The 56,386-nt window shown below is 61.6% G+C and carries 50 protein-coding genes and 1 tRNA gene (1 of these 51 only partly in view); 20 read left to right on the forward strand and 31 right to left on the reverse strand.

Annotation, left to right across the window (positions count from 1 at the left end; all coding sequences use genetic code 11):
- Positions 1–112: 112 nt before the first annotated feature.
- Entirely contained in the window at positions 113–769 is a 657-nt protein-coding gene (locus tag AAFM29_RS02595; RefSeq protein WP_341711271.1) for a hypothetical protein, read from the forward strand.
- A 24-nt stretch (positions 770–793) separates the two neighbouring features.
- Here AAFM29_RS02595 and AAFM29_RS02600 read toward each other — a convergent pair whose 3' ends face one another.
- The 3 genes from AAFM29_RS02600 to AAFM29_RS02610 all read right to left on the reverse strand — a co-directional run bounded on the left by AAFM29_RS02600 (position 794) and on the right by AAFM29_RS02610 (position 4,897).
- Positions 794–1,303 carry a septal ring lytic transglycosylase RlpA family protein gene (locus AAFM29_RS02600; protein ID WP_341711272.1) on the reverse strand — a complete coding sequence of 170 codons (510 nt, stop codon included), beginning with the start codon at positions 1,301–1,303 and terminating at the stop codon, positions 794–796.
- A 944-nt stretch (positions 1,304–2,247) separates the two neighbouring features.
- Positions 2,248–3,477 (reverse strand): argininosuccinate synthase, encoded by a 1,230-nt coding sequence (locus AAFM29_RS02605; protein WP_341711273.1) that lies wholly within the window; start codon positions 3,475–3,477, stop codon positions 2,248–2,250.
- 172 nt (positions 3,478–3,649) lie between these two features.
- The gene (locus AAFM29_RS02610) at positions 3,650–4,897 is read right to left on the reverse strand and encodes a cyclopropane-fatty-acyl-phospholipid synthase family protein (protein WP_341711274.1); all 1,248 of its coding nucleotides are present in this window, start codon (positions 4,895–4,897) and stop codon (positions 3,650–3,652) included.
- A 231-nt stretch (positions 4,898–5,128) separates the two neighbouring features.
- Here AAFM29_RS02610 and AAFM29_RS02615 point away from each other — a divergent pair, with 231 nt between their 5' ends.
- Positions 5,129–6,403: an acyltransferase gene (locus AAFM29_RS02615; protein WP_341711338.1), complete on the forward strand. Its 1,275-nt coding sequence runs from the start codon at positions 5,129–5,131 to the stop codon at positions 6,401–6,403.
- Positions 6,404–6,447: 44 nt separating this feature from the next.
- Here AAFM29_RS02615 and AAFM29_RS02620 read toward each other — a convergent pair whose 3' ends face one another.
- The 6 genes from AAFM29_RS02620 to AAFM29_RS02645 form a co-directional block, all read right to left on the reverse strand.
- Entirely contained in the window at positions 6,448–6,849 is a 402-nt protein-coding gene (locus AAFM29_RS02620) for a hypothetical protein (RefSeq protein WP_341711275.1), read from the reverse strand.
- A gap of 8 nt (positions 6,850–6,857) precedes the next feature.
- Positions 6,858–8,303, reverse strand: a complete 1,446-nt coding sequence (locus AAFM29_RS02625) for a tyrosinase family protein (protein ID WP_341711276.1) — start codon at positions 8,301–8,303, stop codon at positions 6,858–6,860.
- Positions 8,304–8,707: 404 nt separating this feature from the next.
- On the reverse strand, positions 8,708–10,000 hold the full coding sequence (locus tag AAFM29_RS02630; protein ID WP_341711277.1) for a cyclopropane-fatty-acyl-phospholipid synthase family protein: 1,293 nt from the start codon (positions 9,998–10,000) through the stop codon (positions 8,708–8,710).
- Positions 10,001–10,106: 106 nt separating this feature from the next.
- Complete coding sequence (locus AAFM29_RS02635) at positions 10,107–10,847, reverse strand: molybdopterin-binding protein (protein ID WP_341711278.1); 741 nt, start codon at positions 10,845–10,847, stop codon at positions 10,107–10,109.
- The gene (locus AAFM29_RS02640) at positions 10,837–11,508 is read right to left on the reverse strand and encodes a cytochrome b/b6 domain-containing protein (protein WP_341711279.1); all 672 of its coding nucleotides are present in this window, start codon (positions 11,506–11,508) and stop codon (positions 10,837–10,839) included. Before AAFM29_RS02640 ends, AAFM29_RS02635 begins: the two co-directional genes overlap by 11 nt.
- Complete coding sequence (locus AAFM29_RS02645) at positions 11,505–12,278, reverse strand: SDR family oxidoreductase (protein WP_341711280.1); 774 nt, start codon at positions 12,276–12,278, stop codon at positions 11,505–11,507. Before AAFM29_RS02645 ends, AAFM29_RS02640 begins: the two co-directional genes overlap by 4 nt.
- 79 nt (positions 12,279–12,357) lie before the next feature.
- Between AAFM29_RS02645 and AAFM29_RS02650 the strand changes: the two genes are divergently transcribed.
- Complete coding sequence (locus AAFM29_RS02650; RefSeq protein ID WP_341711281.1) at positions 12,358–13,206, forward strand: PhzF family phenazine biosynthesis protein; 849 nt, start codon at positions 12,358–12,360, stop codon at positions 13,204–13,206.
- Between the two features lie 52 nt (positions 13,207–13,258).
- Here AAFM29_RS02650 and AAFM29_RS02655 read toward each other — a convergent pair whose 3' ends face one another.
- The 6 genes from AAFM29_RS02655 to AAFM29_RS02680 all read right to left on the reverse strand — a co-directional run bounded on the left by AAFM29_RS02655 (position 13,259) and on the right by AAFM29_RS02680 (position 18,745).
- Positions 13,259–13,645, reverse strand: a complete 387-nt coding sequence (locus AAFM29_RS02655) for a glycine zipper 2TM domain-containing protein (RefSeq protein ID WP_341711282.1) — start codon at positions 13,643–13,645, stop codon at positions 13,259–13,261.
- A 129-nt stretch (positions 13,646–13,774) separates the two neighbouring features.
- Positions 13,775–14,422, reverse strand: a complete 648-nt coding sequence (locus AAFM29_RS02660) for an MOSC domain-containing protein (protein ID WP_341711283.1) — start codon at positions 14,420–14,422, stop codon at positions 13,775–13,777.
- 186 nt (positions 14,423–14,608) lie between these two features.
- Entirely contained in the window at positions 14,609–15,850 is a 1,242-nt protein-coding gene (gene rlmN / locus AAFM29_RS02665) for a 23S rRNA (adenine(2503)-C(2))-methyltransferase RlmN (RefSeq protein WP_341711284.1), read from the reverse strand.
- Positions 15,851–15,886: 36 nt separating this feature from the next.
- Positions 15,887–16,369: an invasion associated locus B family protein gene (locus tag AAFM29_RS02670; protein ID WP_341711285.1), complete on the reverse strand. Its 483-nt coding sequence runs from the start codon at positions 16,367–16,369 to the stop codon at positions 15,887–15,889.
- The gene (locus AAFM29_RS02675) at positions 16,362–16,841 is read right to left on the reverse strand and encodes a GreA/GreB family elongation factor (protein ID WP_341711339.1); all 480 of its coding nucleotides are present in this window, start codon (positions 16,839–16,841) and stop codon (positions 16,362–16,364) included. Before AAFM29_RS02675 ends, AAFM29_RS02670 begins: the two co-directional genes overlap by 8 nt.
- A 20-nt stretch (positions 16,842–16,861) precedes the next feature.
- Entirely contained in the window at positions 16,862–18,745 is a 1,884-nt protein-coding gene (locus tag AAFM29_RS02680; protein WP_341711286.1) for a lytic transglycosylase domain-containing protein, read from the reverse strand.
- Positions 18,746–18,914: 169 nt separating this feature from the next.
- On the opposite strand from AAFM29_RS02680, the gene dapA reads away from it, so the two are divergent.
- Positions 18,915–19,796, forward strand: coding sequence for a 4-hydroxy-tetrahydrodipicolinate synthase (gene dapA, locus AAFM29_RS02685; protein WP_341711287.1), 882 nt, complete (start codon positions 18,915–18,917; stop codon positions 19,794–19,796).
- Here the strand turns inward: dapA and AAFM29_RS02690 are convergent.
- Complete coding sequence (locus AAFM29_RS02690; RefSeq protein WP_341711288.1) at positions 19,793–20,869, reverse strand: succinylglutamate desuccinylase/aspartoacylase family protein; 1,077 nt, start codon at positions 20,867–20,869, stop codon at positions 19,793–19,795. The two genes, dapA and AAFM29_RS02690, sit on opposite strands and share 4 nt — an antisense overlap.
- 9 nt (positions 20,870–20,878) lie before the next feature.
- The gene (locus AAFM29_RS02695; protein WP_341711289.1) at positions 20,879–22,615 is read right to left on the reverse strand and encodes an amidohydrolase family protein; all 1,737 of its coding nucleotides are present in this window, start codon (positions 22,613–22,615) and stop codon (positions 20,879–20,881) included.
- Between the two features lie 106 nt (positions 22,616–22,721).
- On the opposite strand from AAFM29_RS02695, the gene smpB reads away from it, so the two are divergent.
- The 9 genes from smpB to alaS all read left to right on the forward strand — a co-directional run bounded on the left by smpB (position 22,722) and on the right by alaS (position 34,278).
- Positions 22,722–23,204, forward strand: coding sequence for an SsrA-binding protein SmpB (gene smpB, locus AAFM29_RS02700; RefSeq protein WP_341711340.1), 483 nt, complete (start codon positions 22,722–22,724; stop codon positions 23,202–23,204).
- Between the two features lie 104 nt (positions 23,205–23,308).
- Positions 23,309–23,914 (forward strand): DUF2062 domain-containing protein, encoded by a 606-nt coding sequence (locus AAFM29_RS02705; protein ID WP_341711290.1) that lies wholly within the window; start codon positions 23,309–23,311, stop codon positions 23,912–23,914.
- Positions 23,911–26,385 carry a response regulator gene (locus AAFM29_RS02710; protein ID WP_341711291.1) on the forward strand — a complete coding sequence of 825 codons (2,475 nt, stop codon included), beginning with the start codon at positions 23,911–23,913 and terminating at the stop codon, positions 26,383–26,385. Before AAFM29_RS02705 ends, AAFM29_RS02710 begins: the two co-directional genes overlap by 4 nt.
- A 149-nt stretch (positions 26,386–26,534) precedes the next feature.
- Entirely contained in the window at positions 26,535–27,599 is a 1,065-nt protein-coding gene (recA, locus tag AAFM29_RS02715; protein WP_341711292.1) for a recombinase RecA, read from the forward strand.
- Positions 27,600–27,810: 211 nt separating this feature from the next.
- The gene (locus tag AAFM29_RS02720) at positions 27,811–28,437 is read left to right on the forward strand and encodes a glutathione S-transferase (RefSeq protein WP_341711293.1); all 627 of its coding nucleotides are present in this window, start codon (positions 27,811–27,813) and stop codon (positions 28,435–28,437) included.
- An 85-nt stretch (positions 28,438–28,522) separates the two neighbouring features.
- Positions 28,523–29,689 (forward strand): nucleotide sugar dehydrogenase, encoded by a 1,167-nt coding sequence (locus AAFM29_RS02725; protein ID WP_341711294.1) that lies wholly within the window; start codon positions 28,523–28,525, stop codon positions 29,687–29,689.
- Positions 29,689–30,711, forward strand: coding sequence for an NAD-dependent epimerase/dehydratase family protein (locus tag AAFM29_RS02730; protein WP_341711295.1), 1,023 nt, complete (start codon positions 29,689–29,691; stop codon positions 30,709–30,711). Before AAFM29_RS02725 ends, AAFM29_RS02730 begins: the two co-directional genes overlap by 1 nt.
- Before the next feature lie 3 nt (positions 30,712–30,714).
- Positions 30,715–31,545 (forward strand): methyltransferase domain-containing protein, encoded by an 831-nt coding sequence (locus AAFM29_RS02735; protein ID WP_341711296.1) that lies wholly within the window; start codon positions 30,715–30,717, stop codon positions 31,543–31,545.
- Between the two features lie 72 nt (positions 31,546–31,617).
- Positions 31,618–34,278, forward strand: coding sequence for an alanine--tRNA ligase (gene alaS, locus AAFM29_RS02740; protein ID WP_341711297.1), 2,661 nt, complete (start codon positions 31,618–31,620; stop codon positions 34,276–34,278).
- 1 nt (position 34,279) lies between these two features.
- Here alaS and AAFM29_RS02745 read toward each other — a convergent pair whose 3' ends face one another.
- Both AAFM29_RS02745 and AAFM29_RS02750 read right to left on the reverse strand, forming a co-directional pair.
- Complete coding sequence (locus AAFM29_RS02745) at positions 34,280–36,043, reverse strand: cation:proton antiporter (protein WP_341711298.1); 1,764 nt, start codon at positions 36,041–36,043, stop codon at positions 34,280–34,282.
- 163 nt (positions 36,044–36,206) lie between these two features.
- The gene (locus tag AAFM29_RS02750; RefSeq protein ID WP_341711299.1) at positions 36,207–37,430 is read right to left on the reverse strand and encodes an NADP-dependent isocitrate dehydrogenase; all 1,224 of its coding nucleotides are present in this window, start codon (positions 37,428–37,430) and stop codon (positions 36,207–36,209) included.
- 837 nt (positions 37,431–38,267) lie between these two features.
- Here AAFM29_RS02750 and AAFM29_RS02755 point away from each other — a divergent pair.
- A complete protein-coding gene (locus AAFM29_RS02755) occupies positions 38,268–39,056 on the forward strand; it encodes a sugar transferase (RefSeq protein ID WP_341711300.1) in 789 nt (262 codons plus the stop codon).
- Positions 39,057–39,221: 165 nt separating this feature from the next.
- On the opposite strand, the gene AAFM29_RS02760 is transcribed toward AAFM29_RS02755, so the two are convergent.
- Positions 39,222–39,296, reverse strand: a tRNA-Val gene (locus AAFM29_RS02760).
- Between the two features lie 89 nt (positions 39,297–39,385).
- On the reverse strand, positions 39,386–39,775 hold the full coding sequence (gene cpdR, locus AAFM29_RS02765) for a cell cycle two-component system response regulator CpdR (RefSeq protein ID WP_341711301.1): 390 nt from the start codon (positions 39,773–39,775) through the stop codon (positions 39,386–39,388).
- 110 nt (positions 39,776–39,885) lie between these two features.
- On the opposite strand from cpdR, the gene AAFM29_RS02770 reads away from it, so the two are divergent.
- Complete coding sequence (locus AAFM29_RS02770) at positions 39,886–40,824, forward strand: N-formylglutamate amidohydrolase (protein WP_341711302.1); 939 nt, start codon at positions 39,886–39,888, stop codon at positions 40,822–40,824.
- 189 nt (positions 40,825–41,013) lie between these two features.
- On the opposite strand, the gene AAFM29_RS02775 is transcribed toward AAFM29_RS02770, so the two are convergent.
- The 5 genes from AAFM29_RS02775 to AAFM29_RS02795 form a co-directional block, all read right to left on the reverse strand.
- Positions 41,014–41,838, reverse strand: coding sequence for a class I mannose-6-phosphate isomerase (locus AAFM29_RS02775; protein WP_341711303.1), 825 nt, complete (start codon positions 41,836–41,838; stop codon positions 41,014–41,016).
- Positions 41,835–42,872 carry a sugar phosphate nucleotidyltransferase gene (locus AAFM29_RS02780; protein WP_341711304.1) on the reverse strand — a complete coding sequence of 346 codons (1,038 nt, stop codon included), beginning with the start codon at positions 42,870–42,872 and terminating at the stop codon, positions 41,835–41,837. Before AAFM29_RS02780 ends, AAFM29_RS02775 begins: the two co-directional genes overlap by 4 nt.
- A gap of 102 nt (positions 42,873–42,974) precedes the next feature.
- The gene (locus AAFM29_RS02785) at positions 42,975–43,973 is read right to left on the reverse strand and encodes a hypothetical protein (protein ID WP_341711305.1); all 999 of its coding nucleotides are present in this window, start codon (positions 43,971–43,973) and stop codon (positions 42,975–42,977) included.
- Between the two features lie 19 nt (positions 43,974–43,992).
- Positions 43,993–44,781 (reverse strand): SapC family protein, encoded by a 789-nt coding sequence (locus AAFM29_RS02790; protein ID WP_341711306.1) that lies wholly within the window; start codon positions 44,779–44,781, stop codon positions 43,993–43,995.
- 66 nt (positions 44,782–44,847) lie between these two features.
- On the reverse strand, positions 44,848–46,296 hold the full coding sequence (locus AAFM29_RS02795) for an FAD-binding oxidoreductase (protein ID WP_341711307.1): 1,449 nt from the start codon (positions 46,294–46,296) through the stop codon (positions 44,848–44,850).
- A gap of 157 nt (positions 46,297–46,453) precedes the next feature.
- Here AAFM29_RS02795 and AAFM29_RS02800 point away from each other — a divergent pair, with 157 nt between their 5' ends.
- The 3 genes from AAFM29_RS02800 to AAFM29_RS02810 all read left to right on the forward strand — a co-directional run bounded on the left by AAFM29_RS02800 (position 46,454) and on the right by AAFM29_RS02810 (position 49,392).
- The gene (locus AAFM29_RS02800) at positions 46,454–47,023 is read left to right on the forward strand and encodes a hypothetical protein (RefSeq protein WP_341711308.1); all 570 of its coding nucleotides are present in this window, start codon (positions 46,454–46,456) and stop codon (positions 47,021–47,023) included.
- Positions 47,024–47,150: 127 nt separating this feature from the next.
- A complete protein-coding gene (locus AAFM29_RS02805; protein ID WP_341711309.1) occupies positions 47,151–48,509 on the forward strand; it encodes a DEAD/DEAH box helicase in 1,359 nt (452 codons plus the stop codon).
- 61 nt (positions 48,510–48,570) lie between these two features.
- Complete coding sequence (locus tag AAFM29_RS02810) at positions 48,571–49,392, forward strand: sterol desaturase family protein (RefSeq protein ID WP_341711310.1); 822 nt, start codon at positions 48,571–48,573, stop codon at positions 49,390–49,392.
- Positions 49,393–49,397: 5 nt separating this feature from the next.
- Here AAFM29_RS02810 and AAFM29_RS02815 read toward each other — a convergent pair whose 3' ends face one another.
- The 4 genes from AAFM29_RS02815 to AAFM29_RS02830 form a co-directional block, all read right to left on the reverse strand.
- Positions 49,398–51,707 carry a UvrD-helicase domain-containing protein gene (locus tag AAFM29_RS02815; RefSeq protein WP_341711311.1) on the reverse strand — a complete coding sequence of 770 codons (2,310 nt, stop codon included), beginning with the start codon at positions 51,705–51,707 and terminating at the stop codon, positions 49,398–49,400.
- 91 nt (positions 51,708–51,798) lie between these two features.
- Positions 51,799–52,344, reverse strand: coding sequence for a 16S rRNA (guanine(966)-N(2))-methyltransferase RsmD (rsmD, locus tag AAFM29_RS02820; RefSeq protein WP_341711312.1), 546 nt, complete (start codon positions 52,342–52,344; stop codon positions 51,799–51,801).
- A complete protein-coding gene (locus AAFM29_RS02825; protein WP_341711313.1) occupies positions 52,341–53,108 on the reverse strand; it encodes a pseudouridine synthase in 768 nt (255 codons plus the stop codon). The genes rsmD and AAFM29_RS02825 overlap by 4 nt, the downstream gene beginning before the upstream one ends.
- An 18-nt stretch (positions 53,109–53,126) precedes the next feature.
- On the reverse strand, positions 53,127–54,290 hold the full coding sequence (locus tag AAFM29_RS02830; RefSeq protein ID WP_341711314.1) for an SRPBCC family protein: 1,164 nt from the start codon (positions 54,288–54,290) through the stop codon (positions 53,127–53,129).
- A 73-nt stretch (positions 54,291–54,363) separates the two neighbouring features.
- On the opposite strand from AAFM29_RS02830, the gene AAFM29_RS02835 reads away from it, so the two are divergent.
- Both AAFM29_RS02835 and AAFM29_RS02840 read left to right on the forward strand, forming a co-directional pair.
- Positions 54,364–55,686, forward strand: coding sequence for an MFS transporter (locus AAFM29_RS02835; protein WP_341711315.1), 1,323 nt, complete (start codon positions 54,364–54,366; stop codon positions 55,684–55,686).
- Between the two features lie 63 nt (positions 55,687–55,749).
- Positions 55,750–56,142: a hypothetical protein gene (locus AAFM29_RS02840; RefSeq protein ID WP_341711316.1), complete on the forward strand. Its 393-nt coding sequence runs from the start codon at positions 55,750–55,752 to the stop codon at positions 56,140–56,142.
- Here AAFM29_RS02840 and AAFM29_RS02845 read toward each other — a convergent pair.
- Positions 56,139–56,386, reverse strand: partial view of a folylpolyglutamate synthase/dihydrofolate synthase family protein gene (locus tag AAFM29_RS02845; protein WP_341711317.1) — the end only. 1,111 nt of this gene lie beyond the right edge of the window; the window shows 248 of its 1,359 coding nt (coding positions 1,112–1,359); its start codon lies off the right edge, out of view; the stop codon is at positions 56,139–56,141. The two genes, AAFM29_RS02840 and AAFM29_RS02845, sit on opposite strands and share 4 nt — an antisense overlap.

A 56,386-nucleotide genomic window follows, 5' to 3' on the forward strand; every position in this document is an offset into this window, starting at 1 on the left:
CCAAGCCGGGCTACAGCTATTACTTCTTCCCGCTGTGCGGCGGCACCCCGCAATGGGAAGCCCGCACCTTCCAGTACATTCCCGATGAGGGTGCGGTGGAGGTGGCGCTGTCATGCCCACAATAATGGAACGCATCAAATCGGCCGAAGGGCTGATCAAGGCGATCGCCGGACTGGCAGCGTTGCTCCCGTCCTTCCTGTTGCTCAAGGGGGTGGTCCAGATCCCGCCCGACGTCGACGATCTGATCACCGTCATCAGCGGCGCGGTGGGGCTGGTGGTAATCGTGGTGGTGCTGCTCGCCACGCGCTGGGTCGATGCCACGCGCAATATGTGGATCGGGGTTGGCGCGCTGCTGGCGGTGATCGTCGGCGCGGGCCTGGCGGTGGCCTATTTCGACTATGCCGGCGACCATATCGTGGTGATCCCCGCGGAGGACGAAGAAGATAGCGAGCGGATCGTGATCCCCCATGCCCCGTCGGAGGAGCTGCAGGCGCTCGTGCGGCCCTATGGCGGCGATTATGTCGAAGCGATGCAGTTGCACGTGCGGCGCGACCGCATTCGCCAGCTGGTCGAGAGCGAGAATACCGGTGCGACGGTCAGAATTATCCTGCTGCTGGTGCTGGCGCAGATACTGGCGACTGGCGGCCTGGTGCTCGGCCTGTGGAAGCTCGCCGGCACCATGCGCAAGGATGAGGTTGCGGCGGCGCCCAATGTGCCCGGTCCGTCGCCATCGCCTCCCGCAGATCCTGCGGCGCCGCCGGGCGACTGAGGGGGGCGAGGGTGCGGCTGGCGCTCAGCCCTCGACCAGCGCCAGCTCCACGTGGCCGCTGCCCGGGCCGATCAGGCCGAGTTCGGTAGCAGCGGCGCGGCTCACGTCGATCACGCGGTTGCCGTGGAAAGGGCCGCGGTCGTTGATGCGGACCACCACGCTGCGACCGTTGTCGGGATTGGTCACCTGGACCAGCGTGCCGAAGGGCAGGGTGCGATGCGCGGCAGTCATCGCATGCATGTCGAATACCTCGCCGCTGGCGGTGCGGCGGCCATTGAAGCGACGCCCGTAGAACGACGCGACGCCGCCCTCGATTGGCACGACCGCGGGTGCCGTGGCGGGCTCGATAGCGGTGAGGTCGACCATCTGCGCGCCCGGCTGCGGGGCTGGCGGAAGGACCTCGTAATTCTCGAATGTGGCATCGAAACTGGTGTCGACATCGATCTTCGCGACCCGCTCTTCCGAATGACCCGCGGTGCCGGTAAGCGCCACGGCGGCAAGGAAAAGCAGGCTTCTAAACGCGCGTTTGGCCATAGTCTGGACCTCCCGTTCGGTGCCGCCCGCTATACCGACGGGTGCCGCGCGAGTCCTGAACACGGCAGGTTCCTGCCCCATTCTTGCCACGATTCATCGCGGAGTGGCAGGATAAGGACCTGTCCTAGTGCGCAAACCGGGCGCTAGAAGCTGCTCGTGCGCGAGGGTTCGACGCAACCCTGCTCTTTGAAATGTCCAGTTTTGTGAGGATTTGCACCGTCGCGAACTCGCATCGCAGCCGGACAAAGCAAATGGGGCCGGCATTGCTGCCGACCCCACTCTCACCGATGCGTGGTCTCATCTCCGAAGAGAAGGGAACTTGGCATCCGATGTCTCCCCATCAGGCCACTCGAAAGCGGTCTTCCGGTTATGTCACCGGCGCTCGCACCGGCATCCGGCTCCACCCTCCAATCTACCCGGTCGAGTGCGCCAGGTCCGAAAACCCTCGCTTCTTCCCCAGGCCGACCTTCAACGGGCGGCTCCGCAACCTGACCTACCGTTTTGGCCGGTTGCCTCAAGCGGCTGCATCTCCCTCCGGTCCGCAGACCATTGTTCAATGCCTCCTCGACATCCGACCGGGTTGGCCCGGTTCACGATGGAACGACTTCGCGGCTCCGTCATCGACCCGCCTTGCGTCTGACCGAAGTCTTTCGCCCGAGGGTCTCTTGATCCGCGCGGACAGGTTCCGTCGCGTCTTTCCGGTTTGAAAATTCCCTGTTCTTTCAGGCTTTTGGGCCTTCCAGTTCAGCTCGTTTCCGCGCCGTTCCGATGAGTTGAAGCTGCGCCTTGCCGACCGATTCTTCAAGCGCGCAAGACACGAGTTTTCCACTTTCCCCGCCTTTCCCTGTGGAGGGGAGTGGATAACTCAACCGTTCATCGCAAAAATCTGACTTCAATCATCTCGCGAACGCAATATTGCACTGCGAAATGATGGTGCGGCGCAACTAACGGTCGCGCTTGGCCAGGAGTCGCAGGCGCAGGGCGTTGAGCTTGATGAAGCCTTCGGCGTCCTTCTGGTCATAGGCGCCCGCATCATCCTCGAAGGTCACATGCGCTTCCGAATAGAGCGAGTTGGGCGACTTGCGGCCAACCACACTGGCCAGTCCCTTGTAGAGCTTGAGCCGCACGGTGCCGCCGACTTTCTGCTGGCTCAGGTCGATCGCTGCCTGCAGCATTTCGCGCTCTGGGCTGAACCACAGGCCGTTGTAGATCAGCTCGGCATAGCGCGGCATCAATTCGTCCTTGAGGTGGGCTGCGCCGCGGTCGAGCGTGATCTGTTCGATCCCGCGATGGGCGCGGGCGTAAATCTCGCCACCTGGCGTTTCATACATGCCGCGGCTTTTCATGCCGACGAAGCGGTTCTCGACAAGGTCGAGACGGCCGATGCCGTGCTTGCGACCGAGTTCGTTGAGCGCAGCGAGCAGTGTGGCGGGGCTCATTGCCTGGCCATTGAGCGCAACGCCGTCACCCTGTTCGAAATCTATGGTGATGTACTCGGGCGAATCCGGCGCATTCTCCGGGTGTTCGGTGCGCGAATAGACGTAGTCGGGGGTTTCTTCCCACGGATCCTCAAGCACCTTGCCCTCAGAGGAGGTGTGGAGGAGGTTGGCGTCGGTCGAGAAGGGGCTTTCGCCGCGCTTGTCCTTCGGCACCGCAATCTGGTGCGCTTCGGCCCAAGCGATCAGCGCGGTGCGGCTGGTAAGGTCCCATTCGCGCCACGGTGCTATGACCTTGATGTCGGGATCGAGCGCATAAGCGGACAGTTCGAAACGAACCTGATCGTTGCCCTTGCCGGTTGCGCCGTGGGCGATGGCATCGGCGCCGGTCTCATGCGCGATCTCGACCAGGCGCTTGGAGATCAGCGGGCGCGCGATGCTGGTGCCGAGCAGGTAATCGCCTTCATAGCGGGCGTTGGCGCGCATCATCGGGAAGACGAAGTCGCGGACGAACTCCTCGCGTACGTCCTCAATGTAGATGTGCTTGTCCGGAATGCCCATGGCGCGCGCCTTGGCACGCGCGGGTTCGATCTCCTCGCCCTGGCCCAGGTCGGCGGTAAAGGTGACCACCTCGCAGCCGCGCTCAACCTCGAGCCACTTGGCGATGACGCTGGTGTCGAGCCCGCCAGAATAGGCGAGGACAACCCGTTTGATCTCGGGGCGCTTGTTATCGGACATGAGGGTACCTTCGTTCCTAGCGGCGCGCGGCTAGCAGCGGGCGAGGGGCAGCGCAACCAATCCACGCTTGGACCCGCGAAAGCGCAGGGTGTGATACCCGGGTCGAGGCAATGTTGGTTGCAGCATCACCTCGATCCCCCCCAGCAGCCGGGACCTGCACCGTTGCCCAGGCCTAGCCGGCCAGCAGGCGCTGCTCCTCCATCTCGATATAATCGCGCGTGAGCGGCAGGGCGTAGCGGCTCCGCGCGAACTGGATTTGGTAGTTGCACATCCCGCCATACTCGAAAACTGTGGCTGCACCTGCGAGGTAAAACATCCACATGCGGAAGAAGCGCTCGTCATAGAGTGCCACGATTGCCTCACGGTTTTCGACGCAGTTGGCGTACCATTTGCGGATGGTCTTGCCGTAATGCACCCGCAGCGTCTCGACGTCGGTGGCGATCAGGCGAAACTTTTCCGAGGCGCGGACGGTTTCCGAAAGCGCAGGGATATAGCCACCTGGGAAAATGTATTTGCGGGTAAAGGCGTCGGTGGCGCCGGGCGATCCCATTCGGCCGATGGTATGCAGCAGCATGGTGCCGTCATCGGTCAGCAGATTGGCGCAGGCGTGGAAGAAGTCTTCGAACTGCGGCTGACCGACATGCTCGAACATGCCGACCGAGACTATTCGGTTGAACTTGCGCCCCGCGGCGGCGAAATCGCGATAGTCTACCAGCTCGATTGATACCCTGTCGGCAACTCCGGCTTCGATGACCCTCTGGCGTGCGAGTTCGAGCTGTTCTTCGGAGAGCGTGATGCCCACGACGTGCACGTCGAAATGCCGGGCGAGATAGATCGCCATGCCACCCCAGCCACAGCCGATGTCGAGCACCGTATCGCCGCTACGCAGCGCGAGCTTAGCTGCAATGTGCGCGAGCTTGGCGGTCTGCGCTTCGCCCAGGGATATGTCGTCCGAAGGCCAATAGGCGCAGCTGTACTGCCAATGCTCATGGTCGAGCATCAAGGCGTAGAAATCGTTCCCGATGTCGTAGTGATGCGCGACGTTCCGCTTCGAACGAACGGCGTTGTTGACCTTCTCGGCAGCGGCCGAAATTCGGTTGAGCATACGACGCAAGGGGCGAGGTCGGCCGATATCACCCCCCTTGTCCCAGGCATTGTTGGCGCGCAGCAGGGTAACAAGCCCCATGATATCGCCGTCTTCGATGATCAGCCTGCCATCCATGAAGGTTTCGGCGGCACCCAGGCGTGGGTCGAGCAAGATATCGCGCGGAACGCGGTCATCGGCCAGCCGCAGCGCAATCTGCGGAAACCCGGGTTCGGGCTTCCCGAAAGTCTTGCTGCTGCCGTCTGCAAAGGTGACGTCGAGCTGGCCGCGGGTTACGCCGCGCTCGAGAAATTTGTTCAGCAGGGTCTTGCTCATGTCACTCGTGTTCGTGCGAAATCCGTCTGAAGATACACGAGAAGCACCACATTCCGTCAACCGGAATTCGGGCGCACTGGTGCTGGCGAGGTAGAGGATAGGCGGAAGCCGGGTTTGTGATAAGTCTCGGTTTCTAAATCATTATGGGGCTGACAGCTCCTGATTCGCCAATGGGGAGGGGACGCAATGGGATTGTGGAACAAGGCGTGATCGCTTGCCGAGAAGGCGCCGCTGGAACGCAATCGCTATGTCGACTTCCTTCGCGCCTTGTCGATCATGGCGGTGGTCGTCGGTCACTGGCTGGTTGCGGCACCTTACATCGACACCGATGGCGAGATCGTCGGTGGGCATCTTCTCGGTATCGTGCCATGGACCCAGTGGCTGACCTGGTTGTTCCAGGTAATGCCCATCTTCTTTCTGGTTGGTGGTTATTCGAACGGTGTGAGCTGGGCGTCGACCAGGGCGAAACAAGGTCATTACTCAGACTGGTTCGCCAGCCGTATCGAACGGTTGGTCAATCCCGTGTTCCCGGTGCTGCTGGTCTGGGCCGCGTTTGCCTTCGCAGCCACGCAGTTTGGGATGGCGCGCGAGACGGTGAAGATGGCCGTCTCGCTTGCGCTCATCCCGGTGTGGTTCCTCGCGGTCTACCTGCTTGTGACCGCGCTCGCCCCACTGACTTGGAAGGCGTGGGAACGGTTCGGTTTCGGCAGCATCGCCGGGCTGGTCGGGGGAGCGGTGGTAGTCGACTGGCTGACCTTCGATCGCGCGGTACCTTACGTCAATTTCACCAACTTCCTCTTCGTCTGGCTGGCCATCCACCAGCTGGGCTTCTCCTGGCAGCAAGGGCGATTAGGTGGGATCCGGGCTCAGGCCCTGTTCCTTGCCGCGCTGACCGCGCTGCTGGGACTGACAGTCTATGGTCGTTACCCGATTGCGATGATCGGGGTGCCGGGTGCTGAGATCACCAATTCCATGCCTCCCACTTTGGCGCTCCTGGCGCTCGGCACGGTGCAGGCGGGGTTGGTGCTGGCGCTCGAGCCATGGGGTCGCAAGCTGCTCGGCAATCTTCCGCTGTGGACTGCCACAGTGCTGATGAACGGTATGATCATGACCGTCTATTTGTGGCACCTTACCGCCTATGTGCTGGTGATGGTTGCGGCGTGGCTTGCGGGTGGCATCGGCCTTCATGCGCTTCCGGGGAGCGGAGCCTGGTGGGCCTCTCGCCCGATCTGGTTCGTGCTCTATGTCGCGGCTTTGCTGCCACTGATTGCAGTATTCGCGCGCCATGAGCGCGGCATGGGTGCCGGCGCTCGCGAACGACCTATACCGCGTTTGCGCCTCGTCGTCGGAGTTCTGCTGATCTGCCTTGGTCTGGCCATGACCGCTGCGATCAGCATCGCCAGCCCATTGAGCGTAACGGGCGTCCGGATCTGGGTCGTGGCCTTGCCCTTTGTTGGTGCGGCGCTTGTCGAATTCGGCCCAGTGCACCGCTGGTTGGCGAAATAGGGACGAAATCCTTACGTGGGTGCGGTTGCAGCAACAGCTCGCTGCTATCGCCGCTCGCGCAGCACCACAGAGAGCTGGGCTTCGCTTTGGGGAAGCGGCTTTCCCGTTTCCGTATCCACTGCCATGAAGGTCAGGCTGCGCGCACCATCAGGAACGGACAGTGCAAAGGTCCCGGTGGCGCCCACTGGGAACAGGGTAGGGGTGGCAAAGGGCACATCGCTGCCATTGGCATAAATCCACACGGTAACCGACCTTTTGGCAAGATGGCCGGCGACGCCAATGTCGGCCGTGATCTTGCCCGACATATGCTCTCCGAGTTCAATCTGCACCTTGCCGCTCCCCGACGCGTGGATTTCGGCCAACTCGGCATTCTTCTCCGGTGGTGCAGGTGCCGAACAGCCTGCGGCCAGTCCGATGGTCAATGCCACCGCTAGGCCGCAGGCCATCGGCAAGGTCACCGCTCGCTTTCGGTAGGCTTGGCGCCCCCTGCTTCGATGGTGGAGACCAGTTGGGGGACCACAGCACCGATATTGAGTGCCGAACGCTGGGCTGCTGCCAGCGCCTGCTCATCGTCCCTGATAGGAACGAGTTCGAAGGAAACCTGCGCGCCATTGGCCATGTCCGATTGCCTTTCGTTCCTCATCCGGTTCACCGCGCCGGAAAGGTCGACAACATAGTTCAGCGGGCCGTGATTGTGTTCGTTGTCGACGAAGAAGGCAAATGCCCCGGCGTAAGATGGAGAATCGGGCGAAGGCGCTTCGTTTTCCGGCTTGTTGACGTAGACCCGTACGAAGAAGTTTTCCTGATCTGTGTCGAGCCGAACGTCGTCGAGGCGCAACACCAGCCGGTCGTTCTCGGTCGACCTTTCCATCGCCGGTGCCAATGTTTCCAGCGGAAGCGTGAGCCGGGCGCGTTCTGGCGCGCGCCCGGATATCGTCACGTTGCGACCCAGGGGCTGGAACTGTTCGCTCACTTTCAGTTGCTGGGTGGATCCCCGTTCCAGCACCGCCTTGAGCGAGGCTTCATCGAGCCGCCGGATATTTATTCCGCATCCCTTTGGCGGTTCGTAACGATAGGTCAGCAAGGGCGCCAGGCCCATCGCCCCTACCAGGAAGTCCATCGGTTGCTGGTTGCCGTCGACGAACATATCGAGCCTGAAATTGGTATAGACGGGATCGTTCGTATTGGCCTTGCCCGAGCTGTTCCAATCGAACCACACCCGATCGATATTGCAGTGGTGGAGCCAGAAGATGGGATCCAGAGGGGACATATAGGTGCCCATCGTCCCGCCAACGAAACCGTGGATGTAGTTGTGCGGTCCCTGTTCGAGCTGCCCCTGGAAGCCGCCCGCGCCGCGCAATGCGGTCGCCTTGCCGCTGCCAAACAGCTGGAAATCGGTCTGGGCAAGAATGGTATTCATGGCGGAGACGCCCACGATCGACTCGTTCGCCATGCTCGAAGAGTTTGCGCTCCGCGGACTGTAGTTGAGCACGCTTCCCGCCTGCCAGAACGGCGTCGGTACCGCACGCTGGCAGGTCCAGTTCCAATAGGGCATCGAGAAGTCCTTGTTGCCCGTCAGCTTGCGAACAATGTCGTCGAGGGCCACCAGATAGGCTCGATGCCAGGGCAGGAAGAACCAATTGCCGTGCGGGCAGGTGTTGAGGTGAATCTGGGCCTGCCGGGTCCAGTTGCGCGGATCGCTCTGCGGCAATGCCTGCATTTGGGCGATCGCGTCACGATAGGTATCGAGGATCGGGTCGTTAATCGCCAAATTGGCAATGTCCTTGCGGACCGGCCTGTTGGCAATCTTCTTCTTCAGTTCCTCGCAGCCCCCCAGGCTTGCCAAGAAAATGAGCGAAGTGCCCCCCGCCAGTACAGAACGCCGGTCCGATTTAAACATGTCGACTCCCTCCATCGTTGAGAGTGGCGCGACACGTTTCCCTATTTTTCCACTCATTTGAATGAGTTCTAATTCTCTCGCCTGGATGATAGAGAAATCGCTATTCGTGTATTGGAAATTATGGACCTGTATTTGATCGTGATCAGTTTTGTAAGTGAACCTGATTCCAATCGACTCAAATAAGTAGCCACTTTGAAAGATTTTTTCCTACATTCTTGCGATCGGTTAGAAAGGAATGAGCTCTTTCACTTAGTAATTTCACGTAGCAGCAGGCATGCGTTATTTGCCCACATTGGTCGGTCTGGCTTGACCTTGACCACGGGTTTTTCTTCGAAGACCCTGTTCCATGTGCTCCATTAAGACGGGCTGCGTGGGGGCAATTCCTCCAACGGTCCAACAGGCTGCTATTCGGCCGCCTCGCGAATTGCCGGATCGAGGTGCCACACTGGTGGGTCTTCTGCGGCACGCAGGCGGGCTTCCTCGGCCTCCATGTATTCGCGTGTCATCGGAATGGCTTCGCGATCTTTCACATAGAGCAACTGCCAGTTGACCATCCCACCGTGGCGGAAGCTTTGTTCCGCGCCCGCAAGGTAATAGAGCCACATGCGGTAGAACTGCGGATCGTAGAGTTGCTCGATCTCCTCGCGGTGCATGACCGTGCGTTTGTACCATTCCTCCAGCGTGTAGCTGTAATGGAAGCGCATCGCTTCGACGTCCATGACTTGCCAGCCGAACTTTTCGCTCTGCGTGACGAGTTCGGAGAGGGCGGGGATATAACCGCCTGGGAAGATGTACTTGCGTGTCCAGGCATCGGTGTGCCCCGGAGGGCCGGCACGGCCGCAACAATGGCTCAGCATGACTCCCCTGGGTGTTAGCAGACGCGCGGTATGCTCGTAGAACTGCGGGTAATGCGGCGTTCCGACGTGTTCGAGCAGCCCGACCGAGCTAATCCGGTCGAAGCTGCCGGTTACGTCGCGATAGTCCATCAGCTCGAACTTGACCTTGTCGGCCACGCCCGCCTCATCGGCGCGCTCGCGGCAGAATTCGATCTGATCGGGGGCGAGCGCCACACCGAGCACCTCGACGTCGTAGTGGCGCGCGAAATAGAGTGCGAGGCCGCCCCAGCCACAGCCGATGTCGAGGATGCGCTGGCCCGGCTGGATGAACAACTTCGCCGCGAGATGCGCCTTCTTGTCGCGTTGGGCCTGCTCCAGGCTGGTCTGTGCGGGATCGGCGTCGCGATAATAGGCCATGGTGTATTGCCGGTCCTCATCAAGGAACAGCTCGTAGAGGCGACGGGTCAGGTTGTACGTATGCTCTGCATTGCGGCGCGCCTTGCTGCGAAGGTTGATGCTGTCCGCCTTTGCCGCCAGCTTCTGCACTGCCTTGCGCAGCGGACTTTGTGCATTGATCGCGCTGTCGCCGATCCGTTTGGTGTTCGCGGTGACGAACAGGATCAGGTCACGGATATCGTGCGGATCTTCGATCTCGAGCCAGCCCCACATGAAAGCCTCGCCTGCTCCAACTTGCGGATAGCGCGCGATGTGGTTTGCCGCTTTCTTGTTGGTCAGCCGAATGCGCAGCGGCGGCTGGGCGCTGTCGGCCAATCCATATTCATAGGTCTTGCCGTCATAGTCGGTCACGATCATGTGACCGTGCGTGATCGCACGTGCGAGAAACCTGTCGAGCAGCCACATTCGCGGCCTCCTTTCCCAAGTAAGCCGATGAAATCAATGTGACAGCAGCGCGCCGCGAGTCAATCGCGACGACGGGTTGGCAAGTCCTGGGGGTAGGGGTTGAAGCTTAGATCCCGCCGTACCACTGGTAGCCGGCGCGGTCTTCCCAATAGCCGCCCTTGCCATCGCCGATATCATCGAGGCTGGCGACAGCTTCGATCGCAGTAACGTATTTGGCCTGCTTGTAGCCGAGCTGGCGTTCGATACGCATGCGATAGGGCGCCCCGTTCTTGATCGGCAAAGGCTCGCCATTCAACTGGTGTGCGATGATGGTCTGCGGATGGTATGCGTCGATCAGGTCGATGCTCTCATAGTACCGGAACCCTTTGTAGTCGTCTGCACAACGGAAGACGATGTACTTTGCCTCGGGCTTGAGCTTCGCGGCATCGAGCAGCAGCGAGAGTTGCGGTCCGGTCCATTCACCGATCGCGCTCCAGCCTTCGACGCAATCGTGGCGCGTAACCTGCGTGCGCTGCGGAAGTTTGCGGATATTCTCGAGCGAATAGGCCATCGGCGTTTCGACCAATCCGCGCACTTCGAGTTGCCAGTTGGCAAAGCTTTCTGCGACATGCTGCGGGTAATCATCATTCTGCGGATCGGTCGATCCGTTTCCGCGGAATGTGGGCGAAATGGCGCTCCGCGGATACTCCGGTGCCAGAGCCTCGCGGTTGTTGAGCAACCTGTGGGCGCCCTCGTGCCAATCCTGTGCGGCCGACAGCAGTTTCGAGCCGGCCTCACTATCGGCTACCTTGTTGCAGCCCGCGACCCACAGGGCGCCTAGTCCGGCGATGAAACCCCTACGCTTCATGTGTCTTGCCTCCGGTGATCATGCTGCGGATTTGCTCGATCGGTTTCGAGAGCAGGACGAGCACGATGTGGACGATGAAAAAGGCGAACAACAGCCAGGCGAAGATGAAGTGCAGGCTACGTGCCGACTGCCGCCCGCCCAGCAGGTCGACCAGCCATCCAAAGCTTGGCTCCATGCCGGGGCTGATCGAGATGCCGGTAAACACCATCATCGGCAGGAACAGGCCAAGCACAACGCCATAGGCGAGCTTCTGGAGGAAATTGTACTTGCCACCAGCGTGCTCGAAATTGAGCTTGAGGTGCTCGACAATGTCCTTCCAGATCGCCTTTGGCCGCCATTCGTCGCGGGTGGTCGTGATGTCACGCTGGAAGTGACGGTTTGCGAGCATGACAATCCACATGAACAACAGGCCGACCGCGAACGGCCAGGCCATCAGAATATGCCAGTCGCGCGCTACTGCCAGGTTATAGCGACCCGGAATGGTCATCCAATTGGGGAAGCGCGGCACGGCGTACCATGCCATGCTGGGTGAGAAGCCCCAGTCACCCCAGTAAAGGTAGCGGTGCGCGTTGGAGATCGTCAGGCCTGACATGAACAGGGTGACGACGCAGATCACGTTGAGCCAGTGCCACAGGCGCGTGGATAGGGCGTGTTTGGTCATGCGGTGGCTCCCTCACGGGCAAGATAGATGACGTCGCGCGGCTGGCTCAGCAGGTGCTGACCGCTATCGACAAACAGGGTCTGCCCGCTGGCAAGCGTGCCGCTGGCAAGGAACAGGGCGGCCTCGGCCACTTCTTCGGGTGCAGTCTTGCGGACGAGCAGGTTCAGGCGGTGCGAGACTTCGGTCTCCGCTTCGTCCTGGTCGTGACTTGCAAGAATGGCTCCGGGCGCAAGCCCATAGACGCGGTCTTTGGGCTGCTGCGCCCCCATTGCGAGCATGGGTACGGTTGCCGCAAGCGCGTGCTTGCTCATCGTGTAGCTGAAGAAATCAGGGTTTGGATTGGCCACCTTCTGGTCGGTGACCTGGATCACGCGGCGGCCGTCCGGTGCCTTGGCTTTCGCCAGGAATGCCTGCGCCATGCAGGCGGGGGTGCGCGCGTTGACTGCCATAGCCCGACGGTTCGCCTCGGGGTCGAGTGCGGTTACACTGTCGAATTCGAACAAGGAGGCGCAGTTCACCAGCACGCGGAAATCAGGAAGCCGCGCTGCCAGGCTTTCGATCATCTCGGTCGCAGAGGTCTCATTGGCTAAGTCGCACTGGAAAGTCTCGGCGCTTGGCAGCGAAGACGCCATCTTCTCGGCGGCCTTCGCCGAGGTGTGGAAGTGGATGACTACGTGCCATCCGGCCATGCCGAACGCTCGCGAAATGAACCCGCCGAGGCGCTTGGCGCCTCCAGTTACTAGCACGGTCGGGCGGGAGAATTCAGACATGGAGTGGTGCTTTCAGCATGGGAAGCAATTCAGCATATCGTGTTGATGATGGCTAGGGCACAGGCCATGCGAAGGAGTCATGGATATGATGCTTGATCTGGTCGATGTCTTTGGGTCTGCGCCGCTTACTGGCAACCCGTTGGCCGTGGTGCATGGCGGGGAAGAGCTTGAGACGGCGGTCATGCATCGGTTGACCTGCTGGCTGGGATTCTCCGAAACGACTTTCCTCTGTCCGCCGACGGATCCGCGCGCGGACTACCGGTTGCGTATCTTCTATCCAGGCGGTGAATTGCCGTTTGCCGGGCATCCCACGCTGGGCAGTTGCCACGCATGGCTTGCCGCAGGTGGGAAGCCGAAGCGCGATGGTGTGGTGGTGCAGGAATGCGGTGCGGGACTGATCGAAATTCGTGTCAGTAGCGGGAGTTACGCGTTCCGCGCGCCGCCGCTGACTCGGACAGGGCCACTGAGCGAGGAAGAGCGTCTCGCTGCGATCGCCAGAACCGGGGTCGATCCGGAAACTGTCGTCGAAGCGGTGCACGCGAAGAATGGCCCTGCATGGCAGATCTTGCGCCTGCGCAGTGCGGCCGATGTGCTTGCCGCGAAGCCAGAGCCGACGGCGCCGGCGGGGACCGATATCGGCCTCGCCGGTCCGTGCGAGCCGGGTGCCGCCGCCGATTGGGAACTGCGAGCCTTCTTCGCCGACCATCAGGGCCGGTTTCGCGAAGACCCGGTGACTGGCAGTTTCAACGCCGGGGTTGCCCAGCACCTGTTCGATAGTGGGCTGGCGAAGGGCCACTACCGCGCTGCACAAGGCCGCATGACCGGCGCCGACGGCCTAGTCGACTGCACGCGCGAGGAGGACGGCAGCACTTGGATTGGTGGACGCTGCCACACCATTGCGAGCCAGGCAGCGCTGAGCCGGCCGTAGATAGACGGGCGCCCGTAATTGCAGGCGCCCGTCCACTCAATTTCTCAGCAGTTCAGCGGCACTGCAGGCTGCCGCGATCGATCTCGCGGCCGATGATGGCGCCAATCGCGCCGCCGAGGATCGCGCCAAGCGTCTTGTCGCCCCGTCCTGCGAGTTCATGGCCGGCCAGCGCACCGACGCCGGCACCGATCACCAGGCCTGTCGTGCCGTTGTCGCGGCGGCAATAGTAACGACCATCACTGCCCCGCCACATGTAGCTGTCGCGCGTGATCCGACGGGGTTCGAGGTAGTAGCCGCGACTGTCATAGATTGCGCGATCCTTGGCACGCTTGCCGTGCGCGGGCGCCCATGGCGGCGGGTCGGCGGCGGCCGGAGCAGACATGGCAAGACCGGTGAGGGTCATGGTGCCGGCTGCGAATGCAAGGGCGAGCTTCTTCATCAGGGGTTCCTCATTGCGACTGTTGCATCGTCTCAACGCAATTCATCGCCACAGGGTCCAGAACCGTCCATGAACAACTGCCGTTAACCCGAAATTAGCGATGAATTGAGGGGCTGGCCGGTCGAGGCGTTAGACATTCAGTGACTCTCGAACCTTCGATCGCCACAGCTCGCACAACCTCTCAAGTCCCGCAATTTCCTCTAGTTCGTCGCGGCTTGCCTTGTGGGAGGGATCGTAGAGCTTGGCGAAGAGGCGCGCCACGCTCCAGTCGCCATGGCCGGTCTCGACTCTTTCCAGCGTGTCGCCCGCGCTGGCCACGCCTTCTTCGACAACGCGATAGTACCAGCCGCAATTGTGCTGCTGGATGATCCGCTTGACCATGCCCTTGGCGCCGAAGCGGTGTTCGATCTTCCAGCATGGTTGGCGCGGCTGGCTGACTTCGAGCAGTACCGTGCCTAACCGAAAGCGATCACCGATATGGACATCGGCCTCGACCATCCCGGCGGCATGGATGTTTTCGCCGAAGGCAGCGGGGCGGTTCAGCAGGTCATGGCCACCGAGCCATTCGCCCCATGCGGCATAATGGTCTTGCGGGTAGTGGTGCACAGCCATGTCCGGGCCGCCGTGGTGCATGGTGTCGGCGACCATGTCGCCTTCGATCCCGAAGCTGCGGATCGCGAGGGGGCCGTCGACCGGCTGCTTGTCGATTGCGCTCAGTTCGGCACCGTTGAAAGGCTTTGGTTGTCCGATGCAGAGTGCCTTCACCACCACGTTCATTTGAAGACTCCGGTTCCTACAGGATGGAACACATGGAACACTGTCCTGAAGATTAAAGAAAACCCTCGCGTAAAGCGGCGCGATTGCGCGGCTTCAGGCTGTTTGGCGCTGGTCATGCACGCTCTTCAGCACAGGGCCTGTTTGTAGGAAAGGGGTACGCGCCGGCTGCCTTTGCCAGCTCAAACGTCATGCCTGCGCGGCTTCGGCGGCTTCGCGGTCCATCTGGGCGCGGCTCTTCTTTTCAGCCGCGGTCTTGAGCTGGCCGCAAGCGGCGTCGATGTCGCGCCCGCGCGGGGTACGAACCGGGGCGCTGATGCCGTGTTCGAAGACGATCTCGGAGAAACGCCTCACCCGCTCGGGCGTCGAGCACTCATAGGGCGCGCCGGGCCAGGGGTTGAACGGGATCAGGTTCACCTTAGCGGGTAGCTTGTAGTGCTTGATCAGCCGGACCAGCTCGAGCGCGTGCTCGTCACTGTCGTTCTTGTCCTTGAGCATGACATATTCGAAAGTGATCCGCCGGGCATTCGACGCGCCCGGATAGGCGGCGCAGGCCTCGAGCAGTTCCTCGATGCCGTATTTCTTGTTGAGCGGTACGATCTCGTCGCGAATTTCCTTGGTCACCGCGTGCAGCGATACTGCAAGGTTGACCCCAATCTCTTCGCCACAGCGGTCCATCATCGGCACCACGCCGCTGGTGGAAAGGGTGATGCGGCGCTTCGACAGGGCGAGCCCGTCGCCGTCCATCACCAGCTTGAGCGCGCCCTTGACGTTGTCGAAGTTATAGAGCGGTTCGCCCATGCCCATCATCACGATGTTGGTCAGCAGGCGCCCGTCGGACGTGTAGTGCGCGCTGTCCTCTTCTTCATCGAGGCCAGCCATGCTGCCCTTGGGCCATTCACCCAGCGCATCGCGCGCCAGCATGACCTGGCCGACGATTTCGCCGGGCGTCAGGTTGCGCACCAGCTTCATCGTCCCGGTGTGGCAGAAGCGGCAATTCAGTGTGCAACCGACCTGGCTGGAAACGCACAAGGTCCCGCGATCGGCATCTGGGATGAACACCATTTCGAAGTCGTGACCATCGGAGGTGCGCAGCAACCACTTGCGCGTACCATCGACCGAATGCTGGGCTTCGACCACGTCGGGACGCTCGATGACGAAGCGTTCGGCCAGCCAGGGGCGCATGGTCTTGGCGATGTCGGTCATCGCCTCGAAATCGGTCACGCCGCGGTGGTAGAGCCAGTGGAACACCTGCTTGGCGCGCAGCTTGGCCTGCTTGGGCTCTAAGCCTGCTTCCTCGAACAATTCGCGGATGCGGTCCTTGGGCAGGCCTATCAGGTCGAGGCGGCCGTCCGCACGCGGCGTGATGTCACGCGCGACGGGAACCGGGTCGATCTGCCCGGGGATGCTCATGAGTTGCGTATCGGCCATGGGAGGCGCGCATATAGTCGCGTGGGTCCGCTTTGGCTAGCGCCTCGCGCAAGCGAGCGTGGCTGCGTCCATTGCGGTAGCGGCCCCACTTAGCGAATAGGTGTTCGAGAACCGTCGCCCGCGTCTATCGCTGGCCCGAATTGTCATGCGCGATGCAGAACGCATGGCCGCGACGATGGCAGCATCCATGGTGCGATCTCGGGCCCAGGCGTCGCCGCCCCCGCCGGTGAGGCGGAAACTGCGGCTTCCGACCTGCAGCGTGATCGCGGCATTGTTCGCCAATTGACGTGAGAGGCGGAAATGGACCTGACCGCGCAGATTGCGGCGCGGCCATGTTGCGATGGTGGCAAACGGGTCGAAGTCGCGGCTCAGCTTGCTCGCTTCAGGAACGGCGATCGCATAGCAGCGCGGCACAGATGGATCGCGAAAGGCGCCCCAATCGGAGAACACGCCCAGATCGTCCTTCGCCGACAATGGAGCGGCCAGGGTGAGAACCAGAAGGGCGAAACACCTACGCATAGTCGATGGCGATAACCTCCCATTCCTTGCTGCCGCCGGGAAGCCTTACGCTGCGCAAATCCCCGATTGTGGCTCCCCTGACTGCTTTCGCCAGCGGGCTCGACCAACCGATCCGGCCTGCGCTCGCATCCTGCTCGTCATCGCCGACCAGGGTGACCACCATCTCATTGTCGTCTTCATCCGCCAGCGTGACGGTTGCCCCGAAAAAGGCGCGCGACTTGTCCGGTTGTTCGCTCGGATCGATCACCCGGGCAGACTTCATCCTGCGCGCCAGATGTGCCAGCTCGCGGTCGATTTCGCGCATGCGCTTGCGCCCATAGAGGTAATCGCCGTTCTCGCTACGGTCGCCATTACCCGCCGCCCAGCTGACAATCTCGACGATCGCAGGACGCTCTGTGCCGAGCAAATGGTCGTAGCGCGTCTTGAGCGCGGCATAGCCTGCCGGGGAGATCGGATTGCTCGGTGCGGTCATGGTACCGCCGTTAGCCGACATCAGCGCAGGAAGTCACTCACCAGCTTGGGCCCGCCATAGGCGACCTTGTCGGGATTGAGCTGTTCATAGACCGCTGCGTTCTCGATCACGCGCTGGACGTAGTTCTTGGTCTCATAGATCGGGATACGCTCGATCCATTCGATCCAGCCGACACCGCCGTTGCGGGGGTCGCCATTGGCGACAAGCCATTTGTTCACATTGCCCGGACCGGCATTATAGGCCGCGACCGCCAGCGGATACGATCCGCGGTAATAGTCCATCATGCGGGCGAAGTAGCCGTTGCCAAGCTGGATATTGTAGCTGGGTGAATCGATCAGATCGGCCGACATGTAATTGACGCCGAGCTTCCCGGCCTGCTCGCGCGCCGTGCCGGGCATCAGTTGCATCAGCCCGCGCGCACCGGCGTGGCTGATCGCGTTCTGCGCGAACTGGCTTTCCTGGCGGGTGATCGCATGGACCATGGTCCAGTTAGATCCCGGGGGAACGGGCATGGTTGGGAAGCCCTGGACCACGAATTCGTGGTGACCATCGGCGCCTGCCGCATCGGAAAGGATCACGGCGAGGTCGCGGCGTCCGATTTCGCGCGCCAGCTCCGCCACCAGCGCGTGTTCCTCGGGGGTCTCTGCCTGCTCCGCGATTGCCTTGTAGAACTGGATGCCGGTCCGCCACGGGGCGTCGCGCGCCACCTCGCGAACGGCAGCGGTCAGCGGCTGGCGGTTGAAGGCTGCGCGCTGGTCCGTGGTGGGGTTGACGAGGGCCGCATTGGCGAGCTGCGGGAACGAACGGCCCAATTCGCGCAGGGCCAGCTGACCGTAGAAACGCTCGGGGTACTGCGCCGCCATCTCGAAGTAGCGGCTGGCCTCGGCGGCATTGCCGGCGCGCTTGCTGGCATAGCCGGCCCAGTAGAAGCCCTTGGATCGCGTCTGCGGAGTTTGTGCCGCTGCGCCATAGCGATAGAACAGCGGGGCGGCGCGGTTGCCGTCACCCAGGTTCCACAATGCGCTCGTCCCGCCGAGCCACATCAGCGTGGTGTAATCGTCGCGCAGGCGATAGGCCATCTTGCTGACGTCGGCACCGGGAACGAAGAGATCGTCCACCCGCGATGCGATGCGGGCGGCCGGATCGGAACCTGCCGATTTGGCGATGCGCAGCGCCTCGCCGATGAAATCCTCGGGATCGAATGCCGGCTTGGCGAAAGGCGCACGGTTGGCGAGCGCGTTCACCGCGAGCGGCAGCTGACCGCTGGTGCGGTAATAGCGGGCGAGGTTATAGACATAACCCGCGTCGCCCTGGGCATTGGCGGGAACTTCGAGGCCGGCCTGCTGGGGTGTGCTGCCCTGCAGCAGGGCGAGCCGCGCCATGGCCGTTGCGCGCTCGCTGGTGCCAAGATTGACCACCTGACGGGCGGCGGCTTCCTTGTCGCCTTGCCAGAGCAGCGCATCCATCCGCGCAGCGTGGTCATCGGCGGTGAGCCGCGCCCCGAACAGGCCCTGCATATAGGCTTCGGCCGGGCCACTCATCCTGCCGCCGCGCCAGGCCTGCCGCGCTACCGCGAAGGCTTCGGGCCGCTGCAAGGTAGCTAGTGCCAGCGCGTAGCGTGCACGGGCGGCGTTCGAGATTGGGGGATAGCGATCGAAGAACGAGACCAGCGATTCGGGAGAGGCGGCGTCGCTGTCCAAGGCGTCTTCCGCCCGCGACTGCAGCAGCACTTGCTTGGGGAAGCCAGGATAGGTGACAATGAAGCCGGCGTAGTCGGAGAAGGGCAGTCCGTCGCGGGAAGTGAGGTATTCCCAACGCGATATCGCCTGGGCCATTGGTCCGGGTGCCTGCGCCACCAGGTCGTTCCGGGCCTTGTCCCATGATGCGCCGTCCTGTGCGAGCACAGGGGATGCCCCGAGGAATGTTCCGCCGAGGGCGAGTGCGAAAGAAAATGCTGTCCTCTTGCCCATGATGGACATATTGCCCCCCGGCTCCTTATCAGGTGATGAATGAGTGTTTTCGATCCGCGAATTCACGCGGAACTTCATGCAACCAACTTGAGGCAATGTGCAAATGTTCTCAGGCTCGATTCCGGCTCTGGTGACTCCTTTTCGCGACGGATCGATTGACGAGGCCGCTTTTCGGCGCCTGATCGACTGGCAGATCGACAACGGCAGCTCCGCGCTGGTCGCTTGCGGGACCACAGGCGAAGCCTCGACCCTATCCAATGCCGAGCACCATCGCGTGATCGAGATTTGTATCGAACAGGCTGCCGGACGGGTACCGGTGATTGCCGGTTGCGGATCGAACGATACGCGCAACGCGCTCTTGCACATGACCTTTTCTAAGAAGGCAGGGGCGGCCGCGGGCCTGTGCGTCGCACCTTATTATAATCGGCCCAGCCAGGCTGGCCTGATCGCGCATTTCAGTTTCCTGGCCGAAAACAGCGACCTGCCCATCGTTCTTTACAATGTTCCTGCGCGCACGGTGACCGACATCGAGGACGAAACCGTGGTGGCGCTGGTGCGCAAGTATCCTGACAGGATCCTGGCGATCAAGGATGCCAGCGGTGACCTTTCGCGCGTCGCCGACCATCGCATGGGCATCGGCCGCGACTTCTGCCAGCTTTCGGGCAATGACGAGCTGTGGTTGCCGCATGCCGCGGCGGGCGGGCGCGGCTGCATCTCGGTTACCGCGAATGTCGCCCCGGCGCTGTGCGCCGAATTCCACGAAGCGATCGCCGCCAACGACCTCAAGCTGGCGCGCCAGCTCAACGACCGGTTGTTCCCGCTGCACTACGCGATGTTCTCCGACGCCAGCCCGGCGCCGGTCAAATATGCGCTGAGCCGGGTGCATGACTGGATGACCGACGAGGTGCGCCTGCCGCTGGTCAAATGCTCGGACAAGGCCCGCAATGCCGTGGACGATGCGCTGGCGAGCGCGGGCCTGCTCTAGATAACCTCATCCTCGTCGAGCAGCGGCTGGGCGGGGCCCTTGGGCTGGCTGGCGAGGATCGCTTCGGTGATCGTGCCGATTCTGTCGCCCGCGTGTTCGAGGTTGGCAACGTCGGCGATGTGAAACAGCGCGTCACCCTGGTTCACCACCGGTAGGGTTGCGTGGCCGATCACGATCCCGTCGATCGGGCTGACCATCGGCATGAGGTCTTCGCCGAAGAGTCCGCCGACCGTACCGAGCAGGTCCCCTTTGTGAACCACGTCGCCCGACTTGCGGTGACGCTGGGTCACCCCGCCGCGCGGGGCGCGCACCCAGCTCGACTTATTGGCGCGCGCGGGAATACCGACGCTGGTCAGGCCATCGTCCGCCTCGATCATCCCGATATGCGCGAGCACGCGGGTAACGCCGCTGACCCCGATATCGATCGACAGGCGATCGAAGCGCAATGCCTCGCCAGCCTCCAGCAGCAGGATCGGCGTGTCGCGTTCGGCCGCAAGTTCGCGCATCGAGCCGTCACGCAAGGGGCTCTCGATGATGACCGGCGCCCCGAAGGCCATCGCCAGCTCGACCAGATAGGGACTGCCAGAAGCGATGCGGACCTGCGGCAGGTTGTAGCGATGAACCGCCGCCGAGTGGATATCGATGCCGAGCGAGCATCGTTCGATGACGTTCTCGAGGAAACAATTGGCGAGCTGGGCGGCCAATGAGCCCTTCTTGCTGCCGGGGAAGCTGCGATTGAGATCGCGACGATCGGGCAGGTAGCGGGTGTGGGCAAGGAAGCCGAAGATATTCACCGCCGGTGCGAGGATCACCGTCCCGGCGAGTTTTTGCGGGTCCACCCGCTGCGCCAGCTGCTGGATGATCGCCGTGCCGACGATCTCGTCCCCATGCACCGCTCCCGAAACGAAAACGGCGGGCCCCGGCTCGCTTCCGTGAAGGATGCGGAGCGAAAGTTCGGCGGAGAATCCCCCGACCTGTTGGCTGACGGGGATTGCGACATCGCATGTTGTGCCCGGTGCGATCGAGCTCTCATGGATCGCGAAGGGTTCAGCATGGGGTTGATGTTTGTCCATGGCAGCTCCCTAGATCGCCATGCCTTCAAACACCGTCGCGGCGATCGGCATTTCCTTCAGCATTCCGACTTCGACCTCGAACGGATCAGCGTCCAGAGCGATGAAATCAGCTTTCTTCCCCGCCGCCAATGAGCCGATCATGTCATCCATGCCGATCACCTGCGCCGCTTCGATTGTGATGGCGCGCAAAGCCTTTTCGCGGCCCAGCCGTTCATCGAGCCCACGTGCCTTGCCGTCCAGCCCCATGCGGGTCTGTGCGATCCAGGCGAGGTAAAAGGGATCGATCGGCGCCATGTTGAAATCGGAGTGCAGGCCGAGCGGCACATTCTCGCGTTCCAGTGAGCCGAGGCGGTTCATCAGCGCAGCCCGATCAGGCCCGAAGCCGTGGCGTGCGTATGCGTCTCCCAGTACACGAATGTAGTTCGGCTGGGCCGAAACCATCAGACCCAATCGCGCGATCCGGCGAACCTGTGCCTCCGTGCAATAACCGAGGTGCTCCAGGGTAATCGTCTGGTCGCCACGCGCGGCAAGGGCCGCAATGCCATCGAGCACGACGTCCGCGCCCTCATCACCGTTGACGTGGATATGCAGGGAGAAACCCGCCTTCCAGAAACGTTCCAGCTGGTGGTGCAACTCGCCCGGTTCGGTCAGCCATTTTCCGATATGGCCATCGCTGTATCCGGGTGTTCCCATGCGCATATTCTGGGCGAAGAAGGCACCATCGGCGAACAGCTTTACGCGGCGGTCGAGGCGGACGTTTGCGCTAACGAACTTGGCCGCGTCGTTCATCCAGGCGTCGAGATCTTCCACGCTGCCCAGCGCCGCGGCGATCGGCATGAGCATCACACGCGCCCTGGCGTCGACCGCCCCAAAAGCTCTTGCGATCAGGCCAGCCTCTGTCGCGAAGGGCGCAAAGATTCCTGTTGCCATATCCGACGTGGTCGTAACCCCACGCTCGGCCATTACCTGCTTTAGCCCCGCAAAGCCCGAGGCCAATTTATCCTGGGACAGAAGCACTGGACGAAGCTTCGCCAGTGCTACGCCAAGGCCGGTTTCCGAGAACATCCCCAGTTCGAAGCTGCTCTGTGCCGGGTCAGCTCCACCGGCTGCCATGGCGGCGGCAAATGCTTCGGGAGTGTCGAGACCCATCCAAGCCAGGGCGGCGGTGTTGGCGAATATCTCATGGAAACTGCGCTGCCAGACCAGCAGTGCCCGATCGGGTGCGATCGTATCGAGGATCGTTCGATCGAGTGGCCCATGGAACAGTTCATGATGCCCCCAACAGATCAGCGGGTCGGCCGGGCTTTCGGCGACCAGCCGCGCGAGACGTGCGCGATAGGCGTCCTGGCTGAGCAGGCTGTCCCAATGACCCGACGGCAGGTGCCATTCGTCAGGTGCGAGGAAGGGCATGCCAAGCATTACCGCACTTTGCATGGGATGAATGTGCGGGTCGATCAGGCCAGGAAAGAGGATCTTATCGGCAAAGCGACGGTCGTGTCGTACCTCGCGACCGCTTGTCCACGCTGCAAGGTCTTCCATGCGATTGGCAACGGCCAGAACGGTTCCATCCGCTACGGCCATGAAGCGTGCGTGTGGGAACGAACGCTCCATGGTCACGATCCGCCTTGCCTCGAAGACCGTCATGGGCTCGCCGATCGAAGCCGCGAAGGCGCCTTTGCCTGCCAGCCACGGACCTGTGGCCAACGCCTTGATTATTGTTCTCCTGCCAACCGGTGCCTTGAGCATGCTTCTTCCCTCCGCAAGCTGCACAGTTGGCCCGGACGATCTCCATGGCAAGTGGAATAACTGTGGCCTTTCCCTTCGCGACAAGCTCACCTACATGGCCGCCACGATGGCCCGCCCGAAACCCGCCACTTTCGACAAACAGAAGACCGTCGCCGAGAACCGGCGCGCGCGGTACGATTACTTCATCGAAGACAAGTTCGAGGCGGGACTCGCCCTACAGGGGACCGAGGTTAAAGCCCTGCGCGCTGGCGAGGCGAGTATCGCCGAAAGCTATGCAGAAGTACGCGATGGTGAGGTTTGGCTGATCAATGCCAATATTCCCGAATATTCGCACGGCAACCGCCTGAATCACGAACCGCGCCGCCCGCGCAAACTGCTGCTGCACGAGCGTGAAATCGACAAGCTGTTCGGTGCGGTTGAGCGCAAGGGCATGACGTTGATCCCCCTGTCGATCTATTTCAACGCGACCGGAAGGGCCAAGGTCGAGCTGGGACTGGCCAAGGGCAAGCAGGCGCAGGACAAGCGGCAGACGATCAAGGATCGCGACTGGCAGCGCGACAAGGCGCGCCTGATGCGCGAGCGCGGCTGACAAGCGGCGCTGATCCGGTCGAAAATCATGGTGAATTCGTCGCACATCCGTATCGCGCGCCCCTTGCACTCGCCAGTGAGGCAGCGCATCTCAAGGGCGTGGCAATGAGCAAGCGCAAATCAAAGACCTTCCTCTCGGACTGGTTCCGCGTGCGCATGCCCACGCGCGAGGAAATGGCCGAGAATCGCTATCTACGGCCGATTGCGCATCGCTTCCTGACTCCGGAATTGTGGCGCTTTACGCGGCGCTCGGTCCCCCGGGGCGTGGCGCTCGGCGTGTTTGCCGGATTCATTATCCCTGTGGGGCAGATCTTCCTGGCTGCCTTCATGGCCCTGCCGGCGCGCGCAAACGTGCCCCTGGCGGCACTGGTGACCTTTATCACCAACCCCTTTACCTTGCCATTCTGGGCTTATGTGGCGAACCGTGTCGGCGCCCTTATCCTGAAGGTCGACATGGGAATGACTGGCGGTGCGGCGCATGATGAGATCGCAAGCGGCCGCTGGGCGTGGTTCGTCGGCATGTTCGAAGGCGTTGGGATCACGCTGCTGGTGACAGTATTCGGATTCATCGTCCTGGCGATCCTCGGCGCGGCCCTTGGCTACTTGCTTTCCGGCTTTGTCTGGCGTTTTCTGGTCGCGGCGAAACGGCGCAGGCGGCTCAAGGCGATGGAACGGCGCCTCGATGCGCGTCTCGCCGGGGAGACGGAATGAGCGGGCATGAGGATAATCCGGTCGGGCGCCTGCCGCCGCTGCCGCTGATCCTTGGGATAGCCTTTGCCTGCGTTGCATCGGTTGGCCTTATCTGGCTGGTCGGGCGCGATTCCGTGGCGGCCATGGCCTATGGTGGGGCGCTACTCGCGATACTGCTGACGTTATTGCTGATGGCGCGATTGCGTGCGTTGCCTGAATTCGTCGAACTGGCCCAGCCGGACTGGACGGTGACCGCTGCGGCGATCGAGAACCGGCGCCGCGCGATCGCCATTACCGATCGCGCCAATCGGCTGGCCTGCGCCAACAGCAGCTACGAAGAATGGTTCGATGGCGCGCGCGGACCCATGGAGCTACCGTTCGATGCGGCATCGCGCGACCAAATGATTGCAGCTGCCCGCGAGGCATGGCGCGACGGTGCTGCCGACATCGGGATGGTTTCGACCGAACAGGGAGACCGCAACTTCAGCCTGACGGTCGATCGGGCGGGGCGGGGCGAGGATTACCTCGTCTGGCGTTTTTCCGAAATCGTCCAGCAACGCAGCTACGACGGCTTGGCAGAGCGTATTGCGGGCTCGCTTGGCGAGGTGACTTCCAGGGCGGGAATCGAGCTGGCGCTCGTGGCGCCCGATGGGATCGTCCAGGCAGGCAGTCCGGGCCTTTCGGAACGCGCGACCGGCAGCCGCGAGAACTCGCTTGCCGGGATGGAATTCGTGCAATTGCTGCGAACCGATGATCGCGATCGGATCTTCTTTGCCCGCGAAGGCCAGCATGGGTCGCCCCAGACGCTGATCCATGTGCCGCTCGATCAGACGGGTGTGCCGCGAACCAAGGATGCCGACGAGGCGCCTTCGCTGATGATGCTGATCGACAGCACAGTTGGCATCGGGGGCGGGCGCGACAACAGCGGCAAGGCGGCGATACCACAGCTCGAAGCATTGCTGTCCGCACTCCCGCTTGGCCTTGCACTGACCGATCGGGACGGGCGCTTCCTGTTTGCCAACAAGGCCTTCCTGCGCGCGGTGGAGCGCGAAGGGCATGGCCTGCCGCAGTTTCCCTCGGACCTCGTGGTCCGCGAAGACAAGGCGGCGATGGCTGACACGGTTCGGCGCTTTGCCAAGGGGGCAACTTCCAGCGGCGACATGGCGGTGCGCCTGGCTGGCGACAAGGAAGAGCCGGTTTCGATCGGGCTCGCCGGAGTGCGCGGGCTCGGCGATGCAGCAGTCCTGCTGTCCATATCGGATTCGACCGAGGAAAAGCGCCTGCGTCGACAGGTTGCGCAGGCCACCAAGATGCAGGCTGTCGGCCAGCTCGCCGGCGGTGTCGCGCATGACTTCAACAATGTGCTGACCGCAATCATCGGCTATTGCGACCTCATGCTGCTGCGCCATACGCCGGGCGACAGCGATTACGACGACATCCAGCAGATCAAGGCGAACTCGAACCGCGCGGCGTCGCTGACGCGCCAGCTGCTCGCTTTCAGTCGCCAGCAGACGCTTCGTCCTGTCGTGCTGCAATTGCCCGATGTCGTCAGCGAGGTCAGCCAGCTGCTCAAGCGGCTGATGGGCGACAAGATCGAGTTTTCAGTCCGCCACGATCGCGAGCTGGGCCCGGTTCGCGCCGACCCGCAACAGCTCGAACAGGTCATCATAAACCTCGCTGTGAATGCGCGCGATGCGATGCAGGCGCATGCGGCGAAGACTGGGAAGCAGGACTGGAAGGGCCGATTAATGCTCGCGACGCGCCGTGTTTCGGCGCGCGACGTGCGCAAGATGGGCATCGATATCATGCCTGCTGATGACTATACTGTGCTGATCATCCAGGATACCGGCGGCGGCATTCCCGAAGAGAACCTCAATAAGATCTTCGAACCCTTCTTCACGACCAAGGAGCAGGGCAAGGGGACCGGGCTGGGGCTGTCGACGGTCTATGGCATCGTCAAGCAATCGAATGGCTTCATCTTCGCCGACAACGTCCGCGGCCCGGACGGGGCGCCGTCGGGTGCGCGGTTCACCGTCTACCTGCCCGTGCACAAGGGCGAGATGCCCATCGCGGTGCGGCAGGAGGAGCCCGAAGAGCAGAAGGCGAGCGACTGGTCGGCAGGTGGCAAGCTGCTGCTGGTCGAAGACGAGGATACGGTCCGCGCGGTGGCCGAACGGGCATTGGTTCGCGCCGGCTATACCGTAACAACGGCCTGCGACGGCGAAGAGGGTCTCGCCGCAATCGCCAATGGCAAGACCGAGTTCGACCTGATTGTTTCGGACGTGGTGATGCCTGCGATGGACGGCCCGGCCATGGTCAGGGCTATCCGCAAGGTGAAGCCCAGGCTGCCCATCCTCTTCATGTCCGGCTATGCCGAGGAACAGCTTCGCAACGAGATCGACATCGACAACATGCATTTCATCCCGAAGCCGTTCAGCGTCCAGCAGATCAACGCCAAGGTGGCAGAGGTACTCGCCGAACAGCGCGGTTGAGGGAGATCCTGCATTCGTCGAAAGGTAACGACTGGAACAAAACGGGAAAAAATTTTCGTTCCACTCTTGTTCTTGTAGAACAAAGCCGATACACACATCTCCAGTTGAAGAGTCAAAGGGGGCTCTTTGCAAGTGCAGGAGGTGGTGCCATGGCGGCCAGTCTGAAGCTCGTAGAAGGAAAACAAGTGGACGCAGACCGTCAGAAGGCGCTCGACGCCGCGCTCGCGCAGATCGACCGTGCATTCGGCAAGGGCTCGGCGATGAAGCTGGGCCAGAAGGAAACGATGCAGGTCGAAACGATTTCGACCGGTTCGCTCGGGCTCGATATCGCGCTGGGCGTGGGCGGTCTTCCCAAGGGCCGCGTGATCGAGGTTTATGGCCCTGAAAGTTCGGGCAAGACCACCCTGGCGCTGCATGTGATCGCCGAAGCGCAGAAGAATGGTGGAACGGCCGCCTTCGTCGATGCCGAACATGCGCTCGATCCCGTCTATGCCAAGAAGCTGGGTGTCGACATTGACGAACTGATCGTCTCGCAGCCCGACACCGGCGAACAGGCTTTGGAAATCACCGACACGCTGGTCCGCTCGAACGCGATCGACGTGCTGGTGGTCGACTCGGTCGCCGCGCTGGTTCCCCGCGCCGAGATCGAAGGCGAGATGGGCGACAGCCATGTCGGCCTGCAGGCGCGCCTGATGTCGCAGTCGCTGCGCAAGCTGACCGGCTCGATCAACCGCAGCAAATGCATGGTGATCTTCATCAACCAGCTGCGCATGAAGATCGGCGTGATGTACGGCAATCCGGAAACCACCACCGGCGGTAATGCGCTCAAATTCTATGCTTCGGTGCGCCTCGACATTCGCCGTACCGGACAGATCAAGGATCGTGACGACATCATCGGCAACACTACCCGCGTGAAAGTGGTCAAGAACAAGGTCGCCCCGCCGTTCAAGCAGGTCGAATTCGACATCATGTATGGTGAAGGCATTTCGAAGATCGGCGAGATCCTCGACCTTGGCGTAAAGGTCGGCGTGGTCGAGAAGTCGGGTAGCTGGTTCAGCTATGACAGCGTTCGGATTGGCCAGGGACGCGAGAACGCCAAGACCTTCCTCAAGGAAAATCCAGAGATGTGCGCCAAGTTGGAAGCCGCAATCCGCGGCCGCACCGACGAGGTGGCCGAGGAGATGATGACCGGTCCGGACGCGGACGAGGACTGATTCCCCTCAAGCGGGAGCGCGCTGACCACCCCCCGGGCGGCGACATGGCCGGAACTTTCCCCCGGCGCTCCCGAACGAACGGAAAGCCGGTGCGCTCCTGATGGAACGCACCGGCTTTTCCGTTTGTGCTGGCGCTGGCCGCGGCCGCGCCGCTCGCCTAAGTCTCTTTCCCGAATCGTCCGGCAAGCAATCCGGGCGCAGGAGAGAACCCATGACGATCACCGTGCACCACCTCAACAACAGCCGATCGCAGCGCATCCTGTGGCAGCTCGAGGAACTCGGCGCTGACTACGAGATCGTCCACTACCAGCGGGATGCGGAGACAAACCTGGCACCGGCAGACCTCAAGGGCCCTCACCCACTGGGCAAGTCGCCCCTGATCGAGGATGCGGGCCTGCGCGTCGCCGAAAGCGGGGCCATCATTCAGTACCTATGCGAACGCCATGGAGGCGCAGATTGGCTCCCCGCCACCGACAGTGAAGACCACGTTCGTCACCTCGAGTGGATGCAGTTCGGTGAGAGCAGTTTCTTTGTGCCCGTTATGCTCAAGCTCATGACGGCACGCCTCGGTGAAGCGGCAGCACCCATTGCGCCGCGGATCGACGAACAGTTCGCCGCACATGTCGCCTTCATGGAGGATGGCCTGAATGACAGCGGCCACTTCGTTGGCGACAGCTGGACTGCCGCCGATGTGCTAATGAGTTTTCCCGCCGAGATCGCTGTGATGCAGGGTTTCGCAGGTCGCTGTCCCAAGACTGTTGCCTTCGTTGAAGCGATTCACGCACGCCCGGCGTGGCAGAGAGCCCGCGAGCGTGGCGGACCCTACTTCGTCTGGTAGGCCGAGCTTGCATTTGGGTGGGGCAGGTCGACACAAGGCCGCGCCCTGGCCCGGTTGGTCGTGCGCAAACAACACGGAAGTTTCGATGAAGATTGCAGTTTTCGGCCTGGGCTATGTCGGCCTCTCCAACGCTATCATGCTGTCGCAGCACAACACGGTGGTTGGCTGTGACGTCTCGCAGCCGCGGGTCGATTTACTCGCCAACAAGGAGTCCCCCATCAAGGACGACCTGGTGGAGGAGTACCTGCTCCGCGACGATCTGGACCTGACCTTCACCACCGACTTTGCTGCTGCGATCAAGGATGCCGATTTCGCCATCGTCGCGGTCCCGACCAATTATGATGTCGAGAGCAATTTCTTCGATACGTCGGCCGTCGATAGCGTGATTGGGCAAGTCCTCGCTGCAAACGATGTGACGATAATCGTGATCAAGTCGACGGTACCGGTCGGCTACGTCACCCAGGCCCGTAATCGTTTCGCGAGCGACCGCATCCTGTTCAGCCCTGAGTTCCTGCGCGAAGGCAGGGCGCTCTACGACAATTTGCATCCATCACGCATCATCGTGGGCGAGCGCTCGGAACGCGCCCGTCTTTTTGCAGACCTGTTGCTACAGCCAGTGCTAGAGGAGGAGGTGCCGGTACTGCTGACCGACGCGGACGAGGCCGAGGCGATCAAGCTCTTCGCCAATACCTATCTCGCCATGCGGGTCGCTTTCTTCAACGAGCTCGACAGCTACGCGCTCTCACGCGGGCTCGACACGCGCCAGATCATCGAAGGGGTCGGTCTCGATCCGCGGATCGGCTCGCACTACAACAATCCATCGTTCGGATATGGCGGCTACTGCCTGCCGAAAGACACCAAGCAGCTGCTCGCCAATTATTCCGAGGTGCCGCAGAACCTGATCCGTGCGATTGTCGACGCCAACCGGACCCGCAAGGATTACCTTGCGGACCAGATAATTTCGATGCAACCGCGAAAGGTCGGGATATTCCGCCTGGTGATGAAGGCGGGTTCGGACAATTTCCGCCAGTCGTCGATCCAGGGGATTATGAAGCGGGTCAAGGCGAAGGGTATCGAGGTCATCGTCTACGAACCGGTGATGGAAGAGGACGAGTTCTTCGGTAGTCGGGTGATCCGTGACCTTCCGACCTTCAAGGCGGAAGCCGATGTGATCGTCGCCAACCGCCTCGACGCCGATCTCGCGGACGTGGCAGAAAAGGTCTTCACCCGCGACCTGTTCGGGGCCGACTAATGGCGGAAACGCGGACAGCGCTTGTCACCGGAGCGGCGGGCTTCATCGGCTATTTTACTTGCCGTCGCCTGCTGGCTGACGGCTTCACGGTTATCGGCGTCGATTCGCTCACCGATTACTACGATCCGCAGTTGAAGCTGCGCCGTCAGGCAGGGCTGTTGCAGAGCGCCGGTTTCCGTGCGGTCAACGAACCGATCGAGACAGCCGGACTGCTTGCGGATCTCTTCGCGAACGCCAAGCCGGATGTAGTGATCCATCTCGCGGCCCAGGCGGGTGTGCGCTACTCGATCGATAATCCGCGCAGCTACCTCGAGAGCAACCTCGTTGGCACATTCGAATTGCTCGAGGCTGCACGTGCACATCCGCCGCAGCACATGCTGCTTGCCTCGACATCCTCCGCCTACGGCGCGAATACCGAGATGCCCTATCGCGAAACGATGAAGGCGGATCACCAGATGTCCTTCTACGCCGCGACCAAGAAGGCGACCGAGGCGATGGCGCATTCATATGCCCATCTGTTCGACCTTCCGGTGACGATGTTCCGCTTCTTCACCGTCTATGGCCCTTGGGGGCGGCCCGACATGGCACTGTTCAAGTTTACGCGTGCGATGCTGAGTGGCGAACCGATCGACGTGTACAATCACGGCGAGATGATGCGCGACTTCACCTATATCGATGATCTGGTGGAAGCGATCCGCCGCCTGGTCGATGCGCCGCCAATGCGACCCGATAGTGCCGAAGCGATAGCGGAAGGTGACAGCCTCTCACCAGTCGCACCGTGGCGGGTGGTCAACATCGGCAATTCGCAACCTGTGCAGCTTGGCGACATGATTGCGGCGGTCGAGGATGCGCTGGGAGTAACGGCGCAGCGCAATCTCATGCCGATGCAGCCGGGCGACGTACCCGCGACCTGGGCCGACGCCGAACTGCTGCGCTCGCTGACCGGCTATGTTCCGCAAACCGATATTCGGCAGGGCGTGCAGCGCTTTGTCGCTTGGTATCGCGATTATTACGAGGTGTAGGCGATGACCGACGCAGCGGACTGGATCGGTAGGGTCGGCAAAAGCTGGGCCTATGAATGGGAACGGACCGACCGCAGTTTCGCTCCCCTGACTCAAAGGCTGTTCGACATTGCCGATAGCTGCAACTTCGCGCGAGCGCTCGACATCGGTTGTGGTGCGGGGGAACTGACCCTGCGGCTCGGACAGGCCCGTCCTGAGGCGCGGGTGACGGGCGTGGACATCAGCGAAGATCTTGTGGCGGTCGCGCGCGAGCGCTGCAATGGCCTTGCCAACGTCCGGATCGAACTGGCGGATGCCGCCCGATGGAGCTCGCCAAAGGGCGAGGCGCCCGACTTGCTGGTTTCGCGCCACGGGGTGATGTTCTTCGATGACCCCATCGGTGCGTTCAGCCATATTGCTTCTCAGGCGGCTCCCGCGGCGCGATTGGTGTTCTCCTGCTTCCGCGCTGTCGGAGAGAACGGTTGGGTCCGTGAACTCGCCACGGCGCTGCCGTCTGGCGCCGCTCCTGCGGGTGATCCGAATGCACCGGGTCCTTTTGCGTTTGGAAACCGGGATCGGGTCGAAGGCATCCTCGATGCCGCTGGCTGGCGCGACATAGGTTTCGAGGCATTCGATTATCCGATGGTCGGCGGGGCTGGAGATCAGGCAGTCGAGGATGGCCTCTCCTACTTCCTCCGCATCGGACCCGCCGCGCGGGCTGTTGCCATGCTTGAAGGTTCTGAAAGGGAGCAAACGATCGATCGGTTGCGCGGGGTCATCGAGCGTCATCATGCCGATGGGATCGTGGCTTTGCCCTCCGCAGCCTGGATCGTGACGGCCCGGGCGCCCGCCTGATCGCTTCCTGCGAACTGTTTGACCGACCTTTCGTGCTTGTCGCCTGCGCGGCGATTGCCTAACTGCGCCTCCATGACCTCGACCAACGACATTCGCCGCAGTTTCCTCGACTATTTCGCGTCCAATGGGCACGCCGAGATTGCGAGCGCGCCGCTGGTGCCGTTCAGCGATCCGACGCTGATGTTCGTCAACGCGGGCATGGTCCCGTTCAAGAACGCCTTCACGGGGCTTGAAACTCCGCCGGCACCGCGCGCAACCAGCTCGCAGAAATGCGTTCGCGCCGGGGGCAAGCACAACGATCTCGATAATGTCGGCTACACTGCGCGGCACCACACCTTCTTCGAGATGCTGGGGAATTTCTCCTTCGGCGATTATTTCAAGGAACAGGCGATTCATCACGCCTGGACGCTGCTGACGAAGGAATGGGGTCTCGACCCCGCGCGGCTGACCGTCACCGTCTATCACACCGATGATGAGGCTTTCGACCTGTGGAAGAAGCTGACCGGCTTCGCTGACGAAAAGATCATCCGCATTCCGACCAAGGACAATTTCTGGGCCATGGGTTCGGATGGTCCGTGCGGTCCGTGCTCCGAGATCTTCTACGATCACGGCGACCACATCTGGGGCGGCCCTCCGGGATCGCCCGAGGAAGATGGTGACCGCTTTGTCGAGATCTGGAACCTCGTATTCATGCAGTATGAGCAGGCAGCGGACGAGATCGTTGCCGACCTGCCCAAGCCTAGCATCGATACCGGCATGGGGATCGAACGCATTGCCGCGGTAATGCAGGGCGTTCACGACAATTACGATACCGACACGTTCAAGGCGCTGATCGGCGCCAGTGAGAGCCTGACGGGGGTCAGGGCCGAGGGCGATCAGCGGGCGAGCCATCGCGTGATTGCGGACCACCTGCGTTCGACCAGCTTCCTGCTGGCCGACGGCGTGCTGCCCAGCAATGAGGGGCGCGGCTACGTCCTGCGACGCATCATGCGCCGCGCAATGCGCCACGCGCACCTGCTGGGCGCATCGCAGCCATTGATGCATCGGCTGGTTCCCGCGCTGGTTACCGAGATGGGCCAGGCCTATCCCGAACTGGTTCGCGGCCAGGCGCTTATCCAGGAAGTGCTGGAACGCGAGGAAACGCAGTTCCGCCGCACGCTCGACAAGGGCCTTAAGCTGCTCGACGAGGCAACTGGGGACATGGGCGAGGGCGGTACACTGCCCGGTGAAACCGCATTCAAGCTCTACGATACCTATGGCTTCCCCTACGACCTCACCGAAGATGCGCTGCGCAACCGGGGCATCGGGGTCGACAAGGCGGGATTCGACGCCGCCATGGCGCAGCAGAAAGCTGCCGCTCGCGCCGCGTGGAAGGGTTCGGGCGAGGCCGCGAGCGAGGAAGTCTGGTTCGACATCGCCGAGCGTGAGGGCTCGACCGAATTCACCGGCTACACTTCGACCACGGGTGAGGCTGCCGTGGTCGCCATCGTCAAGGACGGCAAGGAAGTGCAGTCCGCCAGCGAGGGCGAAGCGGTGGTCGTCCTCACTAACCAGACCCCCTTCTATGGCGAGAGTGGGGGCCAGACGGGCGACGCGGGTCGTATCTGGACGCCCGAAGGTCTCGAGTTCGCCGTCACGACTACCAACAAGCCGCTCGGCCGATTGCACGCCCATGTGGGAACCGTGTCCAAGGGGTCGATCAAGGTTGGCGACGCCGTTCACTTGGTGATCGATGCCGACCGGCGCGATCGTATCCGCGCCAACCATTCCGCCACGCACCTGGTTCACGCGGCGCTGCGCAATCGCCTTGGCGGTCATGTGACGCAAAAGGGATCGCTGGTCGCGGATGATCGATTCCGCTTCGACTTCTCGCACCCCAAGCCGCTGACCGAGGAAGACATTGCCGCGGTCGAAGCCGAAGTGAACGCAGAGATCCGCGCCAATGAAGCGGTCGGTACACGATTGATGACGCCGGACGATGCCGTCGCTGCAGGGGCGCTGGCGCTGTTCGGCGAGAAGTACGGTGACGAAGTTCGCGTGCTTTCCATGGGCCGCAAGGGCGGCGAAGGTCGCAGCTATTCGGTCGAGCTTTGCGGGGGCACGCATGTGCGCGCCACTGGCGATATCGGCGTGTTCAAGATCGTTTCCGAAAGCGCTGTCAGCTCGGGCGTCCGCCGGATCGAAGCACTGACCGGTGAGGCCGCGCGCCAATGGCTGGTCGCCCGCGACGAAGCGGTGCGCGCAATCGCCAATGCGCTCAAGACCTCACCCGACGAGGCCCCGGCACGGGTCGCGTCGCTCGTCGAGGAGCGCAAGCGTCTGGAGAAGGAACTGGCCGACGCAAAGCGCGCACTGGCGCTGGGCGGCGGGGGCGGCGAGGCTGGACCGGCTGATGAAGCCATTGGGGGCGTGGCGTTTTCCGGCCAGGTGATCGAAGGGCTCGATCCCAAGGAACTGCGTCCGCTGCTCGACGATGCGAAGAAGCGCATGGGTTCGGGCGTTGCCGCAGTTTGCGCTGTCAACGACGGCAAGGGCGCCTTCGCGGTCGCCGTGACGGATGATCTGACCGGACGCTTCAGCGCCGTGGACCTCGTCCGACTGGGTGTGGAAGCTCTCGGCGGGAAGGGTGGCGGCGGTCGACCGGACATGGCCCAAGGCGGCGGACCCGACGGATCGAAGGCGTCCGACGCAATCGCCGCAGTAAGGGCGGCGCTGGCAAAGGTGTCCGCCTGATCTAGCCCGCTTCGGTCGTGCTGGTGCGCAGCTTCGGCTTGTAGTCGAGCGCGCCTTCCTGCTCGATCTGCGCGCGAAATTCGTCGCGCTTCTCGTGGATCGAGGCGATCACCGGGCCCATTGCCACGCCGATATCGACGAGCACGGCTTCCGACAGCTGGAGCGAGCTCTCGAGCGTTTCGGGGACTGCATGGCTTGCGCCGGCGCGATAGAGCTCGGCGGCATGCGTCACGTCGCGGGCACGGCAGACGATCAGCAGATCCGGGTGTTCCTTGCGTAGTTTCGCGACCAGCCGCTGGACCAGGACCGGTTCGTCCATGGTCAGGACCACTGCGGCGGCCCTGTCGACGCCAAGGCGCGACATGGCATCGCCGCGCCATGCATCGCCAAAGGTTGCCCGAAAACCCTGCCGCTTGGCTTGTTCGATCAGGTCTGGGTCGGAATCGAGCGCGACATATGGCTTGCCATGGGCGTCGAGCATTTGCGCGATGAGCAAGCCCACGCGACCCGCCCCGACGATGATGACCCGTGCCTCGCCGCTCGCGGGTTCCGGCATTTCCGGAGCGGGCTCGACCCGGCGTGCGATCACCCGGCCGAGCCGTGCGAGTAATGGCGTTACAGTCAGGCCGATGGCGGTGACGATTTGCCAGAACTGCGCCGTACCTGGCTGGATCAGTAGCGCCGAACTGGCTGCGGCCAGCACGATCAGCGTCGTCTCCGAGGGACTGGCCATCAGAATTCCGGTCTCTGCGGCCGTGCTGCGCCGTGCACCCATCACTCGCAGCAAGACGCCCGTAACCAGCGCCTTGAACACGAGGATCACCACGACTGCAGTCAGCAGTGAGCCGAGGTTCTCCCAGATCGTGGCCAGGTCGATGCTCATGCCAACGGTGATCAGGAAGATACCCAGAGCCAGTCCCTTGAACGGCTCGGTGATCGATTCGACTTCGCTGTGATACTCGGTCTCGGCGATCAGCAGGCCGGCGATCAGTGCCCCGACGATGGGGGAGAGGCCGACTGCGGCGGTGGCCAGGCTGGACCCGATCACCACCAGCAGCGAAGCGGCAAGGAACAGTTCCGGGCTCTTGGTCCGGGCGGCCTGCCCGAACAGGCGGGGAAGGGCAATTCGTCCAAGGACCATCATTGCCGCGATCACCAGCGCACCCTGCCACAGCGTGGTGAGCATCCCCTCCCATCCTTCGGCCTCGGCATTGGGGGCCATGGCCCCGAGGATAAAGATGATCGGGACGATCATGATGTCTTCGAACAGCAGCATCGATAGTGCCGCCCGGCCGACGGGTGAACTGGTGCCGGAAATCGGCAAGACGATGGCGGTGGAAGAGAAAGCCAGGGCGAAGCCAAGCGCCAGTGCTCCGGTCCAGAACTGGCCCATCATCGTCAGGACGATGGCCGCACAGCTGCCGATGACGATGAGTTCGAGCGCACCGAGCCCGAAAACCAGCCTCCGCATCTGCCACAGGCGGTTGAAACTCAGCTCAAGCCCGATCGAAAACAGCAACAGGATGATCCCGAACTCGGCGAAGATGTCGAGCGCGTCGGGGTCGGATATGGTGATGTATTCCAACCAGGGATGTTCGAACACGAGCCGGCCGAGCCCGTATGGCCCCACGGCGATCCCGATCAGGATGAAGCCGATGACCGGCGTGATGCGGAAGCGCGTGAAAACCGGGATGACCAGTCCGGCGGCGCCAAGGATCACCAGCGCGTCGGACAGGGCGGGGGAAGCAAAATCGGCTGAGGCCATGAGCTTGGTCTAGTCAGCACCCCATCGCCTGTCACCCACCTTGGATGGATATTGCCTGCAGTATCGTGCGACCGGCTTGAGGAGCGATACCTATAGGTACGAAAAACCCGGGAGCGGCGGTGCCGACCCCGGGTTCTTCAATCTGTTTCGGACGCTGTCGAAATTACGCCCAGCTAGACATTTCCTTCTCGAGGTTCTCGACGATAGCCTCGAAGAACTGCTCGGTGGTCATCCAGCTCTGATCGGGTCCGATGAGCAGCGCCAGGTCCTTGGTCATCTTGCCGCTTTCGACGGTCTTGATGCAGACGTTTTCGAGCGTCTCGGCGAAGCGGACGACATCGGGCGTGTTGTCGAACTTGCCGCGATACATCAGGCCGCGGGTCCAGGCGAAGATCGACGCGATCGGATTGGTCGACGTTGCCTTGCCCTGCTGGTGCTGGCGATAGTGGCGGGTAACCGTGCCGTGCGCGGCTTCCGCCTCGACCGTCTTGCCGTCGGGGGTCATCAGCACCGAGGTCATCAGGCCGAGCGAGCCGAAGCCTTGCGCGACGGTGTCCGACTGCACGTCGCCGTCGTAGTTCTTGCAGGCCCAGACGAACTTGCCCGACCACTTGAGCGCGCTGGCGACCATGTCATCGATCAGGCGGTGCTCATAGGTGATGCCGGCGGCCTTGAACTTCTCCGCGAAGCCCTCGGTGTCGAACACCTCCTGGAACAGGTCCTTGAAGCGGCCATCATAGGCTTTCATGATCGTGTTCTTGGTCGAAAGATACACGGGCCAACCGAGGCCAAGACCATAGTTGAAGCTGGCGCGGGCGAAATCGCGGATCGAATCGTCGAGATTGTACATCGCCATGGCGACGCCCGAGCTCGGAAAATCGAACACGTCGAGGTCGATCTTGGTGCCGTCCTCGCCATCGAAAACCAGCCGCAGCTTGCCGGGGCCGGGGATCAGCGTGTCGGTGGCACGATACTGGTCACCGAAGGCGTGACGGCCGACCACGATCGGATCGGTCCAGCCCGGCACGAGGCGCGGCACATTGTCGATCACGATCGGTTCGCGGAACACCACGCCACCCAGGATGTTGCGGATCGTGCCGTTGGGCGACTTCCACATCTTCTTGAGATTGAACTCTTCGACGCGTGCTTCGTCGGGGGTGATGGTGGCGCACTTAACGCCGACGCCATACTGCTTGATGGCATTGGCCGCATCGATGGTAATCTGATCGTCAGTCTCGTCGCGCTTCTCGACCGAGAGGTCGTAGTACTTCAGATCAACATCGAGATAGGGCAGGATCAGCCGTTCGCGGATCCACTGCCAGATAATGCGGGTCATTTCGTCGCCGTCGAGTTCGACGATCGGATTGGCAACCTTGATCTTGGCCATCGTTTTCCTGTCAGTTCGAATGAGGTTGCGGGCGCTTTAGCAGAGGGAAGCGTGAGGGCAAGGGAGGGGCGACGGAGAGGCATCGTCACGTTCCGGGCGACGGGGCGGTTCAGGCGACCAGCAGCTTGTCGGGAATGGGGTGGCTCGAAGACGGATTTTGCAAAATCCGACAAGGCGCAGTAATCCACCCTCAGTCGCCGGTTTGACGGACAAAGGCTAGCAAACCGGTTCGGTCGCAAATTCCTCTGGAAGTCAGTTGTGCATCTTCGCGCTAGCAGTCCTCTGACGGGTCGCCCGACCAACCGGCTTCGGCGGGCACTGCAATGGCCGTGGTTGTTGTTGGCGGATGTGGCCGTCCTGGCTGTGACCTGCATTGTGGTCAACCGGGTGATCGAAGGGCAATGGTTTTCGAGCAATGCAGTGATCATGAGCGCGACCGTAGCGCCAATCTATGCCCTGCTTGTCGCGCTAGATCGGCTCATCTTCAGGCGCCGTGCCTTTGAACCCGCAGGCCTGAACTCCCGGCTTCTCGCGGTAATGGTGGCAAGCGCATCGATATGCGCGATATTCTACCTCCGTGCGGGTCATCTTGTATCTTTTCCCGTCGAAGCAGCCTTGCTGGCGGCAATCGGCTACTTCGCGGCGATTTTTGTAGCCGGGAGCAGGTTGCGGAGGGCGACAGCCGGTCCGTTCGGATCGCTTGGCTGGTCGACACTCGTTGTAATGGATGGTGGGCCATCTTTCGATATTCCGAGCGTTCGCGTTTTCCATGCGCGTGACTTCGACGCAGAGGGAGCATGGGCCGACCCCGCGGCTCTTGGCCTTCTGGGCCAGCAAATGCTTGGCATCGACCGGGTGGTAGTCAGTTGTCCAACCGAGAAGCGAAGTGCGTGGAGCCAGCTTCTTCGTCACATCGGTGTTCGCGGCGAAATCGTCTCGAACCTTGGCGACGATGCTGGGTCGAGCCCCACAGGATGGCATGGTGACCAGTCGTTTGAGGTGGTTTCCCACCATCCTCTCACCCTGGAATCGCAGTTCACCAAACGAACGATAGATCTCGTGGTGTCGGTGCTACTCCTGCTCCTCTTGAGCCCCCTGATGGCCATCGTCGCAGTGGCGATCAAGCTTGAGGACGGGGGGCCCGTACTCTTCGTTCAGCGGAGGGTGGGCCAATACAATCGTGTCTTCGAGATGCTCAAGTTTCGGTCGATGGACCCTGCCAGGAGCGATCAGGACGGCGAGTATTCAACTTTGAGGAATGATGAGCGGCTGACGAGGGTCGGGAAGTTCATAAGGCGGACCTCGATCGATGAACTCCCTCAGTTGATCAATGTCTTGCGCTCCGAGATGAGCCTGATCGGGCCACGCCCCCACGCGCTTGGATCGCGTGCTGCGGGGAGGTTTCTCTGGGAAGTGGATGATGCATATTGGCAGCGCCATTCGCTGAAGCCTGGATTGACTGGTTTGGCGCAGGTGCGTGGCTATCGAGGAGCGATCGAAACCGAGGACGATCTGGCCCTGCGACTGGGCGCAGATATCGAATATATCCGTGGTTGGTCGCTGATGAATGATTTCAGGATTTTACTGTCGACCGTGCGCGTCCTGACCCACACCAATGCGTATTGAGTGCGGTAGCGTACCAGTTGGTCTGAGTGGATGAAGTCATCGTGCCTGAACGCGCCGGTGAATGGCCTCATGTAAAGTGAGGCTGATTTCGATCCGAAATCAATCGATTGCGGCCGCAATCGCGGATTGGAAAGCCGATCTAGCGATGGATGATCTGGGAAACGATGGTGGGCGTACCAAGGTTCGAACTTGGGACCCCTGCGATGTCAACACAGTGCTCTACCACTGAGCTATACGCCCACACTATCGATTGCAGCCTGTTCGGCAGACGGGCCCTCTAGCGGTCCGAATCCCATGGTGCAAGAGGCATTTTCAGCTTCTTCGGCACTCTACTGGCGGACGGAAATCCTGTCCTCCAGCACGCGTTCAACTTCCAGCGCGAGATCGCGAAGATGGAACGGTTTGGACAAAACCTTGGCATGCGGTTGTTCGCGGTTTGCCTTGAGCGTCACAGCGGCGAAACCGGTAATAAACATGACCTTGGTGGTCGGTTGCAACTCGTTGCACCGCTGTGCGAGCTCGATCCCGTCCATTTCCGGCATGACGATATCCGAAAGCAGCAGGTCGTAGGTCGTCTGTTCGAGGAGAGGGATTGCGGCTGTACCGCGATCAACCGAATCGACAGCATATCCGGCGTTCTCGAGCGCCCTAGAGATATAGGTGCGCATGGCCTCGTCATCCTCGGCGAGAAGTATCCGCGGTGCATTGAAATGGCTCATGTTTGGGCCTCTAGCACGTCTCGCTTAACAAGTCCTTGGTTAAGGCAACATCGTCGCGCATTGGCACAAGTACCTTTGACACCGCGAAGTTGGCGCGCCACGATTGGTAAATGGATGAGCGTGATCTTGGCCGCGATGGGAGCAAGGCTTTCGAGCCGCAAGAACCCTGTTCGCAGCCATTCCACGCATCCGCACTGGACGAATGTGCCAGTCCGATCGTGATCGCGGCCCCACACGGCGGTCGTCATTACGAAGCTGCCGTTCTCGCCGAAATGCGCGATCCTGATGTGGCTCGCCTGCGTCTCGAGGATCGTTATGTGGACCTCCTGGCAGAGGCGGTCGCGGAGCAATGCGGTGCCGCAGTGGTGGTGGCGCGCGTCCCGCGGGCCGTAATCGATCTGAATCGGGCCCCTGACGACATCGATTGGAGCATGATCTCGGGATCTCGCCCAAAATCGGTGCGCCACTCGCTGTCCAATCGTCGGGCCCGAAGTGGTCTGGGGATCATTCCGCGTCGCGTGCCTGGACATGGAGAGGTCTGGCGCGGCCCGGTGTCCGTTGCCGAATTGGAACAGCGCGTGGCGACTGTGCATCGGCCCTATCACACGCATCTTTCCTCCGTGCTGGAGGCACTGCGTGATCGTTGGGGCGCGGCGCTGCTGATCGATCTCCATTCGATGCCGCCATTACGCAAGCGGTTTGCCGATGAGATTCCCGCCGAATTCGTAATTGGTGACCGATTTGGTGCGTCGTGCGATCATCACCTGGTCGCAAATGCGCTCCAGCATCTCGGCGATCGAGGGAAGGCGGTTGCTCACAATCGGCCGTATTCAGGGGGTTATGTGCTCGATCGCCATGGGTCGCCGGCCCGGGGTATCCATGCAATGCAGATCGAGGTCTGTCGTTCGAGTTACCTTTGCGCCAATCTTGAAGAGCCTAGCGCACGGTTCCAGTCGGTTGTGCGGCTCCTTGCCGGCCTGATGAGAGTCTTGGCGGACGAAGTCGCATTCATGGGGCGCGAACGGACGCTCCCGAACGCGGCAGAGTGAGGTTTCTCAGAAAAAACCACCTCGTGCAAAGTCGCACGAGGTGGCCAAGGTTCAGGGAGGTGGACGCGCTCACGCGCATCCATCGAACGGGCCATGAGGGAAGCACCGCTCGATGTCTGTGAGATGGGCACTCGGCGGGAGTTGTTCAAGATGGGGGCGAGTAGTCGCTCTTCGGGCCCACCCCGGTGCCTAGCATGCCTTAGCCCCCGGACTGTTCGGAGCTGCGATCAGAACGACCCCGCTGCCGGAGATGCTTGCAATTGCGAGGTCTTCGACGAAGGCGCAATCGCCTCTGTCGAAGGGTTCGCCACCGATTGAAATCGACCCTGAAAAGGGAATCACAAGCCCTGATCCCGTGTACGCGCAACGATCCGGTCGATCGGGGACGATGTGAAGGTAGGATAGGCGAAAATGGGGGCCATTTACCAGTTCACCTGCTTCGGCATCCATTTGGCTGCGCAGGGTTGCCGGATACGGACCGGGATCGGCCACGGCGATGGCTTGATCGAGGTGCAACTCGCGCGGACGACCGTAGTCGTAGAGGCGAAATGTAGAGTCGCTGTTCTGTTGCACCTCAATCAGGCTGACGCCGCCGCCTATCGCATGAACGGTTCCTGCAGGGATGTAGAAAGCGTCGCCGCGGCGCACTTCATGCCAGACCAGATCGTCGACAATCGATCCGTCGAGGGCTGCTTCACGCAATTGCGAAGCATCGAGACGCCGCTTAAAGCCGACTGCGATTGTCGCGCCAGGGTCGGCATCGACGATCACCCAGCATTCGCTCTTCCCGTTCACTCCTACGCCCATTTCGTGGGCCTGGGTGTCATTTGGATGCACCTGCACTGAGAGCCGCTCGCTGGTGAAGATAAATTTGACCAGCAGCTCTTGCAGTTCCGGGGGAGGGGTGAACCAGACTTCACCCACCGGTTCGTCAGATGAGTGGCAAAACTCCTTGGGAATTTTGTCTACGCCCCATGGCTTCTCCACAAAGGTACGGGGGAGCTTGCGCATCATTGTGAACGGCACCGGCTGGCCTTGCCCACTTGTTGCACTGCATCGCGTGCGGTCACTAAGATGTCTTCGCCATCCACTACGACGACGATATTATCCGCCCCGATCACGGTCACATGGGGGCCATCGCTGTCGATCATGGTCCCGGTGGCGTCTATGATTTCTCCCGGACCATAAATCACATTCCCTACCGCGTCCGCCTTGCGTTGTTGCATTAGCGCATCCCAGTTGCCGATGTCGGACCAACCCATGCTTGCATCTACCATGGCGGCGTGAGCGGTGTTCTCCATTACGGCATAGTCGACCGACTCACCCTTGATAGCAGCGAAGCAATCTGGGTTAGGGCGAATGCATTCTCCATCGCGCTGGGCCTCATACCACGCCGATCGGACTGCTGCAGCCATTTCGGGCCGATGAATTTCGAGTTCAGAGAGAAAGGTGCCGGCTCGATACGCAAAGATGCCGCCGTTCCAGGCGTAATTTCCGTCCGCGAGGAAGCTCAATGCCGTTGCAAGATCGGGCTTCTCGACAAAGCTGTGGACGCGATAGCCGGAACCGAGGGGCTCGCCCCTGCGGATATAGCCGTATCCGGTTTCTGGCGCTGTGGCCGCAATCCCGAAAGAGACAAGCCACTCGTCTCGGGCGAGGTCCGCCGCTGCGATCGCCGCTGAGCGAAACGCTTCCACATCGAGGATATGATGATCGCTCGGGCAGACTAGCAAGATGTCGTCAGGCTCCGCTGTCAAAGCCGCGAGCGCGATTGCCGGGGCTGTGTTGCGCCCGATCGGTTCGACGATGAACCGTGCATTTGGTGAAATTGAGGCCGCCTGCGGTTGGGCGAATTCCAAATGCTTCTCACCCACTATGATGATTGGGGCTGCGAAAATTTCCGGCTGGGCGCAGCGTTGGAGCGTGGCCTGGTAGAGAGTCATCTCGCCAATCAGCGGAATATACGGCTTCGGCCGCTGTACCCGGCTGCGTGGCCATAGGCGTGTTCCGCTGCCGCCGCACAGGACCACCGGGACGATATTCGGCATTCAAATCTCCGCAAGACCGGGATGCATAGCTTTTGGCACAAGGATAGTAGGCTCGATACTCTGCAAGGCACAACCACCATGCCTTCCAAGCGGCTCCTTTGCTCAACTGGGATCTGCGATTTCGACCTCGAGCATCCGTTTGAAGCGCTTACCCCAATCGGCGTTAACATCCTCAGCGATCGCTAGTGCCACCTCTGGAAGTTCTGCCTCGATGAATTCGACCCGCTTGTCCCATCCGTCATGCGAACGTTTGCGGACTAGGCCACCTCCGTATCCGGGCCCCAAGGTTTGTATGAAAAGCACCGCTGTCCGCGGATCGTAGCCGGCATTGGCGAGCAACCATGGCATCAAACGGTCGGCGTCGCGCACAGAGAGACGAACTAGGCGACCCTTGCGTCCATGCTGGTCGAGCGTTTTCTGGTGATTGAGGAGATTGTGGGCAAGTTCATGCGCGACGGCCGCGGCAAACTCATCTTCAGGAAAGGCGAACCCCGGAAAGTCGGCATCGATCTGCACCCGATTTCCGTCTGCGGCGACACCTTTGCCTGAATCGAGCAATTCGAAGTTCGAAGCACAGTAGTGTGTCGCCAAAATGTCTGCGCTCAGGCGTTCACCCTCAGGGTTGCTCCACACGATTAAGACGGGGCCTCGACCCAATGCTGTCTGAAGTAAATCGTGCAGCCTTTGTGTGCGGCGCCAGCACGGCTTGCTCGGTGGATAATTTGCAGCAATCTCTATGCCGTCCATGGCAATGAGGATGTCATCGCGCTTCATCCCTGCGGCAGCGGCAGGTGAGTCAGCGGCAACGGTTTGGATGCCGATATCTCCGGTCAGCCCAAATGTCTGCCGGACCGATTTCGGGTCATCACAGGCGCTCGCATCATGAAGTAGGAACCCTGACGCCGCATCGTTTCTTTCGCAGAACGGGGCGTTTGTTGTCGCGAGCCTGTATCCAACGCGAAAGAGCTGCTCTTCACGCTCTTTGAATATCTTTAAAGGTGATGGATCTTGGTCCCCGGCTGCATGACCGGGTGTGTGCCCCATCGCCAACGCGGCAACGAGCGCGAGAAGGAAGGGCGTGCGCAGTTTTTTACAGCGCACGCCCTTCCTTCTCCGACGCTTAGACAGTCGGTACAGTCGCCGCAGCCGCATTCTGGAGCGGCGCCGTTCCCTGCTGCACCTGGCGACCGAAAATGATGCGCATCTGTTCGAGCGAGAAGATGTGCGCATAGATCAGCTGCAGGAGGCCGTTTTCATTCCATTTGCGCAGCTGGTCGCCACGCATTTCCTTCAGCTTGTCCATGTTGACCATGCGGAAGCCGCGATAGATGAAGGGGTTGGCTTCACCAGGAAGCTGGATGGCAACTTCACCGTCCATCAAAAGATCGTGCTGCTTGAGTTCGTCCATGAAGGCCTGAGTGCGCTGACCGGCCTGTTCGAAGCTCTCGCAGAACTCGAGAATGTTCTTGGTCGCCTGCGAAGGCTCCTTGTCTTCGAAGAGGGCATCGCCTTCCGCAAATTCACCGATGGAATCCGCAGTGGGATCGAAGCATAGCGAAAGCTCATCGGCGCCGGGGCGCAGGCGTGCGAGCATGAAGGGATAGCGGCGAATGTAGGCCGGCAGGTAGACCGGTTCATTTATCTTGCCATCCGCATCGACGAAGGTGTTGACGCCTTCGTTGAGAGCCATGAGGGCAATCGGCAGCGGGCTTTCACCTGCGGTGAACACGATCGGCAACTGGCGCTGCGCCTGGATGAATTCATCCACAGTGACCGGAACGGCGTGCTGCTTCGACAGCCAGGGAGCAACGTCGATCGCACGCGTACGATAGTTCGCATGATCATTGCTGTTGAGCGGCATCAGGTCGTTGTAAAACAGGGGCAGGTTCGGCTGCGGCGCGCTGGCCATGGAAACTCTCCGAGAACCTAGGATTGTACGGCGTACGCATGGCACGCGCGCGTGAAGTTCGGCGCTTTAAGGAGTTGTGTCCTCTTGCGCAAGCGGCACCAGCTTGCCCGGATTGAGCAGGCCTTGCGGGTCCATTGCCTGCTTGATGCTGCGCATCAGCGCCAGCGCGACAGGATCGCCCAACCGACCCAATTCGTCGCGCTTCATCTGTCCGATTCCGTGCTCTGCGCTGATCGATCCCCCAAATGCGGTAACCTGATCGTGAACATAGGCGCTGATCGCCTTGCCTTCGCACGCTTCCCATTCGCCGCGAACTGCCCCGCTTGGCGCGAGGACGTGAAAATGGATGTTTCCATCGCCCAGATGTCCGAACCCGATCGCGGTGGTACCGGGAAACTGCTGTTCGATGTCCGGCGCCACTTCTTCGACGAAACGAGCCATCTTGGCTACCGGAACGGAAATATCGTGCTGCATGGCAGGACCGATGGCGCGTTCCGCCGGAGCGATGGTGTCGCGCAGCTGCCAAAAGGCCTCCGCCTGCGTTTCATTTGCCGCGATCACTGCGTCTTCAAGCAAGTCCTCTTCGAAGGCCGAAGCAAGCATGCTCTCTGCTATCGCGGCTAGATGTTCGACTCCGCCTGCGGGTGCCGCCAGTTCAACCAAGGCATGCCACGCGTGTTCGCCTGAGAGTGGTGACCTCGCATCGGGCAAGTGGGTGAGGACTGAACTCAGGCAATGCGCGGGGAGCACCTCGAATCCTTCCAGGCTGTCGCCGGCGGCCTTCTCGCAATGCAGCAGCAACTGGCGCGCAGCTGCGATCGAAGGCAGGCCGGCCCAGGCTACGATCCGCCCACCGATTTCCGGCAGCAGCTTCAGTGTCGCGGCAGTCACGATTCCAAGGGTGCCTTCCGACCCGATCAGTAACTGCTTGAGGTCGAAGCCCCGGTTGTCCTTCTTGAGCGGGGTTAGGGTGTCGAGCACGGTTCCGTCCGCCAGTACTGCCTCAAGGCCCAAAACCTGGGCGCGCATGGTCCCATGGCGCAGCACTTGCGTTCCGCCGGCATTGGTCGAGATCAGTCCACCCACTGTCGCAGAGCCTTTGCCGCCAAGCGTCAGGGGAAACCGCAAACGATGCTTCTCAGCCTCTTCATGGAGGTGTTGGAGCACCACCCCGGCTTCACAGGTTACCTGTCTCGCAACCGGATCCAATTCCCGGATTGCATTCATCCGTCGCAAGGAGAGGATGATTGCGGTGCCGCTCGCGTCGGGCGTTGCACCGCCGGACATGCCACTGTTCCCACCCTGGGGGACGATCGGTACATCATGGGCGGCGCAAAGGCGGATCAGGGCGGATACTTCCGAAGTGGAAGCGGGGGAGGCCAATCCCAATGCGCGCCCGGAAAACCTCCCGCGCCAATCGGTGAGCCAAGGATCGACCAGTTCGGGATCATTGGTGAACCCCCGCGGACCGAGCAGGGCGCCTATGGCTTCGACGAAGTCTGTTGAACTGGGCATGGCTTCCCTTTGGCACATCACCACGGGGCAGCGCCACACCTTGCCTTCGGTCGCCGATCAATTAAGCCGATATTCAAGCAATAGCAGGCAGGTGCACCCTGGATCGTGGGTTGCGCCACGCAGATTCGATGCATCAGGGGAGCAGCAGCTCGCGTCAATGCCCTTCATTACCGCCCTTTTGACATTGCTCTTGCCCTTCGCTGTATCCGCTCCGGATACTTCAGCGGACGAACAGGCGCACCAGGCGCGTAAGCAGGAGCGGGCGGTTCCAGAAGGGCCGATGTCGCGCCGTGCGCCGGATTGGTCGACGTTCGTCGATGGGGCGCAGGTGCCCGTGGCAAACCAGGTTCGGATTGAGGGAAGGGTGATCGTCCGCATCAGCCCACAGCCCAGCGCGGTGCGCAACGATCTGCTGGCCGAGCTTCCCCGCCAAGCCGTTCCCCCACGACTGGTCGAACGGCCATACGGGCGCTGCATCGCTGCCGGCAATATCGTCGGCGTGTCCGATCGAGGGAGCCGCCTGATCATCTATATGCGCGATCGCAGCATGATCTCGGCCAAGCTGGAGAAGGCATGCAGCCCGCGCGATTTCTATCTCGGCTTCTACATGGAGCGCAGTGACGACGGGCAACTTTGCAGCGGACGCGATCGATTGATGAGCCGCGCCGGCGCCAAATGCCAGATATCGGAAATGAATCGACTGGTCCTGGTATCGGGCGAAGACTGACGCCCTGGCGAGCCAAACCGGCGCAAACCTTGACTTTGTGCGGCAAAACGGCAAAGGGCGCGGCCAGCCGAGCCTGCGGACGCGTGGGTCCTTACCGGCTCAAGTCCCAGGGAAACATTCGACGCAAATGACTTTTGCCGATCTCGGCCTTTCACCAGACCTGCTCAAAGCGGTCGAAGAAGCCGGCTATTCCGAGCCAACTGCGATTCAGCGCGAGGCGATCCCGCCAGTGCTGATGATGAAAGACATCATTGGCATCGCGCAGACAGGTACGGGCAAGACTGCCAGCTTCGTTTTGCCGATGATCGACATCCTGCATCACGGTCGCCGCCGTGCGCTGATGCCGCGTTCGCTGATCCTTGAGCCGACCCGCGAACTCGCAGCACAGGTTGCCGAGAACTTCGAAAAATACGGCAAGAACCACGATCTCAAGATGGCCCTGCTTATCGGCGGGGTGCAGATAGGTGATCAGGTCAAGGCGCTGAACGAAGGCGTCGATGTGCTGATCGCCACGCCGGGCAGGCTGATGGACCTGTTCGAGCGCGGCAAGATCTTGCTCAACGGTTGCGAACTGCTGGTAATCGACGAAGCCGATCGCATGCTCGACATGGGCTTCATCCCCGATATCGAGTTTATCTGCGACAAACTGCCTGAGACCAGGCAGACGATGCTGTTTTCGGCCACCATGCCACCCCCGATCGAGAAGCTGGCGAAGAAGTTCCTTAGCAATCCCAAGCGGATCGAGGTCAGTCGCGCTGCGTCGACGAACGCGGATATCACCGCTTTCAAGGTGAAGGTGAAGAGCCGCGAGAAGCGTGACACGCTGCGCTGGTTCCTGCGCAATGATCTTGTGGAAACCGCGATCATCTTCGCCAACCGCAAGACCACCGTGCGCGAGATCAACAAGAGCCTGCAAAGCCACGGCTTCGCCTCAAGCGAGATCCATGGCGATATGGATCAGGCGAGCCGAATTAAGGAACTCGATCGCTTCAAAAAGGGTGAGGTCAATATCCTGGTCGCATCCGACGTTGCGGCGCGTGGGCTCGACATCAAGGGCGTCAGCCACGTCTTCAATTTCGATACTCCCTGGCATCCGGACGACTACGTCCACCGGATCGGTCGTACCGGTCGGGCGGGTGCCAAGGGTCGCGCCTTTACCTTCGTCGCCGAGGAAGACGCCGAAGCGATAGCCAATGTCGAGAAGCTGACCGGATCGGCGATCCCGTTGTTCGGCAAGCAGGACGTTCGGGTTGAGCTGAAGGCACCTGAACCGGAGGCCGAAGTCGAACGCGAGGAAGCGGAGCCGAAGCGTCGGCCCCGCGAAGAGCGGCAGGAACGCGACTCCCGGCGGGAGCGCGCGCCGCGTCGCGAGAAGGAGCCTGAGGCTGGGAAGCCGCGACGCTACCGTGACGAGGACGATTCTCCGACGAAGCCGGGCGAATGGAACGGGCCAATGCCTGGTTTTCTCAACGTTTCGGCGCTCTGAGTTCGTCGCCCGGAGGGGCACCTTTAGCATTTGTTAGCCTTGATCTGGCAACGGATCAGGCATGGACGAGCAGTTCTCTTCGCTTAGCAAGCTGGCGTTTGAAGTCGGTCCAGTCGTCGCGACCTTCTCGCTTCTGGCATTGCTTACCAAGCGCACCGCAATCTTTGATGCTTTGCGCCGGTGCCGACAGGAGGCAACGACAAACATCCTGCTGATTGTGTTCAATGCATTGGTAATTGGACCAATCTTCGTCGTACCGGCAGTGATGCTAAGCGAAGCAGTTGGAAAATATGGCCTTCTTCCCGGTCTTTGGTTGCGTCTTCCGGATGGCTTGACCGTTCTCCTTGCCGTCGTTTTGATCGATTTCGTAGCCTATTGGCGCCACCGAGCCGAGCACTTGGAGGGCATCTGGCGTTTTCATGCAACTCACCATGCGGACACCGCCATCCACTTTCTGTCAGTGCAGCGCAAACATCCTGTGGCCAAGATCATTGGCCTGTTGTTCGACACTTTGCTGGTGTTTGCTCTCGGCTTCCCGGTCTGGGCTATTGTGGCTGCAATTATTCTGCGGACCTGGTGGGGCTACTTCATCCATGCGGACGTCAACTGGACATTGGGTAGTCTCGGCGAAGTACTGATGTCGCCGGCCGCGCATCGCCTCCATCATATCCGTGACGAGAAGCTGATGGGAACGAACTACGGCAATACCATCACGCTATGGGACAAGCTTTTCGGGACTTATCTCAATCCCAAGCCTTACCTCGGTTGCGAAACCGGGATCGAGGAGGGCACGCGCGGCTTCCTGGGCGAGCTCGCCCGGCCATGGGAGAAGCGGTATCGCGACACCGGGTCCGAAGTTGCCGAAGTCGAAGCGCAGGCTTGAACGGCCTAGTCGGCGAGCTTGACGAAGCTGTCTAGCACTCGCTTTTCGCCGGCCTTCTCGAATTCGATGGTCAGCTTGTTGCCTTCCTGATCGGTCACAGTGCCGTAACCGAACTTGTCATGGAACACGCGGGCTCCAATGGCGATATCGCTACGCGGCTTGGCAGCGAAGCTTGCCGCGCTGCGACCGGGTTCGGCAAGGCGCTTGGGCACCGGATCGTATCCAGTGGTCAGGGCGCGCTGCCAGCCGGGCCCGCGCGCGGTGGAGCGATCGGGGCGGCTGGTGGAAACATGGGCGAAGGGGTCTTCAGTCTCGGTCCAATTGGCGCGCCATAGCGATGCGCCGCCGGTGAGCGTAGTCTCGCGAGTGATAGTGTCTTCCGGAAGTTCCTCGATGAAGCGACTGGGGATGCTGCTGGTCCATTGGCCGTAGATCCGCCGGTTTGCCGCTTGCAGGATGGTGCAGCGGCGCCGCGCGCGCGTGATTGCGACATAGGCCAGCCGGCGTTCCTCCTCGAGGCTTGCCAGACCACCTTCGTCGAGCGCGCGTTGACTGGGGAAGACGCCTTCTTCCCAGCCGGGCAGGAAGACGTGATCGAATTCCAGTCCCTTCGCGGCATGCATGGTCATGATGGTGACCTTTTCCCCATCGTCGCGTGCATCATTGTCCATGATAAGGCTGACGTGCTCGAGGAAGTCGGTCAGCGTGCTGTAATCCTCCATCGCGCGGGCGAGCTCGGATAGGTTTTCGAGGCGTCCAGCGCTTTCGGCGCTGCGGTCCGTCTGCAGCATTTCCTCGTAGCCGCTTTCGGCGATCACCATGCGCAGCAGTTCGGCAGGAGTGACCTTCTCGGCCTGCTCGCGCCAATGGACGAATTGGCCCAGCAGGCTCACCAGCGTGTTGCGGGCTCGTGCCGGCAGTTCATCGGTGTCGGCCAGATCGAGGCTCGCCGCAGCGAGCGGCGCCTGGATGCGGCGCGCATGACGACGCATCGCCTCCAGGGTCTTTGCGCCAAGCCCACGCTTGGGCTGGTTGTAGATTCGCTCGAAAGCGAGATCGTCGGCGGGCTGTTCGATCACACGCAGGTAGGCGAGTGCGTCCCGTATCTCGGCGCGTTCGTAGAAGCGGAAGCCGCCGACTATCCGATAGTTCAAGCCGATCTGAATGAAGCGATCTTCGAATTCGCGAGTCTGGTATTGCGCGCGAACGAGGATAGCGACCTGATCGAGCGGGGCGCCTTCGGCCTCGAGCCGCTCGATTTCCTCGCCCACCCGGCGCGCTTCCTCGGGTCCGTCCCAGATGCCGATCACGCGGACTTTCTCACCCTGCGGCAGTTCGGTCCACAGCGTCTTGCCAAGCCTTTCGCTGTTGGCATCGATCAGGCCCGAAGCGGCGGCGAGGATTTGTGGGGTAGAGCGGTAATTCTGCTCCAGCTTGACAACCGTGGCGCCGGGAAAATCCTTCTCGAACCGTAGGATATTGGCGACTTCTGCTCCACGCCATGAATAGATCGACTGGTCGTCGTCACCTACAACGCAGATGTTCTTGCGCGCCTGCGCCAGGAGGCGCAGCCACAGGTATTGGACCTGGTTGGTGTCCTGGTATTCGTCGACGAGGATGTATTTGAAGCGCTGCTGGTAATGTTCCAGCACATCGCGGTTGTTGCGCAGCACGTTGACCACATGGAGCAACAGGTCGCCGAAGTCACACGCATTGAGCGCCTTCAGCCGGTCCTGATAGAGCCGATAGAACTGTGCTCCGCGGCCATTGGCATAGGCTTCGTTTTCGACAGCATCGAGCTCGTCGGGGTTGAGGCCGCGGTTCTTCCAGCGATCGATCAACCCAGCAAGCTGGCGTGCGGGCCAGCGCTTCTCATCGAGATCGTTTTCCTGGATCAGCTGCTTGAGCAGGCGCAGCTGATCGTCGGTGTCGATGATCGTATAATTCGGCTGCAACCCGACCAGCTCGGCATGGCGCCGGAGCATGCGTGCGCCGATAGAATGGAAAGTGCCCAGCCAGGGCATGCCTTCGACTGCATCTCCTATGTGCCGCCCGACACGTTCGCGCATCTCGCGGGCTGCCTTGTTGGTGAAGGTCACACACAGAATCTCGGAAGGCCACGCCCGCCGTGTTGCAATAAGGTGTGCCAGCCTTGCAGTTAGAGCGGCAGTCTTTCCGGTACCCGCCCCCGCCAACATCAGCACCGGCCCTTCGGTGGTCAGGACGGCCTTGCGCTGTGGCTCGTTCAAACCCGCAGCATAGGCAGGAATCTGCGTCTTTTCGCCGGTTTCGGAGTTCGCTTTGAGGTCGGCCATGGTCACGGAACAACTAGGGAACGAATAACATCAAGGCAAGGCTGCTGCCCGAGTGGCGCCGAGAACACCCCAGTCTCGCTCCTGCCGCGCCCTAGCTCTCCAGGCGGAGAAGGGTGAGCTTTGCCTTGCCGACCTTGCGTTCTGCATCGATCCGCAGTCCCTTGACTGCCACGACTTCCTTTGCGCCAGTTTCGAGCGCGATCCAGCTTGATCCGTCGATCCAACCAAGTCGCAGCATCCGGTCGAGTGCGACCTGGCCCGCACCGGTATCATAGGGCGGGTCGAGCAGGATCAGTTCCTGTGCAGCCTTGGCGGGCCCGAGTGTCAATATCGAGCCTTGCTGCACCGTTGCCCGGTTGCGCGCACCAAGCGCTTCGATATTGGCCCTGATCGCCTTGATCGCTGTCGCATCCTGCTCGACGAACTGGCAGGAGGCGGCTCCGCGCGAAAGGGCTTCCAGCCCAAGCGCGCCCGAACCAGCGAAGAGATCGAGCACTTGGAGATCCTCGAAGCTACCAAGTCGGCTCGTGAGCATGTTGAACAGCGTTTCACGCGTACGGTCGGCGGTGGGGCGCGTCAGTTCTCCCGGCGGCGCCACCAGCTTGCGCCCGCGCCATTCACCGGCGATGACCCTCACTTGCGCCCGCCGCGCGCGAGTTCGCGCTTGAATGCCTCCACATCGCCGCGCTTGATCTCTGCCACCTGGCCACGCGGCAGGTCGCCGATGTGGAAGGGACCGTAGCCGATGCGCAGCAGACGGTTCACTTCGAGCCCGAGATGTTCGAGCACGCGGCGGACCTCACGGTTCTTGCCTTCGCGCAAGGTCAATTCGATCCAGCGGTTCCGCCCTGAACCACGTTCGAGATTCGCTTCGATCCGGCCGTAGCGGACCCCGTCGATCTCGATCCCTTCGATCAGGTCATCTAGCTGCGCCTGCGTCACATCGCCGAAAGCGCGCGCGCGATAGGTGCGGGGAACGCCTGAGGATGGCAATTCCATTGCGCGCTTCATTTCGCCGTCATTTGTGAGCAGCAGCAGGCCTTCGGTGTTGTAGTCGAGCCGCCCCACCGGCATCACGCGTCCGGCGTCCTTGGGCAATGCGTTGCGCAAGGCCGCGTAAATCGTCGTACGCCCCTTGGGATCGCGCTCGGTCGTCAGCATGGCGGGCGGCTTGTGGAAGGCGAACAGCCGCGTGTCCTCGGTCTTTCCGATTGGTTTGCCGTCGACGGTGACGCCGCGCAGGTTGGCGAGCTTGACCGCCGGCGTGTCGAGCACCTTGCCGTCCAGAGCCACGCGGCCGTCGGCGATCATGCGTTCGACCTCGCGACGGCTGGCAACCCCCGCGCGCGCGAGCAGCTTGGCGATGCGGTCGCCGTCTTCGGGAAGTCGATTGTCGGACATGGCCGCGCGGTTAGGCGCTCAGTTGGCCGCGCGCAAGGCCTCCTCGACCGTCTCATGGAAGCGGCGGATGCCCCCTTCAAGCGTTCCCAGCGTCAGGAAGGGCACGGCGCCGGTGGCGAGTCCCTGCTGGCCCAGCTCCGCAGCACGGAAATCCTCGGACGCGAAAACCCCGCCGTCGAGCAGCGCCCAACTGCGTTCCCAGTGGTCGCGCGCCTTGTCGGTCGCGGGATGTTCGGGGATCAGCATGAAGTCTTCGACCAGCGTGCGGTCGTGCGATTGCGGCATCATTACCATCAGATTGATGTAGTCGGGGCTGGGAATGACCAGTGCACCGGGCAGCATCTGGTAGGCAAAGGTCACCACGCGGCGCAGGGCAGCCATGTCGGTCAGGTCGACGCCTTCCATCTCCTCCAACCGTCCCACGGCGCTGCGCGAGTGCGGACCAATCATGTCCCCACTGGTGGCGCCATCCTTGAAAAAGGGTCCGATGGTCTTCGCATGGAGGCGCGTGACATGGTAGCTTTCGAGGAAGGCATCCATGATCAGCTTCCAGTTTCCGGCCACTTCATGCGTTTTGCGGCGGAACAGCACCTGCTCGTCCATGCCCAGTGCATCGAAATCCTCGCCCAGCTGGTCGGCGAAGCTGAAGTCTGCGCTATCCTGTTGCGGGCAAAACCAGATCAGTCCACCGGTTTCCTTCGACGGGAGTTCGACGAGACCGAAGTCACCCTTGTCGAGACCCGGAAACGTGTCGGGGCGAGGCAGGGCGAGCAAACGTCCATCCACCGAATAGGTCCAGGCGTGATAGGGGCAGACAAGCTTCTTGGTGCACTGGATGTCGCCACCCTCGACCAGACGTGTACCACGGTGGCGGCAAACGTTGAGGAAGACATGCGCCTTGCCCTGCGCGTCGCGCGTGATCAGCAACGGCCGACCGGTCGCATCGTGCGGCACGGCCATGCCGGGATCGGGCAGCAGTGCCGATGGGCACAGGATCTGCGGCAGCCGGTCGTAGATCGCCGCCTTCTCGCGTTCCCAATAGGTGGGGTCGGTATAGACATGCGCCGGGACGGTCGTCGCGCCCGTTGCATCGCGCTTGTGCCCATCGGCAATATCGCGGGCCAGCGCGATCATGCCCTCGGTCGGGCGGCGCGCGGAATGTTTGGTGTCGACAGCGCTCATCTGGGCTGTTCCTCTCGCTCTCTCTCGCAGCTAGTGTCGCAAAAAAGCGGCGAAAACGGAAGGACGCTAGGGAATGCATGAATCAGTCGGCGTCGCGCCCGAGTCGCAGCGTTCCCTGTGGGCTTCCATCAAGCCGTATCTGGAGAAGGAGTCGCTCGCGGCCTTCTTCCTCGGGATTTCATCGGGCTTTCCCTATGCGATGATCGGCGCGACGCTGACGACTCGGCTGGCGCAGGACAATATCGATAAGGCGACCGTGACAGCCTTCACGCTCGCCTTCCTCGTCTACAACTTCAAGATCTTCTGGGCATGGATTCCCGATGGCGTGCGACTGCCGATCATCGGTCGACTGGGACAGCGCGTGTCCTGGATGGTCGTTACCGGCCTGCTGGTTGCCGCGTCGGTGATCAATCTGGCGCTGGCGAATCCGGCAGACATTGCTTGGATGGCGACATCTGCGGTGCTGGTCGGCGCGGCTGGTGCCCCGTTCGATCTCGGGATCGATGCCTATCGGCTCGAGACGCTCAAGCCTTACCAGCTCGGTGTGGGCTCGGGGATGAGCCAATATGGTTGGCGCATCGGCGCGGCGGGTTCTGGTGCGCTTGCGCTGGTTATCGCGGCGCGTTCCGGATGGAGCGTCGCCTATCTCGCCTGTGCAGCCCTTGTGCTGCCTGCCATGCTGACCGCGCTGATCCTTGGGGAGCCGCCGCGTCGCAAGGTCGAGATTGCGCGCAAGGGTGTCGGTGAAGTCTGGCGGTCGATCGCCGGGCCTTTCATCGAGTTCTTCAAGCGCCACGGCGCCTGGCTAGTCCTGCTGTTCATCCTGGTCCACAAGATCGGCGATACCTTGGCCAACCTGACCTTCCGCCTGCTGTTTGACGACCTTGGCTTCACCAACGACGAAATCGCGATCTACGACGTCGGTGTCGGCTTCTGGGCCTATCTCATCGGCGTGTTCATCGGTGGGGTGATCTATGCCAGGCTGGGGCTCAAGCGCTCGGTCCTGATTGCACTGGTGCTGATGTGCGTTTCGAACCTCAGCTTCGCCATGTTGGCGGCCGCAGGCCACTCGAACTGGGGCATGGCCGGTGCGATCGGTTTCGAGAACATCGCCAGCGGGTATGGCGGAGTGGTGGTCGTGGCCTATTTCTCGGCCTTGTGCGACCTGCGCTTCACCGCCGCGCAATATGCCCTGATCAGCGCGGCTGCGAGCATTGTTGGGCGCTTCCTGACCGGCACCACAGCGGGCGCACTGATCGAGACAATGGGATACGTCAATTTCTACCTGCTCACCACCGTGGCAGCGGTTCCGGGAATCGTATTGTTCTGGTGGATGATGCGAAGCGGGCTGGTCGACGCGGCGATGGGTACGGCGGGCGAGGTCGATGCTGACTGAGGCGCCTCGCGGCTCCTGTGGACATTAAGTGACCGCTAACCAGTCCCGCGTTAGGTCCGTCCAATGCACGGGTCGGCAAATCAGGGCGAGGGCGAGACGAAGCGCGACTTCCTGCGCGTGAACCTCGGCGTGCTGGGTCACCTCGAAACATTGAACGGCCGCAAGCGGGTAGAGATCGTCGACCTTTCGCAAGGCGGCGCCTATGTCGTGCTGATGGATGCGGATGTCGCCGCAAAGTATGATGTGCGCGATTGTGTGTTGCGGTGGATGAGTTTCGAAGCCTTTGGTGAAGTGAAACGGCGCGAGGGCCTTCACCTGGGGATCGCATTCGATGAGCCTCTGCGTCCGGGCGTGATCAAGGAAACGCGGCAGCACGCATCGTTGAATGTCCGCAACGATTATCAGGAACTCAAGCAAGCCGCGCGCTTGTGGGCGCACGGTATCTATCACACCTAATCCGGTAACTCGCCGTTGAGCTGCAGGACCTCCCCTGCGAGGTAGAGCGAGCCGCCGATGAAGACTTCGCCGTAGAGCGGTTCGACGTCGCGCTGGGATCGACCCAACCATTCGACCGCTTCCTCGACTGAGCCGGCCGTTCCGGTGACGGCGATCCCTCGTGTCTTCGCATAGGCTGCCATCTCCACTGGCGGGGCGAATTCGTGCCCCGGGACCGGGATTGCGATGAGGGTGCTGAGACTTG

This window comes from Erythrobacter sp., assembly GCF_038133525.1.
Taxonomy (GTDB): Bacteria; Pseudomonadota; Alphaproteobacteria; order Sphingomonadales; family Sphingomonadaceae; genus Qipengyuania.

Excerpts from the sequence above, each read along its gene's own strand:
- AAFM29_RS02800 (WP_341711308.1), top strand. The coding sequence starts at position 46,454 with ATGCCCTTCATTACCGCCCTTTTGACATTGCTCTTGCCCTTCGCTGTA.
- AAFM29_RS02640 (WP_341711279.1), bottom strand. The coding sequence starts at position 11,508 with ATGACCAAACACGCCCTATCCACGCGCCTGTGGCACTGGCTCAACGTG.
- AAFM29_RS02645 (WP_341711280.1), bottom strand. The coding sequence starts at position 12,278 with ATGTCTGAATTCTCCCGCCCGACCGTGCTAGTAACTGGAGGCGCCAAG.
- AAFM29_RS02725 (WP_341711294.1), top strand. The coding sequence starts at position 28,523 with ATGAAGATTGCAGTTTTCGGCCTGGGCTATGTCGGCCTCTCCAACGCT.
- smpB (WP_341711340.1), top strand. The coding sequence starts at position 22,722 with ATGGCCCGCCCGAAACCCGCCACTTTCGACAAACAGAAGACCGTCGCC.
- AAFM29_RS02600 (WP_341711272.1), bottom strand. The coding sequence starts at position 1,303 with ATGGCCAAACGCGCGTTTAGAAGCCTGCTTTTCCTTGCCGCCGTGGCG.
- AAFM29_RS02675 (WP_341711339.1), bottom strand. The coding sequence starts at position 16,841 with ATGACCGCACCGAGCAATCCGATCTCCCCGGCAGGCTATGCCGCGCTC.
- AAFM29_RS02735 (WP_341711296.1), top strand. The coding sequence starts at position 30,715 with ATGACCGACGCAGCGGACTGGATCGGTAGGGTCGGCAAAAGCTGGGCC.
- AAFM29_RS02670 (WP_341711285.1), bottom strand. The coding sequence starts at position 16,369 with ATGCGTAGGTGTTTCGCCCTTCTGGTTCTCACCCTGGCCGCTCCATTG.
- rlmN (WP_341711284.1), bottom strand. The coding sequence starts at position 15,850 with ATGGCCGATACGCAACTCATGAGCATCCCCGGGCAGATCGACCCGGTT.
- AAFM29_RS02805 (WP_341711309.1), top strand. The coding sequence starts at position 47,151 with ATGACTTTTGCCGATCTCGGCCTTTCACCAGACCTGCTCAAAGCGGTC.
- AAFM29_RS02720 (WP_341711293.1), top strand. The coding sequence starts at position 27,811 with ATGACGATCACCGTGCACCACCTCAACAACAGCCGATCGCAGCGCATC.
- AAFM29_RS02835 (WP_341711315.1), top strand. The coding sequence starts at position 54,364 with ATGCATGAATCAGTCGGCGTCGCGCCCGAGTCGCAGCGTTCCCTGTGG.
- AAFM29_RS02630 (WP_341711277.1), bottom strand. The coding sequence starts at position 10,000 with ATGTGGCTGCTCGACAGGTTTCTCGCACGTGCGATCACGCACGGTCAC.
- AAFM29_RS02775 (WP_341711303.1), bottom strand. The coding sequence starts at position 41,838 with ATGATGCGCAAGCTCCCCCGTACCTTTGTGGAGAAGCCATGGGGCGTA.
- AAFM29_RS02810 (WP_341711310.1), top strand. The coding sequence starts at position 48,571 with ATGGACGAGCAGTTCTCTTCGCTTAGCAAGCTGGCGTTTGAAGTCGGT.
- recA (WP_341711292.1), top strand. The coding sequence starts at position 26,535 with ATGGCGGCCAGTCTGAAGCTCGTAGAAGGAAAACAAGTGGACGCAGAC.
- alaS (WP_341711297.1), top strand. The coding sequence starts at position 31,618 with ATGACCTCGACCAACGACATTCGCCGCAGTTTCCTCGACTATTTCGCG.
- AAFM29_RS02795 (WP_341711307.1), bottom strand. The coding sequence starts at position 46,296 with ATGCCCAGTTCAACAGACTTCGTCGAAGCCATAGGCGCCCTGCTCGGT.
- AAFM29_RS02755 (WP_341711300.1), top strand. The coding sequence starts at position 38,268 with ATGCTTGGCATCGACCGGGTGGTAGTCAGTTGTCCAACCGAGAAGCGA.
- AAFM29_RS02695 (WP_341711289.1), bottom strand. The coding sequence starts at position 22,615 with ATGCTCAAGGCACCGGTTGGCAGGAGAACAATAATCAAGGCGTTGGCC.
- AAFM29_RS02635 (WP_341711278.1), bottom strand. The coding sequence starts at position 10,847 with ATGAAGCGTAGGGGTTTCATCGCCGGACTAGGCGCCCTGTGGGTCGCG.
- AAFM29_RS02790 (WP_341711306.1), bottom strand. The coding sequence starts at position 44,781 with ATGGCCAGCGCGCCGCAGCCGAACCTGCCCCTGTTTTACAACGACCTG.
- AAFM29_RS02830 (WP_341711314.1), bottom strand. The coding sequence starts at position 54,290 with ATGAGCGCTGTCGACACCAAACATTCCGCGCGCCGCCCGACCGAGGGC.
- AAFM29_RS02710 (WP_341711291.1), top strand. The coding sequence starts at position 23,911 with ATGAGCGGGCATGAGGATAATCCGGTCGGGCGCCTGCCGCCGCTGCCG.
- AAFM29_RS02620 (WP_341711275.1), bottom strand. The coding sequence starts at position 6,849 with ATGGCCTGCGGCCTAGCGGTGGCATTGACCATCGGACTGGCCGCAGGC.
- AAFM29_RS02705 (WP_341711290.1), top strand. The coding sequence starts at position 23,309 with ATGAGCAAGCGCAAATCAAAGACCTTCCTCTCGGACTGGTTCCGCGTG.
- AAFM29_RS02655 (WP_341711282.1), bottom strand. The coding sequence starts at position 13,645 with ATGAAGAAGCTCGCCCTTGCATTCGCAGCCGGCACCATGACCCTCACC.
- cpdR (WP_341711301.1), bottom strand. The coding sequence starts at position 39,775 with ATGAGCCATTTCAATGCACCGCGGATACTTCTCGCCGAGGATGACGAG.
- AAFM29_RS02610 (WP_341711274.1), bottom strand. The coding sequence starts at position 4,897 with ATGAGCAAGACCCTGCTGAACAAATTTCTCGAGCGCGGCGTAACCCGC.
- AAFM29_RS02690 (WP_341711288.1), bottom strand. The coding sequence starts at position 20,869 with ATGGACAAACATCAACCCCATGCTGAACCCTTCGCGATCCATGAGAGC.
- AAFM29_RS02815 (WP_341711311.1), bottom strand. The coding sequence starts at position 51,707 with ATGGCCGACCTCAAAGCGAACTCCGAAACCGGCGAAAAGACGCAGATT.
- AAFM29_RS02840 (WP_341711316.1), top strand. The coding sequence starts at position 55,750 with ATGCACGGGTCGGCAAATCAGGGCGAGGGCGAGACGAAGCGCGACTTC.
- dapA (WP_341711287.1), top strand. The coding sequence starts at position 18,915 with ATGTTCTCAGGCTCGATTCCGGCTCTGGTGACTCCTTTTCGCGACGGA.
- AAFM29_RS02780 (WP_341711304.1), bottom strand. The coding sequence starts at position 42,872 with ATGCCGAATATCGTCCCGGTGGTCCTGTGCGGCGGCAGCGGAACACGC.
- AAFM29_RS02745 (WP_341711298.1), bottom strand. The coding sequence starts at position 36,043 with ATGGCCTCAGCCGATTTTGCTTCCCCCGCCCTGTCCGACGCGCTGGTG.
- AAFM29_RS02605 (WP_341711273.1), bottom strand. The coding sequence starts at position 3,477 with ATGTCCGATAACAAGCGCCCCGAGATCAAACGGGTTGTCCTCGCCTAT.
- AAFM29_RS02650 (WP_341711281.1), top strand. The coding sequence starts at position 12,358 with ATGGATATGATGCTTGATCTGGTCGATGTCTTTGGGTCTGCGCCGCTT.
- AAFM29_RS02770 (WP_341711302.1), top strand. The coding sequence starts at position 39,886 with ATGGATGAGCGTGATCTTGGCCGCGATGGGAGCAAGGCTTTCGAGCCG.
- AAFM29_RS02825 (WP_341711313.1), bottom strand. The coding sequence starts at position 53,108 with ATGTCCGACAATCGACTTCCCGAAGACGGCGACCGCATCGCCAAGCTG.
- AAFM29_RS02660 (WP_341711283.1), bottom strand. The coding sequence starts at position 14,422 with ATGAACGTGGTGGTGAAGGCACTCTGCATCGGACAACCAAAGCCTTTC.
- AAFM29_RS02625 (WP_341711276.1), bottom strand. The coding sequence starts at position 8,303 with ATGTTTAAATCGGACCGGCGTTCTGTACTGGCGGGGGGCACTTCGCTC.
- AAFM29_RS02595 (WP_341711271.1), top strand. The coding sequence starts at position 113 with ATGCCCACAATAATGGAACGCATCAAATCGGCCGAAGGGCTGATCAAG.
- AAFM29_RS02750 (WP_341711299.1), bottom strand. The coding sequence starts at position 37,430 with ATGGCCAAGATCAAGGTTGCCAATCCGATCGTCGAACTCGACGGCGAC.
- AAFM29_RS02730 (WP_341711295.1), top strand. The coding sequence starts at position 29,689 with ATGGCGGAAACGCGGACAGCGCTTGTCACCGGAGCGGCGGGCTTCATC.